Raw genomic sequence first — 57,671 nt, forward strand, 5'->3', positions numbered from 1 at the left:
CATTAGGTTTCCTCGTTATTAATAGACACTCATATCATCCACTAATAACGGGGGAAGATGGTAGTTTAACCTTTATCAGACTCTAATCTACTGGTTATAACAAATTGATTTTAAACGACAAGCGATGATAAGACCGATAAACAGTATGCCAGCGATAAATAGCGCAACACCCGTCCAACCGAAGTGTTCCCAGAATAACCCACCGACTGTACCTGCGATACTTGACCCTGCATAATAACTGAATAAATACAGAGAAGAAGCTTGTCCACGTGCTCGTTTAGCTCGGCGTCCCACCCAACTACTGGCAACAGAGTGCGCAGCAAAAAAACCGGTTGTCAGTACTGTCATTCCGAATAAAACTAACCATATATTTGAATATAATGTAATTAAAATGCCGACTAACATCATAGTAATAGACGCTATCAGCACTCGACCAAGCCCATATTTTTGAGTTAGACTTCCCGTTTTAGTCGCACTGTAAGTCCCTGTTAAATAAATAACGGATAGCAAGCCAACCGTAGACTGAGAAAATAAATAAGGAGCGTCAAGTAAACGGTATCCGATGTAGTTATACATTGTGACAAAACCACCCATCAAGACAAAACCTTCGATAAATAGAAAAGGTAAACCTTTGTCTCTAAAGTGTAGATGTAAATTAACCCATAGATTTTTAGGTTTTAAAGAACTCGCGCGGAAATGTTGAGAAGGGGGCAGTAAGCGCCAAAAGCCAATTGCGGCAATAAGGGCTAACGAACCTAAAATAACGACAGCAACACGCCATGAATAAAAATCAGCGATCACCCCCGTCATTAACCGGCCGCTCATACCTCCCAGCGAGTTGCCACTAATATACAACCCCATAGATAGTGCAACATAACTTGGATGGATCTCTTCACTTAAATAGGTCATAGCCACGGCAGCAACACCACTTAGCGATAAACCAACTAATGCTCTGGCAATTAAGATCCCTTGCCAGCTCTGCATGATTGAGCTGAGTAGGGTAAATAAAGCGGCGCAGGTCAATGCAATAACCATCACATTCTTACGGCCTATTGCATCTGAAATTGGCCCAGTAATTAATAACCCTAATGCCATTAAGCCCGTGCTCAGTGATAATGATAAACTTGCTGTCGCAGGGGAAATGTTAAAATCTTCTGACAGCATAGGTAAAATTGGCTGAACGAAATACAGCAAAGCAAATGTGGCAAAGCCAACGGTAAAAAAAGATAAGGTCACACGTAAATACAGCGCGTCATCTCTTTGTATGTAATGTTTTTTTGGTGTGGTATGTCCCTGCAAGGGTGTTCTTATTCCTTCATTAGCTTGCTCAGATGTAAGGCTATTTTGTGAGTGTTCCATGTATATTCCTTGTCATACCATCACGTTTGATTTCGATCAAAGAATAGAAATTTTTTAGTTTTTTGTCTAATATATTAATTATTAACAATAATACTTTAAACATATCAATGAGTGTTAATCAAACGATGAGTATAGAACTTAGACATCTTCGATACTTTATTGCTGTCGCTGAAGAACTTCATTTTGGCAGAGCTGCTGAACGATTGCATATTTCGCAGCCCCCTTTAAGTCAGCAAATACAAATACTTGAAGAGAAAATTAATGCAAAACTATTGGAAAGAAATAACCGAAATGTGGCCTTAACAGCAGCGGGCACGATGTTCTTAAAAGAAGCATATCAAATTTTAGCTCAAGTCGATGCAGCTGCAACAAAAGCAGCTCGCATGGAAAAGGGTGAACTTGGAGAGTTATCCATTGGTTTTACTTCAACTACGCCATTTATGCACAAAGTGACGATGAGCTTACGGCAATATCGAGAAGCTTACCCTGAAGTTTCTATTCATATGCACCAGATGAATACCAAACAACAGATAGCACCATTAATTACTGGACGAATTGATATTGGTATTATGAGAAATACGGTATTACCAGAACAATTGGATTATAAATTATTATTTAAAGAGCCTTTTATGGTGGCCGTCTATGAAGGTCATCCATTATTAGAATTTATTGATGTAGGTGTAGATATTCAACAACTTGCTGATTATCCTTTTATTTTCTTTGAGCGTGATGTCGGTACGGCGTTATATGATGAAATCAGTCAATTATTAACATCTGCGGGAGTGGTTCCAACCATTTCTCAAGAAGCCGGGGAAGCTATGACTATTTTGGGATTAGTTTCTGCTGGCATGGGAATCTCGGTGATTACAGAGTCATTTACACGAATGAAAATTGATGGTGTAAAATACTTAAAACTCACTAATATTAATGCTTCATCTGAAGTCTGGTTAGTCTACAATACACGTAGAACATTGCCATCCGTCGCCAAAAAATTAACAAATCTTTTGATAGCCAACATTGTTGGCAACCAAGAGTGAGCGAGTTCACATTTTCAATGTAAACGAAATCATTCATACACAGTTTAAGGCATAATAACTCATTGCTTTATAAAGGAATTGAATTATTACCATGGTGAATCAAACTGGTCATATAGACCAAATCAAACAATTAAATACAGGTATTGTCTACCGTATCATTGATCAACATGGTCCAATTTCGCGTATTGCGTTGTCAAAACAAGCACAGCTTGCGCCCGCTAGTATTACCAAAATTACACGTGAGCTTATGGATGCTCACTTAATTAAAGAATTAGAGTTTCCAGTACTTGGTTTGCGCGGACGCCCAGCAGTCGGGTTAGTCATTGAAAGTGAAGGGTGGCAATTTTTAGCCATTCGTATCGAAGGTCAAAAACTCACTATTTCTCTGAAAGAAATTAACGCGGTTACCTTAGCTCAAACAGAGTATTCATTTACACCGTTAGGAAATAGTGAATTTATCGATTTTCTTTCTGAATTAATTAGTCAATTCTTTGCCAGCCAGCAAAAAATATTAGAAAGAGTCACCGCGATAAGTATTCTTATTGATGGTATTTTAGATCCCCATACTGGCGTTATTTATCAGCATTCTTCTTTTAAAATTCACCAACTTGCCATCGCGGAGCATCTTACTAAGCAAACTGGTTTACCCGTTTATTTGCATCCGCCAGTGGATGCTTTGGCATTAATGGACCACTTCTCCCATCAGAAGAAAAGAAAAGAAAAAAATATCATTTACTTACAGCTACAAGATGTTGTTAATGTCATGGTATTAAGCCATGGGACAACATTGGATACGAGTACCCATCGGCCTATTCAGTTCGGCCATACTCAATGTGAGTCTGAACAAAATAACGCTTGCTACTGTGGTAGCTATGATTGCTTAGAAACCCAAACTTCCATTCCTGCAATATTACAACAAGCTAATAATTTGCTAATAAACTACCCTGATTCATTTTTGCATCAGCAAGATATCTCAATGGATAAAATTTGCGCTGGCGCAATTCTAAACGACAGTCTTTGTGTTTATCTTATTAATAAAGCTGCACAACAGTTGGCAAAGCCGTTGGCACTGATGGTAAATTTATTGGGTAGTGAGCTCATTTTGATTAATTCTCCTTTGAATCAAGGTTCTGATCTGTTTTTAAAATGTTTACATAAACATATAAACAAATATTCCATTCCTCTGTACTCATCCAAATTATCGATAGAAAAATCCACATTTAGCATTAAAGATAGTGAAACTTCATTAATACAGCGAGCGTTATACGATGGTTCACTACTGCTACAACTATTACAAGGCTAAAACAATTCGATAATATTTATACTATCGTACACAAAATTGAGCTAACGCAAACTTCTCACTTACCCATTCCAATAAACTGAATCCATATCATTTTTGCAGCTTATTGCTGTACAAGTCTGTCACTTCAGGATAGAAAAAGACCATGATCAATCTATTTGTTACCGGGACAGATACAGATGTCGGGAAGACAGTATCGACGCTTGCCATCCTGCAAGCACTAAATAACCAAGGAATTAAGGCCGTGGGTTACAAACCTATTGCTGACCAATGCATTGATACCCCTGAAGGAATCAGAAATAAAGATGCATTGCTAATTCACAGTGTTTCTAAAGACCTTGTTTCCTACAATGAAGTTAATCCTGTACGTATCACGGATAATTACAGCCATGAGAACAGCATTGATTTCAATAAAATAAAGCATGGCCTAGACCATTTACATCACCAATGTGACATGGTTGTTATCGAAGGTAATGGGGGATGGCGCTATTTGCTTGATGACAATACTTTTTATGCAGACTGGTTAAAAGGCCAGCCAGTCGGTGTTATCTTAGTCGTTGGCATTCAACATGGCTGTGTTAATCATGCCCTATTAACTGCGGATGCAATTCGAGCAGATGGGTTACCATTAATCGGTTGGATGGCAAACCGTATCAACCCAGGGTTAGCGCACTATGCCCAAATAATTGATCGGTTACAACATCATATTAAGGCACCATTAATTGGGGAAATCCCGTATTTATTGCGGCCCGAAGAAAGAGAGCTAGGGCATTATCTCAATACAGATAAACTGCAAGAACTTATCGCTATTCCTAACTAATTGCGTTAATAATCCAACAAAGAAAAAGGGCGCCATCATAAAATAGCGCCCTTTATTTTACCTAAAATATAGACTAATGGCGGGTATAAATAATTTTATAAGAATCATTTTGGCAGTGACCTACAACTTGACCTTTAGATGAGTCAACTTCATCATTAGGTACTGCAACCAAACTAAAATTATCAGCAGGAACGCCATTATTGATAATCTTTTGCTTGATTTCCTCAATCACACTTTCACATGAAGCTTGCGCAAAAGCGGGCGCTAACATCAGTACAAATAAGGGTAACAATAATTTCTTTTTCATCTTATCTCCTTGATCAACAACTCCATAAAGCAACCTATTATAAGGTTATGGATTACTAATTGGACGACCATTACTCACATCAAGGCAACGTTTGGTGCTTGGCTCCCAATAAGCATTTAGATTAAGACTTTTTTCACATTTATCTTTTGCATCAAAAGCCGCATCTACTTTATCAAACTCTTTTTCAGTACGCGTATTAACCTTGTTACGCAACATACGAGTATTATCCCATTGTTCCTTTTCTTGACGCGCTTGCTCTTTATTAAGAGAGTCATCGCCTTTACCTACTGAAACGCATGTACTACCTGCAGTACATGATGTTGTCGACTGTGCAGCAGAAGACGACGTAGCCCAAAGTAGAGGGAGACAAAAACATATCGCAGTTAAGCCAGTTTTCAACATTTTGTGTGAATTCATGGTAATTCCTTACTAAACAGGACCGATAATCTGAGTATAGCCAAAAAAGTGCTAGTGCGTCTGTATAGAATAGTACTAAAATTTAAAGTTGTTTATGTACGGTTAAACCTGCAAACGTTTGGCAAACAGGCATTAATTCTAATGTATTTACGTTCATATGAGCAGGTAGCGTGGCAACCCAATACACTGTTTCAGCAATATCTTCAGGGGTCAGAGCATCTGCGCCTTGATAAGTACTAGCTGCTTTATCGTCATCCCCTTTAAAGCGAATATTTGAAAACTCTGTGCCACCCACTAAGCCTGGTTCAATATCGGTAACTCGAATTTTTTTCCCTTGTAAATCAGCACGTAAACCAAGTGAAAATTGTTTCACAAAGGCTTTGGTTGCACCATAAACATTACCACCTTTGTAAGGCCAACTTGCCGCAGTAGAACCAATATTAATAATATGACCGTGATTTTTCGCAACCATGTCTTGCAATACCTCATAGGTCATATTCACTAAACCTTTGGTATTTGTATTAATCATAACGTCCCAATCATCAGGATTGGCGTTAAATGCAGGTTCTAAGCCTAATGCTAAACCTGCGTTATTAACTAAAACATCGATATTTTTGAGGTGTGCAGGCAAATTGGCAATGGCATCATGAATGGCTTTTCTGTCTTGGATATCCAATGTTAACGGGTAAAATTTATCCCCTAATTCTTGATGGAGAGCGTCTAAACGCTCTGTTCTGCGCCCAGTGCCTATAACGGTGTAATTATGTTTGATAAATCTACGGGCAATTGATTCACCAAAACCAGAAGAAGCACCTGTTACTAAAATAATCATGGAAACCTCATAGTTGTTATTGTCATGTTAGCGTGGGTTTATTTTAACGCTATCTAACATTAACTACAAAAATTGTTATAACCCCAAGATTTGCTTATCTTTTGGATAGCTCAATGTATAACTGAATGAAATTTGCTTTTCTTCATTAGGCTCTAAGGTAATATCCCAGGCTATTTCGCCGGTACTTTTATTGGTGACTGCGCTTTTATCCTCTATTTCAGACACTTTTATCTCACTGTCCTCACTTAGCGGAATTTGGTCATAAACCGTTAATTCAACTGGTTTCGCATGCATATTTTTTACTTTGACCAAGTAACTTTCTGTTTGTTGGATTGTTGATCCCATAAAACTCGGTTTTTTCTTTATTTTTTCATTTGGTTCGCGGGAAACTTGAATACTCTTGTCAACACCAAAAGGAATTCGCAATGTATCAACCAATTGATTTGCATTAATCATAAAGTTGCCGATATAAGTATTACCATAATAAATATTAGCATTTCCATTCAATAGGTTAAGTGATTGCCAATTGTCGATATCTGCTTGTAAGAACACCTCTTCAATCAGTTTTGGCGTGGTGGTATATTTGTATTTTACATCGAGATTTTGTTGTTTGATGGTAACCGTATTCGGCTTGTTCGCGCTTTTTAGTGAATAAGACAGGGCGATTTGATAATTTAAATTGATACCGTTATTAGACGTTGTAACAAAGTCTGATACACCCGAACTGATTGTTTTTTTCTTCTCACTAACACCATTTTCCTCATACATTGCCACAGGGGCTGCAGGCATCCTCATTCGAACCTGACGCGCTATTTGAGCATTATCATCATAAACGGATAAGCGCCAGGGTTGTAAAACAGAAGGCATGATATTTTTTGATGGGTTAACCGTCGATAAGGTCAAATTGACTTTTTCCCAATCAATGCCTGTATTTTGAATTAGATTGGCTTTATACGTGAGGGTGATTGGCGACCCAACGTCCTGACTATGAATGTCATAACTCGGTGACCACGCGGCATCAGGCGTTAAATAGGACAATTGAAGCTGTGCAGTGGTTGGTTTAGCCGCATCGACCGACATGACAATCTGAGTTTGCTGGCCAACAGACGAAGGCATTTTTTCATCGATCTGCGTTTGCAATATCGCAAGTTTTTCTTCTAATTTATCAATCGCTAATTGGTGTTTTTGTTGTTCATGCAGTATTGAAGTCATTTGTTGACGTATAAAGTCTAACTTCTGAGAGGATTGCTCTAATGATTGCGTGTTATTTTCCCCAAAAAAGCGCTGATCTTTCAATAAGCTTAATTGTTCTTCACCGACTTTAATTGCAATATTTAAGTTTTCAACTTGCTGAACTAAGTCCTTTTGTTGTTCTTGTAATTCAACAATATTGGCAGGGTATGTAGGTGTAACTGCCACATTTTGTACATTTACAGAACGAATAGTCACATCACTATTATCAAAGTCAATTGAGAGTGTTTGAGCGTCAATATTGCTTGCTATATTTGTAAGAACAACCTCAGTCTGCCCCTTATTAAGTGACAGTGTCACACTATTGTCCAAGGTAGCACCGCGTAAAAACACAGTTGCATGATTTAGTTTAACATCTTGATTTAATTTTGTTTCAGCATCAGCACGTACGTGTTGAGAAGCCAAAAGTGTTGCGAATAATAAGCCGCTGACCAGCCGAGTAGGAACTGTCATTTTTAACTCCAATCATAAGTGCCGCTAAGTAAGATAATGACTAAAACTAGCTTATTTGACTTTTATTAGATAACAGATAAAACCTAAAAGCTGACAAAAGTACAAGGACAGAAGGGATAAAACACCCATCAGTAGGTGTTTTATCTTGTTGGGTAGGTGCGACTTATTCTTCGAAATACCAATATCCTTGATTGATAAATTCGGTTAATTGCGCGATAAAAGCGGGGCTCTCAAGTGCTTCACCGAGTTCATTGCTGTCGACTTCCGTAAACTGGCACAATGCATCCGCACCCTTTGTTTCTGTGGTAATCCAGCCTTCAGAATTCACGAAAAAGTGCTCATTGATACACATCACACGCAAGCCGCTCAGTCGGATCAGTTTTTGGCCATCATTTAACGCACTTAGCACTTCTTCTGGTTGGTATGGTGGTTCCGGAGGCGCAATATCCAGCTCATGACGTAGTGTCGTTGCAAAACGGCCTAACCACTGTTCAAAATCACCCGGCTTGTTGATCATTTCAATCATCATACCTCGTAGACGTTCAACCTCATGAGGTTTCATGGTGCCTGTATTTTTAGTCACCGTGAGGTCAGGATCGCCATAATTTATGCCACCCAAATCCTGTTCCAGCGCATAGTCTGCAAAACTGCTCAGCAGATCGCGTCCAGTCGGCCCGCGAAAGCCGACAGAATAGTTCATGGTATCTTCGAAAGTGAAACCATCATGAGGGAATCCCGGCGGAATATACAGAATATCTCCTGGCGCCATTTCCACATCAATAATCGGTTCAAATGGGTCGACATGTAATAATGCCGGATGTGAACAGAATTGACGCATCGGTAGGGCATCGCCCACACGCCAGCGGCGGCGTCCCATACCTTGGATGATGAAAACATCATAGTTATCAATATGTGGTCCAACACCACCTTCAGGCACAGAATAGGAGATCATCAAATCATCAAGACGCCACTCGGGCAGTACACGAAACGGTTTCACCAGTTCGGCCGCCGGCATATGCCAATGGTTGACTGCTTGTACCAGTAGTGACCATCCTTTTTCGCCTAGTTCGCTGAAATCTTCAAACGGGCCGTGACTCGCTTCCCATTTGTTATCAATAAAGCTGACTAGGCGACTGTCAACTTCCGGCTCCATGGCCAAGCCGGCCAGTTCATCCGGTGTGATAGGGTCGACAAAATCAGGAAATGCATTTTTCAATACAACGGGTTTTTTCTGCCAGTATTTTTCTAAAAATTCAGGCCAGTTAAGATTCAGTTTGTAAGCCATGTGACCACATCTATATGAGTAAATTAGCAGGTAATTATAGAAGTAATGCACCGTCATATTCTTGTTTGGCATCAAACGTCGGTCAATAACTTTTGTGGGAATACCCGTAGCATATTGCCAAAATTTATTTAGCACAAAGAGGCAAAATATCAAAAAAATCAGTTAAGTAATCTGTGGTTTAGCATTTTAGATACTTCATTTACTATTAAAATTTGCTATCAAATAACGTATTAGCTTATTGGTAAGACATTGATAGGATTTATCATTCAGTATTGGCTACCTTATGGTTAACTGATGATTTTTATTTAGGCGAATAGAATATGAAAGCGATATCTATAGTTAGACCGAGTGGGCAGAAAATTGCATTGGGTGAAAAAACGTTAGAAATTAGAAAATGGCCACCAAACATAGATGCAGAAGAAGAATTGTTAATCGTCGAAAATTCACGTTACCTGTTAAGCGACGATGATGAAGAAATGGGTAAGGCAGTTGCAATCGTCAAGGTCAATAAAGTCAGACCATTTATCGAGAGTGATATGGCAGCAGCTTGTGCATCATATTATGAATTAGGTTGGTTAGCATGGGAACTAACAGATATCAGAGCAATTGCAGAACCCATAGAAGTCATTGCAAAACGGAAGATTTATGAAGTCGAATTGGGTTTAGAACCAAAAAAGAAACAACACGATTAACCAGCCAAAACGCTGTATTTCTTCATTTCACACTTAGATTCGCATAATGCATATTATGTTAAATAGAATATCAAAGCAAAATAGGCCTTGCTCGTTCAGTCATTGTTAACACCCTATTGACTTAGATTGGTATTCAGCTTATTTATATGCGCTTAATAATAACCTGCCTATGCTTCGGATATGCCGTAATGAGTGAATATAAATCGAAAGACCCTTTACATGGAGTTACACTAGAAATGCAAGTTAATGCATTGGTTGATAGATACGGTTGGAGCCAACTTGGACGCATTATAAAAATAAACTGTTTTAACAAAGATCCAAGTATTAAATCTAGCTTAAAGTTTCTTCGTCGCACGCCATGGGCAAGAACTGAAGTTGAGTTACTCTATTTGGATATGATAGAAAACAATTCGATTGATAATACGGGAGCATATTCTAATGACCCATGGTGTAATTCGCGACGTTAAAAGCAAAGATAATATTAACGCCTCACTAATGACCACAATCATGCATAACAAATATCCACTTAAGCCTTAAATCTACCTTAATGATGTTTAAGGTTTAGGCATTATGGTACCCCACAGGTTAATACACCTTTCACGAAATCGAGTAGCGTTGCCACTCGAAGTGAGTTTACGATTTCACCGCCCCGATTTAAGCGCAAGCTGATATGGACGACCATGGCTACTAATAAATGATAAATTACCATGGTGCATATCAGTATTTCCTATCAACATGCCAAATGCCCAAAGTCGCACAGTACTAATGGAAAGCCGTTGTATTAACTCATAGCATTCATGGATTAGGTTGGTCCATATCATTTGTTATGATGATATAAAGATAAATTGGTAAGGATAATAAAATGAAACGTTATACTCGTGGTCGCATTATTATTGGATTGCTTGCATCACTATGTTTACTTAGCCTTATCGTATTTTTTACTAGTCACCTTGATGATTTTGATTTCGATAATGCGACTGAAGAAGAAATAACGTTTATATCACAAGGGAACAATTTATCAGGTACCCTACTTTTACCTAAAAACAAGCAACCATCTGCAATTGCAGTGATCATTCATGGTGATGGCCCACAAGACCGCTTTTCAAATAATGGGTATAACCCATTATTTAATACGCTGCTAGATAATAATATCGCTATATTTTCTTGGGATAAAGCCGGTATAGGCCATAGTCAAGGAAATTGGTTGTACCAATCTATGGGTGACCGTGCAGAAGAAGCAATTATCGCTCTGCATTTAATGCAATCACGCTACCCTAACATTCAAGTAGGATTTTTCGGTTTTTCCCAAGCAGGATGGGTTATCCCTATCGCAGCAAGCCATTCACAGCCAGCATTTTCCGTTATTATTGGTGGTGCCGTTAATTGGCGTGAACAAGGGCAATTCTACCAAGGGCTTCGTTATGCTAAGCAAGGTAAAACTTCAGAGGAAATTTCACAATTATTAGCGAAAGAACAAAAAGAAAATGATGCTATTTTTGGGGAAAATGGCACAAAAAACCCGAATCATCGCAATGAGATGAGCACGGATCGATTTAGCTTTGTTGTCAAAAACTATTTAAGTGACTCATCCGCTTCTCTAACTAAAATGAATGGCCGCATATTAGCTGTTTGGGGTAATGATGATATGAATGTGGATGCACAGTTAAATGCCTGCCGTTATAGATCCGCATTAGATACTAATCATCAAGCCTATATCATTGTTTTTCCGAACGCGAGTCATGGGTTACTTCGTGCACCTGAATTTAACTATCAATTAGAGAGTGATTGGCCAATATTACATCAATGGTACTTTCTATGGTCTGGGCGTAAAGCTTACTCACCAGGGGCATTACAATTAATCATAGATTGGATAGAAAATAAAAATACAGACTTAATCCCTTATAAAACCACCTGCCATTTAGTCGTTGACTATAAATCATGAAAAATACAACTGAAAACTCTGATAGCGATAAAGCAGTAAGAAATCGCTAGCCAACGCAAGATGAAACTATCGAAATGCTGATAAAGTAGGGAGTTATCGTTCAACTGGCACGATAACTCTTACCAAGATTTATTTAAGTTGTTGGGATTTTCAATAATACATCGATCATTAGTCTAGTCGAACAAATAGCAATGAAAACTTCCGGGCTAATGGCAGCGTAACTAGAACTGCAGGAAATGCCACCGCCCACGAAATCATCCAAGCCGTTAACCAAGTAAGCACGAGATGATTTTCAAAGCCTATACTTTTCAATGTACTAATAAATGAAACTAACCCACTCATAATCAGTGATAAAAAAAAGGGGACTAGAATATGCAAGGCACGATTCGGCAGTTTACGAAAACGAGTAAAGAAAGATGAGTTTAGCATGTAAAGATCTCATAAATAATTGATGTAATAATCATTCACATAATCATCTTTACATCGGAAACAATATACCCACGATGTGGATAGTGACAACTACTAATAATACTACGGAATTATTTATAGGATAACAATCATTTTCTAGCTACCATGGGAAAATAGACATACATGATCGTGCTCTTCGGTAATAAATTTTTTGGTTATTTATGATGATGTTCACATGCAATTAGGTAATAATACTTATTATAATTTCAAGTTAATTGAAAATTAAGTTATAATCATAGGCTTCGATTTCTCTATCATTAAGAAGTGTCTTATATTTAGGAATGAAAGCTGCACCGGAAATATGAATTAATTACCTTCAAAAAATCACTTATACTTAATACCCATTCTTAGCGTATTAACTCCCCTGCTCTTCAAAATAATAACCTTTATCGCTTGAATATTTGGAAATTGCATTACTCAAAATTGCAGTAATAAATATAAATTTCATATTAAAACTGTAACAAAATGAAAGTAAGTACTTTCTACTATTAAAAAGGTTTAATATTAAAAATATATTTATAAAAAACCAACCATCTGATTTAAAAGGAGTTTAATAATTTAAAAGAGTGACTTTTAGGCAATAAAAAATAGAAACCTATCAAAAAACACAATTTCGATAGGATTGATTGCCTTTACTTAGCATTGGTGTATATATAGTATTTATGCATGCCAATTAGCTTAATATTGGTTATTAACTCCCTTCTCCCTTTTTGAATTAAGGGATATTTGAATATTTTATTCAAAATTTAGTTTCTATTTAATAGAGGAATTATCTATGTCATTTACGAAGTCAATAATAAGTATTGCATTAACAAGCGTAATAAGCTTCAGCGCTGTCTCCGCCCCTGTGAATCATGGTAGTGGTAAAGTTACATTTACTGGTAGCATTATTAGTGCCCCCTGCTCTATTGACCCTGCATCATTAGACCAAACTGTCGATTTGGGTCAAATTGCGGATTCAGTATTAAGTAATAATGGTAAATCAGATGGCCAATCTTCACCTGTTATGTTTGATATTAAATTAATTGATTGTACGCTAGAAACCGAGCAGTCTGTTAATGTCACCTTTACCGGTGCTGCGGCAACAAATGAGCCAAAGTCACTATTAGCAATTACAGGAACTGCATCTGGTGCTGGTATTCAAATAGTTGATAGCAATAACTCACCAATCGTTTTAAATGAAACAACTAAATCTAGTCACCAATTGCAAGAGCAAACAAATACATTACAGTTTGCGGCATATGTGAAAGGTTTAGGTACGCCAACAGGCCAACAAGATCCCGTTGAAATTGTACCAGGAGAATTTCAAGCAGTAACTGATTTCGTGCTTTCATATAATTAAATTAATTATCGATAGCAATAAGCTGAGGTAATGATAAATCGTTGCCTCAGCTTAATAAGATAAAGGCATAGCAATGAAGAAAAATAACATGGTATTTTCTGTGCTTTTTGAAATAAATTATGCTGCTATTATGAAAAAAATAATTCTGTCATTCACTATAGTATATAGTTTCATCTCATTTGCAGATGAAGATGACATTGAATTCAATGTTAATATTTTAAATGCTGAAGATAGACAAAATATCAACCTAGCGGTATTTTCCCGTGATTTATATATTGTTCCAGGAATTTATCCCTTTAAAATTTACATTAATAACTCGTATTTACCCGAAGAAAAAATTCATATTGTAAACTTAGGCGATGAAAAATCAGAAGCTTGCTTAACACCTAATATTGTTGAAAAATTCAACCTAAATAAATCGGCACTAAGCTCATTAAAATGGCAAGAAATCGATGAATTAAATTGCTTAGTAATGGCTAGCTTATCGGGAATGACTGTAAAACCTGAGCTGTCAAACAACTCATTGACAATTAATATTCCTAAAATGTATCAGGAATATTCAACTTTTGATTGGGAGCCAGCCTCACGATGGGAAGATGGCGTCACTGGCATTATTTCAGATTACAGTTTGACATCACAATATAACCATAATCTTGGAAACAATCATGCAAGCGATGCAATATATCTTTCAGGATTAGGTGTTATTGGTGCTAATTTACAGAGCTGGCGAGTTCGTGGTCATTGGCAAGGAACCTATAATCATATTCAAACAAGCAGAGCCGAAGATGTAAAAGAATTAAAATGGAACAATATTTATGCCTACCGCGCAGTAAGAGGCTTAAAAGCAAAGCTGATTGTTGGTGAAGATTATCTACAGTCTGATTTGTTTGATAGCTTTAAATATACCGGTGTAGCATTGCGGTCTGATGATAATATGCTTCCACCCAATCTGCGTTCTTATGCCCCAGAGGTTACGGGGTTTGCTGAAACAAATGCGATTGTTAAAATCAGTCAAGATGGGCGTATTATTTATGAAAGTTTAGTCCCTGCAGGGCCATTTAGAATTCAAAATCTGAATAGTGGTATTTCAGGGACTTTACAGGTCACCGTGGAAGAAAGTGATGGTCGTATCTCTGAATTTGAAGTTGAAGCGACAAACGTCCCTTTTCTATCTCGTCCTGGAGCTATTCGTTATAAAATTAGTGCCGGAAGACCAACAGATTTAGCACACCATATTGATGGTGACCTATTTGCACAAAGCGAAATATCTTGGGGAGTTAATAATGGTTGGTCTCTTTTTGGCGGAGCAATAAATAGCCATGACTACAATTCCTTTTCTATCGGTATTGGTCGAGACTTGTCTCAAGCTGGCGCTATATCAACCTCTTTGAGTCAATCGATTACATCAATAAACTCTGAATCAGCACGTAAAGGGAAATCGATTAAAATCGATTATTTTAAAAGCATTCAAGAACAAAATAGTCAGCTGATGTTATCAACACAACGAGTCCTTGATCGTGAGTTTATGACGATGACAGACTTCATTAATTATAATAATGATCAGGAGTTAATTTATACTGGATTTAATAAAAATTTGTATACCGCTTCGATAAGTAAAAATTTTACTGATTGGCGTTCATCGATGAATTTAAGCTATAATCACCAAACTTATTGGAACAGGCCAAATAGCCATCGATACAACCTAACATTTTCAAAGTACTCAGATACAGAAATGTTCAGTAATGTCGGCCTATCCATTAATGTTTTTAGCAGTAAAATGCAGAGTTACCATGATAATGGTGCCTACATGAGTATTTCAGTTCCTTTATCCAGTGGGACAAATATTAACTACTCAACCTATAACGGAAAGAATGACAATACAAATAAACTGACTGCAAATACCCGAATTGATGCAAAAAATAACGCATCACTCAGTGTCGGTAACAACAGACATAGTGCTTTACTTAGTGGATATTACTCCCATAAAGGGAATAGTACTGATTTTAATTCTAGCTTTAACTATATAAGTAATAGCTCAATGAATGTCTCATCTACATTACAAGGTGGAATGACATTAACGGGTTATGGAGTTGGTCTGCACCCTATCACTGCATTAGGTGGAACCCGTATTCTTGTTGATACAAACGGTGTTAAAGACGTTCCTATTAAATATAACGGCAGCCATATACGCTCTAATCGTTTTGGGACAGCAATTATACCTGATTTAAATAGTTACTATAAAAGTAACTTAGTTATCGATATTAACCAACTACCAAAAAACGTTGAAGTTGCAGAATCAGTGACACAATCAACATTAACAGAGGGAGCGATTGGTTACCGTAATTTTGATGTTATTTATGGCTTAAAATTAATGGTGATATTACGACTAAAAGATGGCAGTTATCCTCCTTTTGCCTCGGACATTAAAAATAAAGACGAAAAGGTAATAGGTATTATCGGGGACCAAGGAGAGGCCTATATTGGTGGTATTCGTGCTGGAGAAACAATGACTGTTTCATGGCAAGGTTCTGAATGTGTTATTCAATTTCCACAAAATATTGAAGAACACAATGTTTATGACAAATTATTATTACCCTGTAATTAATAAAACTCATTAAAAGGTAATCAATCATGATGAAAAAAATATCCACTTTTCTATTAACTAGCTTAGTAGCAACTCATGCGTATTCTGCAATTTCAATGGACAGAACCAGAGTTATTTTTGATGGGAATAGCAACTCCGTGTCATTAACTATAAGTAATAAAAACCCTCAGTTACCTTATTTAGCTCAAGGATGGCTACAAGATGCTAACGGTGAAAAACTTACATCTTACTTTACGATATTACCACCAATTCAGCGTATAAATGCAGGGCAAACTAGTCAACTACGTATTGAATCTTTACCTGATATTGGGAAATTACCTCAAGATAGAGAAAGTTTATTTTTCTTTAACTTACGAGAAATCCCACCGGCAAGTAAAAAAAGTAATGTATTACAAATTGCACTTCAAACACGCGTCAAATTATTTTATCGCCCAGCTTCGTTAGTCATGGATTCAACTGAAATGAGAAATTCACCATGGCAAAATAAGCTTGTTTTGATTAAAAAAAGTGATGGTGTCTATGCAAAAAATCCTACACCTTATTTCATTATTTTAAATAGCATTAAAAAGAGCCAGTCGGCTGAGAAGTTAGCTAATTTTACAGTAATCGATGTTGAGCCATTTGGAGAAAAAAAATTATCCATTAGTGCAGAGCAACTCGGTACAACCCCTGTTATTAATTACATCAATGACTATGGTGGGCAAGTTTATTTATCTTTTCATTGTTCTGCAACTCAGTGCCAAGCACAACCAGTAAAATAATATTCTTTACTAAAGATGGATAACCTAATGCTTAAAATAATAAAATATCTATGCTTCTATTTACTATTATTTTTACCAGCTTTCACGTGGGCTGATGGCAAATTTGTCACGGTAAAAGTGAATGTGTTATCCGGTGGTTGTGTTTTAAACGATAATGAAGCCATCTTTGTAGATTTTGGTGATGATATTGTCATATCTCAAATAGATTCAGGTAAATACATAGAAGCCATTGACTATGACTTATATTGTGACTCTAATTTCGATGAGCTATATCTCATTTTTGACGGTGTTCAAGGTGAAACAACAAATAGCCTTGATGTCTCCGATACGCCAGGGCTTAATATTAAATTATTCATTGATAATAAACCTATGGTGATCGGGAGTCGTTATTACATAGATAATTACTCAAACTTACCTGCTTTAACTGCTGAATTAGCATTAGCAAATGGAATTCGGCCTGTTGGTGGTGAATTTTCTACGGCCGCAACTCTTACTGTAGGATACCACTAGGATATTTTATTATGAAAATAAGACATTTTTTATTACCATTATTTATCATCACAATAAATACGGCATCGGCTGTGCCCGTAAATTTTAGTGGGCGTTTAATAGAAGGTGTACCTTGTGTTATCAACAATAATCGCCCTATTAATATTGATTTTGGGGATGATTTAGTGGTCGCTCTTGTACCAACAAAAGATGGAAAAACTTATATACAAGACATTGATTTTGAATGGGAATGCAATGGGATTTCATCTGGAACTGATGTTGTTTTTAGCTTTGATGGTGCACCATCTGATTTTGACAAAGATCTATTGGCAATTAATGAGCAGGATGATATCGCATTACAACTTTATCAAGGTTCTAGCTCATTAAAACTAAACTCAGATTTTACATATACTTATCGCTCAGATAGCGATACACCAGATCTGAAAGCCAGCTTAGTCAAAAACAGTTCGAATTCAGCACGAGTGTATGCCGGTGCGTTTACTGCAAATGCGACATTAACGGTAGCATATCAATGAAAAAACACATGTTTATTCTACTGTGCTTTTTATCAGTTAATATTACATTCGCCGATCAAGTTAATTTTTCAGGTGTACTGAGGAATGCCACGCCCTGCAATATCAATAGTGATTCTGATTTAATTGTGGCTTTTAATGAAGTTAATGATAAAGACCTCTACAAGAAAAGAGATGTTATGCAACCATTTGTTATCACACTCTCTGACTGTGAATATTTACCTGACTTTTCCTACTCGATGGCGTTTACTGGTATAGAAAATACGAATATCAAAGGTGCCGTGGCAATTGATAGCGATAACAGAAATGCGGGTTATGGTATTAAATTAATGAATGAGCATGGTGAAATTCAATTAAATACCCATTACCCATTACAGGTGAATGCTAAAAATAGCTTTCCTACTGATATTGCCTTTAAAGCCTATATTTTAGCTGAGGAAGAGGCTATTAATAATAAGAGTATTCAGCTTGGCGATTTCACGGCTACAACAACTTTTAATATTTATTATGAATAGCGCATTTGGCAATAATATTATGAAAAAAATTATTTTCACCCTTTTATTACTTATTTCATCGTTAAAAGGCGCTCATGCCGAGTTTGCTGCTCAAGGTGAATTTGTTGCTGATTATGGTGCTTGGATCGAAGCTAGGTATATTTTACGTGGTGATTTAGAGCATGATAACCGCCCGATGGCCATGCAAACTTCCGGTTCCTGCCCTTGCGATATTGAACTTGGTTCGTGGGGAACCTATGCAGATGGTAACTATGGCGCAGGAAACTCACATATTGTTAGTTTCGATACCCATTCAGTTAGGTTAACCTAAAGAAGCACTTGGGATGAAAAACCCGTCACCTTTAGTGAAGTTGCCAGAGCGCTAGAAAAAGGCAATTTATTGAATAAAAAAATACAAGGTCGCTGGCAATTTTATCCAAGAAGGCCGGGGGTCGGCTTTTGTTTTAACCTAGGGATTCTATATCGCCAAAAGATGCAAATAGCTCAAACAGCGAATAATCCGATTATATTATGTTCCCCGCTAGACCCAACCAATATTAGTTGTAATATCGACGGACCTGATTATTTAGATCATGGCACATTATCGAATAGCTCACTCAATGGTGATAAGGTCTCTGCTGATTTTCGTGTGAGCTGTACAGAAACAACCGATGTAAAAATTACAGCGACTGCTGGGCTTGATGGCGATAATTTTATATTTATTGCAGATGGTCTAGAATCAGAAATTAATATTGATGGTTCTCCTGAAACCACACTGCGCGTTGATGCATTTACCCAAAAGCAATTTCAGGTTTCTAGTCAATTAATTAAAACAAAAGATATTCCCCCAAATGAATATTCTGGAATATTTCTTTTATCTGTTGAAATACCATAATCAGTAAATAGAGAAAAGCGGCTAAATAAATGAGCCAGAAATGATATAGCTCATCTGCTCGTGAAGGTGTTCATACAGTTCACCTATGGCTCCTGACGTTAGATAAAATTTGTACCGGTGATTTGCCATTTTTAGAAAAAGAAATTAAAGAACATATCCGTAATCAGAATAAGAAAGTTAATTTTAATCTAGCCGCCAATAAAAAAAGAGAATAATAGGCCACCAGCAAAAGAAAAAATTAATGTGATTTTGCAGATAAATAGATACTAACAAGTTTGTGTATCTAATATTTCCGATATGTTTAAACTGCCCCCCATATTCGTACTATGGAATGAAAGTACGGGGCCAGACACTCTGGCCTTTACTTTATGGCCGTTTCATAATTTTGATTGAGCGCGTTTTTTGGCTATATCCCAGCGTATTGTGTGAACCACCCATTTCTGTATGATATTTGCCCGTGTAATTATCCCCTTCGTAAAACCGTACTGACCAACCATCAGGAATTGTATAAGAAGATATTTTATCTGCAAAATGGTGACGGGAAAGATACGGAATGTCGTCAAAGACTTCAATATAATCGCCCTTTTGCCACGATTTAGCGTAAACAACTAGGCTTTCTTCAATATATTGATCACCAAACGATAATTTACTGGTGCTGCATTTCGCATCTTGAGCTTTACAAAAAATACTGCCTTGCCCTTGCCCTAATTCACAACGCCGAGAGGTTTTGTGTCGTGCTGTTTGCTCGGACATTGCAGCTTCTGCATAGAAATTAGAAAAAGGAGATAAAGCGCAAACATGCACAACAACAGAATCATTACGGGATAGTTTCCCATGATAATTGGATTTTGCGACAGCAAAACTACTAAATAACAAGAATAATAACGCAATCTTTTTCATCTTAGAGGTCTTTTAATGATTTGAATTGCATAAAATTACAATTACTTAATGCAAATCACTAGCGGAACACTCTGATTAAAAATTAACGATACCCTCTTTTGTGATTTTGTGAAGACCAACTGTATGTTGTATCACTGGGGACTAATTTATCTTTTTTCTTTTCTGCTCGTCGTTTTTTAGCTTGTTTTTCGACTTCTTGAGATATTTCGGTAATAATTTGTTTTCTTACCTTGCTCTGCTCAGAATTGGTTAATTCACGGCCTAGTTTCTTCCTTTCTTGCGCGAGTCTCGTGCGCACTTGGATTTTTTGAGTTTCGGTCATTTCTTGAATCGTTAGCATCTTCATCGTATTACCCCTTACTCATATTAAAATACCTAACGACAATATATCATTATTACGCAATAAAATACTAACCCTCGTTTTAAACCTAACATTAATGCCAAGCAATAGGATTAAGAGTATAGTAACCCCATTGCAACTTTAAAGAATCTCGCTGTTATTATGGAATTAACCATTTCTTCGCAAAATATTCGTCAAATCTTAACCACTGACACACCACTCATCGATGTCAGAGCGCCTATCGAATTTCAACAAGGGTCAATGCCGAATACCATTAACCTGCCTTTGATGAATGATGATGAACGCGCAGCTGTTGGTACATGCTATAAACAACAAGGTTCGGCTAAAGCTGTTGAATTAGGCCACCAGCTTGTCAGTGGTGACCTTAAAATGGCTCGGATCACTGCGTGGATAGCAACTTGTAAACAAAATACGAATGGCTATATCTGCTGTGCACGCGGTGGCATGCGGTCACATATCGTGCAATCTTGGTTAAAAGAGGCCGGTATTGAATACCCTCTCATCAATGGTGGTTACAAAACATTACGACAAACAGCAATTGATGCCGTTAATGAATTGGTTCAACGTCCTATTATTTTAGTGGGAGGCTGTACGGGTAATGGTAAAACCATTCTCGTACATCATTTAGCGAACGGAATTGATTTAGAAGGTCTCGCACATCATCGTGGCTCTTCGTTTGGTCGTACATTACAACAACAGCACACCCAAGCCACTTTTGAAAATTATTTAGCAGTTACGCTATTGAAGAAAGCCCAAAAATGTCAGCGTTGGGTACTGGAAGATGAAGGGCGTGCCATTGGTGCGAATAGCCTGCCACTTGAACTACGCACACAAATGGAAAAAGCGCCAATCGCTATTATTAATGACCCTTTTGAACTACGTCTTGAGCGTTTAAAATATGAATATTTTGATCGTATGACGCAAGATTTTTTAGCGACTTTTGGTTTCGAGCGTGGCTGGCAGGAATATAGTGACTATTTACATCATGGTCTGTTTGCCATCCGTAAACGGTTAGGATCACAACGGACAATCGAATTGACGCATTTACTTGAGCGTGCTTTAGCAGACCAAAAAGTAACCGGAGATACCCAGACACATTTTTCTTGGTTAATCCCATTGTTGAATGAGTATTACGACCCAATGTATCGCTATCAATTAAGTAAAAAACAACATCGCATCATTTTTCGCGGTAATTATCAAGAAGTTGAACATTGGTTAACGCATCAATAAATTCATTTTATTCCACTGCAAATAGCCTCATCGTAAAGTCTGAGGCTATTTTATATAGCAATGACTTCTTCATAATCAGTAAATCTAGAACGGTGATTTCTTCATAATCAGTAAATCTAGAACAGTGATTTCTTCATAGCCAATTCGCTGAACCCTTGGTAAATCAACCTTGTTGCCAACGCTCCTAGAATTAACCCAACACCTTTACCGACCACCTTATGAACTCGTGAATAGGTTCTACGAACAGAAGTTAAAGAGAATGTTTGGCATAAAATAACCCGCCAAATTAATGATGCAATAACAATTCCCAGCCAAATGACTAACTTAGCCCATAATGGTGTTGATGGCGAAATGGTCGTTGAAAAAATACTCATAAAAAATAAAACGGTTTGGGGGTTTGATAAATCAGAAATTAGCCCCCGCCTAAAATAGACACCAGATGGGAAATGTTCCGTCGTATTTTCGGTGGACAGGTTAAGTTGTGTTTTGTTATTAAATACACTTACTGCGTAATAAAGCAAATATAAGCCACCAAGAATTTTAATCAGTGAAAATAATGAGCCAAATTCAGCCATTAATGTGACAAGACCGAATAAGCCAAGCCCCGAATAAATGGCATTGCCTAGCACCACACCATAACCACAAGTTAATCCTGCTTTTTTACCGGAGCTCAATGTGGTTTGCACCACAATAAACAAATTTGCTCCAGGATTAAAAAAGGTCAGTATAAATAAGAATAGCGTGATGATAATACTGTGTAATGGGTCCATCATTCTTCTTCAAAAATTTAAGGTTAACCATTATAGACACGGTATAGATTGTAATTCTGTTTTACTATGCACATTTTCTGAGCTTAAATCAAAAAATGTGCTGGCTTATGATGACGTTAGTGATTTCTTACGTTGCAACAGCCATTTATCTAACTCATTAGCAAATTGTTGTCTGTCTTTTTGGTTTAGACTTGCAGGCCCTCCCGTTTGGATGCCACTGGCTCTCATGGTATCCATAAAGTCACGAATATTAAGGCGCTCACGAATAGTCGCTTCGCTATAGCGTTCTCCACGAGGATTCAATGCATTGGCACCCTTTTCCATAACTTCTGCGGCTAATGGGATATCTGCCGTGATCACTAAATCATCTTTTTGAGCTCGTAATACAATTTCATTATCCGCTACATCAAATCCTGCAGGTACCTGCAAGGTTTTTAAAAAAGGTGATGGGGGTACCGTTAAACGCTGGTTCGCAACAAATGTTATTTGCACTTTTTCCCTATCTGCTGCTCGGTATAAAACTTCTTTAATTACTTTTGGACATGCATCCGCATCAACCCAAATTATCATTCTTACTTCCCAAATGGTGATTATCTATGATGAGATATCATATCAGACAACAAAATTACACGTTAGATACTTCGTATTGAAAAACTCCCAAGCTCATTCAGACTGCCTCAAAATAGCGAGCTTGAGAAAATAGGTTTACAGTTTCATTACCATTTCATGCCACGTCATTCCGCCATGGTCAGATTCTGACGGTTTAACATATTGGTAGCCAAAATGCTTATACAGGTCAATATGGCGTTCTTTGCACATAAGATGAATCGTTTTTTTATTCATTTCCCTCATGGCATTGATAAACTTTTTCATCAGTAAAGATGAATAGCCTTTACCTTGATATTTGGGATGTACGACCACTGACATAATAACGACATTTGGTGCTTGTGGATCATGCCCAATGAGTTCTTTAAACTCTTCATCCGACATCACAACATCCCATGCACAACCCGAATTAATAAAACCAACGACTTCCCCGGCTAATTCCATACATAAAAAACCGTCTGGATATTGCTGAATCCGTGTTGCTATTTTTTCTTTTGTTGCCGCTTCATCCCCTTCATAGGATTCGATTTCAATCGTATAACAGGCGTCAACATCATCAAGTGTGGCAGTGCGAAAGACTGGAGAATGCATGAAATTACCTCATTAAATTATTTTTTATGATTTTATCACTACATGGTTTATATTTTCGTTGTTTTTAATGGTAATTCTCACATTCAATTGCCATTTTTTGTTGTGTTTTATCCCGTAAGTAGCTCAGCCACGTTGAAATGAAAACTAAAACGCCACCGGAGATTGCGACGGCATAACCTGCATAAGGACCGTAGGTATCCACCATTTTACCCGTTAGCATCGCACCAATCGCAACGCCAATATTTAACCCTGCGAGTAACCATGTCATTCCTTCTGTTAATTTATTCTGTGGAACAATTCTCTCAACTAATGTCATTGCAATGATCATCGTCGGAGCAAAGAATAACCCTGAAATAAATACCACAGCAGACAAAGAATAAACGCCTACAACCCACCACATTGGCACAATAGAAAGAAACGTCATTAAGCCACTGAGGAATAGCAAGCGTGATAACGGTGTGTTAAAGGTTAACCCGCCAAATACGATACCCATCGCACATGAACCGATCGCATAGGCCGATAACACTAAACTGGCCATCGCTGGTTGCTGTTGTAATTGAGCCAACGTGACACTTAAAATATCCACACTGCCAACAATCACACCTAAAGCAATCATTAATACAATCAACAACTGCAACCCAATCATTGAAATAATTGATTTATTCGCCAGTACAAGAGAGTCATGCGCCACAACTTTAGGCTCTGTGCTTCGCTGTGAAATAAACAAAGCCATTCCCACGGCTAATAAAATTGCCGCAACCAGTAAACCTGCTTGAGGAAATAAAGCGACAGTGATCCCGACAGATAACGGAGGGCCAACAATAAAAGTGGCATCATCAAATACGGTTTCTAATGAATAGGCTGTTTGTAGTATGGGTTGATCTTTATACAGCGCAGTCCACCTAGCCCTTACCATGGCAGACATACTGGGCATCGCCCCCGTTAATAACGCTCCGATAAATAAGCCAATATCGGGTAATGATAACCACGTGGTAAGGATAATAATAAACACACCTAGCACGCTGATTACGGTCACCACCGGCAAGACGCGAAATTGACCATATTTATCCACTAAGCGAGAAACTTGTGGGGATAGCAACGCATAAGTTAAGACAAAAGTTGCAGAAACAAGCCCTGCTAAGGTATAGCTTCCTTTTAGTTGCGCTAACAAGGTGATGATCCCGATCCCCATCATCGGTAACGATAAACGCGCCAGTAACCCCGCTATCACAAAGCGTTGGTTTTCTTTTGCCTGAAATAACTGCTGATAGCGACCTATCATATGAACTCCAAAATGAAATTTAATTATACATACTTTGTGTATGTATAATCATGATATAATCATACACATTGAATGTAAATAATTATACGCTATGTATGTAAGAGGCTTTTAATGGCAAGAAGAACGCAAGCTCAAATGGCAGAAACACGTGCAAATTTATTAACTACAGCACGAGAGCACTTTAGCCGGCTTGGTTATGCAGAAACCTCAATGGATGAAATAGCAGCAAGCGTTAATCTCACACGCGGCGCCCTTTACCACCACTTTGGTGATAAACAAGGCTTATTTACTGCCGTTGTAGAACAAATTGACTCACAAATGAATGCCCGTTTACAAGCAATTACTCTCCATACAGAAGACCTATGGAACAGTTTTTGTCAGCGTTGTCACGCCTACTTAGAAATGGCATTAGAACCGGAGTATCAACAAATTATTTTGCGGGATGCGAAAGCCGTTTTAGGCGATTTTTTGGCTAAATCAAACTTACAGTGTACTGAACAAATTGAACGCCTGCTTCATGAGCTAGCCCAAAATGGCGTTATTAAAAATATTGATACCCATGCATTGGCTTTTTTAATCAATGGTGGACTCGCTGAGGCCGCTTATTGGATCTCACAAGGTGATAGTCAACAGCGACTAAAGAAAAGTGTCGAAGCCATAGATATAATGTTATCAGGGCTATTACTCTCGAAAGATTAGCTCTGCGTTACCTTTCGCTGGCACGGATATTTAATCAGTACCAACAATATAATTGCTCAGTAAAATCATCAATAAACGGCCATCATGATAAATAAAACCCAATAAATATAGGCGAAAGAGCGGAAATATTTATTGGGTTAATGAATTATCTAAATTAGAGTTTGGAAAGTTTGTTTTAATTTATCGACATCTTGCTGAGTTGTTGACCACGAGGTACAAAAACGAATACAGGTCGTCTCTGGTGTCGGTTTACATATTTGACTTAATTGATAATGCCCTAATAATTTATTCGCCAGTGCATCTGGGAAAATAACGAAAACCTGGTTTGATTCAACGGGCGCAAGAAACTGAAATCCCTTTTCAGCAAAAAATGAAGCTAATTGTGCTGCCATCTCATTAAGATGACGCCCCAATTTAAAATACAAATCATCATTAAACAATGGTTCAAATTGAGCAGCGAGCAACCAACCTTTTGCTTGTAACCCACCTTTTTGTTTAATACTAAAACGAAAATCAGATTGCAGTGCTGGGTTTAAAATCACCAAGATCTCCCCGGTTAATGCGCCAATTTTCGTTCCACCGATATAAAAAATATCAGTTAACTGCGCAACATCTTCAATCGTTAGATCACTATATTTCGACATTAAGCCTGAAGATAAGCGAGCACCATCCATAAATAACAGTAAGTTATGAGCATCACAAACCTCACGTAACGCAACTAACTCTTCTTTACAGTAAATGGTACCAATTTCAGTTGAATTACTAATATAAACAAGCTTAGGTTGGACCGTATGTTCATCATTATGCTCAGACAGCACCTTAATGATGTGTTCTGGTGCTAATTTACCTGTTAACGAGTCAACGGTGATGACTTTATGCCCTGTTGCTTCAATTGCTCCCGTTTCATGGACTGCGATATGCCCGCTGTCTACGGTGATAACCGCTTGGTGAGGTCGTAAAACATGGGAAATCGTGGTTAGGTTAGTGATTGTACCGCCATTAAAAAAATGAATATCCGCATTAGGCTGGCCTATTCTTAATCTAATTTTATCTGCTACGCGACGACAAACCTCATCAGTGCCATAACCCTTGAAACGTTTCCCTGATAAATCATTTAGAACTTGCATAACTGCCGGATGAGCTATTTCGTTATAATCATTTAAAAAGCTATACATTCACTTACCTATCAATAACTAGTTATATTAATTCATAGCCATCATTTATAGGGGGTTCCAATTCATTATTCAATGATATTTTTTCTATACATATACTAAATTTAACGATTAATATTATTTAAGCTACTGAAATTAAATATTAAGTCATTCATAGTCTATTTCATTGATAAATTGGCATACTGTAAAAGGTGAATTCAGGGTTGAGAGCGCCTAAACGTCAAGTTATATCGATACGGGCCTAACAACGGGTGTACACCTGATTTAACTCGACGCACCCCATGGTAATTTAATCGTGACTGGCCTCCCCATACCAAAACATCGCCATGCTCTATATAAATAGCAACTTTTGGCGCATCTCGTGTTACTCCACCAAAATCAAATGTTGTGGGTAACCCTAAAGAAAAAGAGACAATCGGCTGAGTAAAATCAGTTTCGTCTTTGTCTTGGTGCAATGCCATCGCCGCGCCAACGGCATAGCGGTTAATCAAGCAAGCATCAGGGATAAAATGATCAAAGCCAGCAGTACTCGCTGCAGAAATGGCCAATTGAATAAAGGGAATTGGTATCGGTTGCCAAGGCTCATTAGTGACAGGGTCACGTTGACTATAGCGATATCCCTTTTCATCAGTTACCCAACCCCAGTCACCGCAGTTAGTCATTGCGGCAGACATTGAGTAGCCATTTGGTGTCGTCATATGCCTTAAGGGATTAGCTGCAATAATGTTGTTTAATGACTGCAATAATGCATCAGTTTGCCCCAGTAGAAACCCTTTGAGTAAAAAAGCCTCTGGTGCAATTTGTACGGTATTATCTTCATCAGGAAATAACATATTAGCCACTGTTTAATAGTCTGATTGAATGTTCTAATGAATGTTAACACAGGAAAAAAAGTTGCTCATCACATTCAATGAGCAACCTACAGAGTTGACTTTAACGTTGATAAGCTAGAATGACCTTTCTTGTTTCCGCTCGCTGGCTCGCCCACACACTGAGTAAAATGACAACCATGCCGATAAATTGCAAGGTACTAAGCTGTTGGTTGAGATAAAACCATCCCAAAACCACCGCACTCACGGGGCTTAAAAAACCCAGCGACGCCACTGAACTTGGGCCTAATATTGCAAGTCCGCGGAACCATAAGGCGTAAGTTAATGCACCGCCAATAAGCGTGAGATACCCTAACCCAATTAAATTTAGTGAATTTAACGTTGGCAAAGCCGGCTCGAATATAATGGCAAATGGTAATAATACTAATCCTCCCGCCGTTAATTGCCATGAAGTAAAGGTTAAAGCACTGACTGGTGGCTGCCATCGACGACTCAAAACCGTCCCTGCTGCCATTGAAAGCGCCCCTGCTAACCCAGCAATAATACCTAAAGGGTCCAAAGCCGCATTCGGTGTTAAGAGCAGTATAGCCACCCCGAATACCCCTGTTATTGATGCCATAATAGATACCGCAGATAAACGGTTATTTAACAGCCAGCGACTTAAAAATAGCACAATTAATGGTTGTACAGCGCCAACCGTTGCGGCGACACCACCAGGTAAGCGATACGCAGCAATAAACAATAGCCACCAAAATAAAGAAAAGTTTAAAACACCTAATACCACTACCCGCAGCCACCAAATGCCTTCGGGGAGTTTTCGTAACACAAGTATCAATAGTAACCCTGCGGGTAACGCACGTAATACCGCCAATGTTAATGGGATCCCTGCTGGTAACATCTCTGTTGTCACTAAGTATGTGCTTCCCCACACAATTGGTGCTAATGCTGTCAACCCTAAAACCGTTATACGATTCATATTTCTATTCTCTTAATTTATCTTGACGTCAAGATATGTGCATTTTACCTTGACGTCAAGATAAATAACCGCCATTATTTGCCTATGGATAGAATAGATAAAATCACTCAACAGTGGGAAAGAGAGCGCCCTGACCTCGATATTAGCCCAATGGGGCTAATTGGTCGGCTAGGTAATGTCGCGTTCCACTTAACTCGGGAAATGGAAAAGGTCTTCGCTCAATTTGGCCTTAACCGTTCAAGCTTTGATGTACTCGCGACTTTGCGGCGCGCAGGTGCTCCCTATACGCTGAGCCCGGGAGAAATGTTATCAACGTTGATGGTTACATCGGGGACAATGACCAACCGAATAGACCAATTGGAAAAAGTGGGATTAGTCAGCCGCCATACTAACCCTGATGACGGCCGCGGTTTTTTGGTTTCGTTAACTCCCGAAGGGCTAACGTTAATTAACCAACTTATTGAAGCACATACACAAAACCAGGCTCGCCTCGTCGCTAAATTGTCTCAACAAGAACAACATGCGTTGAACCAGTTATTACGGACATTCTTAGCATCATTTGAATCTAATGAATAATAATACGTTGTGTTGAACATAACATGGGGGAATACCTCCCCTCATGTTATTGGCTAAATTGAAAAGGTAATGGCATTTGTAACCGTTCAAAATGGCTACATAAATAGACTAACTGTAAAAGTAATTGGGGTTGTATGGCGCCAGAAGCCACCAAAGGTTTGAACTGATTAGCCAACCAAAGCGCCCCCAAATCCTCAAGTGTTCTAATAACATACGCTATTTCATCTTGTTGAGTCTGAGACAAGCGTTGCCTTCCTGTACACGCTTGTGTTTCTAATACTGAAAGTATCGGCCGAACAAGCTGACTAGCCAACGTTAATTCAGGCACAAAAACTTGGTTTTTTTGCTGTTTTTTCGCCATATATTCGATGATTTTATTAAAAAAACCTGAACGTTGTTTCTTACGCGGTGTACTTTCAAAGTCTAAATAGAACAGCTCAATACCATGTTCTTTTTTTAACCATAATGTTTTGGGTATTAACTGAACCATCTCTTGTGAGTGGCTCACCTGTACCGTCACAGCACAAATTGGCCATTGCTGCTTTGTAATAAAACGCAATTCTTCAATTTTATGGTCATCACTTCCTTGCCAATTTAGCCGTAAAAACGCCCGGTTTTTTTGTGAATCAATCACCGTCCACAATACACATTGTTCTGTTTCATCCCAATAGAGCGGTTCATAATCAGTAATATGCAATAAAATGGGCGAAAAACTATTCTCTTGTATAAATGTCGGTAATTCGTTAGCCGCTGATTGCCAGTCGGTATAACCGAATTCAGCTTTGATATTAAGGTAATCATCGGTTGTTAACCCCTTATCTTTGCCGCTAACTGCATAGCTTTCACCGCTGGCTGATATTTTCCCTTCCTCTGATAACCTTGGTGAATGCAATTTAAAGGGGCTTTTCATCAAACTTTCTGCGGTGTGTTTCCATAACGCCAAGGTTTGCCAAACATTTTGCCGGTTAAACGTCGGGTCAAGGCTATTTCCACGCCCCTGTGTACATTGAATAATTTTTTTATTTTGTTGATCCCAAAAACTCAATGTAGCACCGATCGCACCGCTATCTGTTTTCCACCAGTTCGCATCGATAGGCAACAAATCAAACTCTATGGGTTGGTCGGTATACTGCCGTCTTTGTAACCCTTTGAGTACAATAAGCTGATGTTCATTGGCTGTTGATAATTGATGCATATAAGCAGATATTTCAGCAATTAACCGTAAAACTTGCCCTTCATCCATCGTAAAATGTTTGTCGGCTAGGCGCTTAACTTGCTGGCTAAGGCGTTTCATATAATTGGCTAAGCGAGGCAGCCCTTCCGCACGTGCTGACATATTCAGTAATTGCAACTGGCTAGCACTGCTTTGGCTAATATGCGATAGCCCTTGTCGTAACATATCCTGAATGAATTGGTCGACTGAACCCATCACCATTTTGTCATCTTGGGTAAGCTCTTGTTGATGAGTTTGACCTACGCTTATCTCCTCTGGCCATTGCCATTGTTGGCCATGCTGAAGCATTAATTTTGCAATAATAGCGAGATGAACTGCATTTTTTTGTTTTTCAGGTATTGATGAAATCATGCCCTGCAAACCGCTACCTCGCATATAAATAATTGGCTCATCATATTCTGGTAGGCCAATTTTTAATTGGTTAGATTGTGCTTCATAAACCAGTTCTTTATCTTGCCATTGCTGCATAAATTTCAACGCTAAACGAACATCAGGTTTCGATGTTTGTTTGATTAGGTCTTCTGGTAATAATGCTAATAATTCACTTAATACCGTTTCACTGACTAGCGGCTCTGCTGAAGTCATTTCTGCGGCTGTATTCGATTGAACCCACAAAACTGCTGCCAAAATGTGTTTACAACATCCCGTTGCTGGACAATCGCAAGTGGCTTTTTGGATCCCTTGCGCATCTAAAGAAACACATTGCCCATCACTCGTGAATGTTCCAAGGTCTAAGTCCGTTGGATTAACCTTTTGGTTTTCAACGTCTTTGCGTGCGCGCCTGAGTAACCCCACATTCGCAAATACGACTAACGCGTCGTCGTCATACTGTAGGTAACTGTTTTTCCAACTCATTGCATGACCTCTGCTAACCATTGCGCAAAATGTTCCGGTGTTAATGCCGCAACATGCATCCCTCTATCTGCGAGTTTTTGGGCAATTTCAGGGTCATAAACAGGGAGTGCCTCGTCATCCAACGCAGCTAAACCTAATAATTTCACTTGTTGGCTATGCAAACGCTGTGTGCAATTGAGTAAATGATTCAGCGCGCCACCCTCTTCAAAATCACTAATTAAGCTAATCACGGTACGTTTTGGGTTACGTATTAAGCTTTCGCAATATTGCATGGCTTTAGCGATATCTGTTCCGCCACCCAGTTGTACGGTCATTAACACTTCAACGGGATCATGCGCAAGATGGCTTAAATCTACCACTTGAGTATCAAAAATCACTAAAGAGACGCGCACTGTCGGCAATGCTGCCAATATACTCGCACACACAGCGGCATACATAATAGAGCTCGCCATTGAGCCACTTTGGTCCACACACAAGATCACATCCCACGGTAAATGCTGTTGCTGACGAGAATTAAAATGAGGTGTTTTGATAACTAACCGTTGATTTTGCTTATCGTAATTCTTCAAATTGGCAGCGATAGTCCCTCGCCAATCAAAATTACGACTATTTGGGATCAGTGAACGTTGAAAACGGTTACGCCGCCCTGTTAATGCGTGACGAAATTGGTTACGCATTTGACTTAAAATATCATCAACCACTTTACGTATAATATTTTTAACAGCATCACGGGTTTCTTCATTCATTTTCCCACGTAAGCTTAACAAGGCTTTTGCGAGGGATTTTGTCGGTTCCATGGCATTGAGCGCCTGCGGATCCTTTAGTAAGCTACTGATCTCATAACGTTCTAACGCTTGGGATTGCATCCGCTCAAAGGTACTATTAGGAAATAATTTACGTGCTTGATTTAACCAGTTAACCGCCGTTAATTGGGAAGCATCTAAGGAGCCGTGGCGCCCAGCTTCTTGTTTTAAACCTCGACGTTGGTATTCTCGGCGATATAAAAAATCCAAAGAACGTTCTATTTTCAACTCTTCAGCACTAAAGGTGGCTTGGCCCAGTGCGTTATCAGCATATTGCCCGAGTACTAAGCGCCAGCGCTTAGCCAATTGAAGTTGTTCAGGGGTTAATGTCGTATTTTTATGACTCATTATTTGTCATCCTGAGCACGCGCAAACCAATCCTGTAACCCTAGTTCAATCAGCTGGCTCTGTAATTGTTGTTCGAGTTGAATCACTTCCATCATCTGTTGTTCATTAAATTCTGTTTGGTGCAATGTGAGTTCTTTTGCCTCAATCGCCAAGTCTTGTGCCACATATTGTGCCATTTGTGCATTTTGTTTAGGCGTTAACTGGCTAAACGCAAACCGTAAATCAGGTAACACCTGAATAAAACGCCCTTCATCCCATTCACTAAGCAACTGATTTAACATATCAATTAATAATGGTATTCGTAAGACTAACTCTGGTGCGGTTCGCATCACACCGATAAAATAGCCAATTGCCATTTCAGGATCACTGCCTGTGCTGAACGCGCGCCTAATTTCATCTGTCAGGACGGTTTCATCAATTTTCGCCCCAAGGTAACGCAAAGCATCCACTGCGCCTTTTAAAAGAGGTGTCTGGTTTAACTGACCTTCACAACGGTCTAATGCCTGATAAAAATCATTGGTGTAGTCATGGTTTTTATTAATTTCAGGCATAAAAGTGATTAATTCACGGCAAGAAAGTAATGCTGAAAAATGCAGCTCTTGCTGCTGTTCATCCCCTTGTGTAATTTGTGCAAAACAATAAAATGCTTGTTGTAATAAGGCATCTAAACGCGCCTCAATAGCAAAACCATCTTCAATATCAAAGAATTGGCGCCCACGCCATAGATGAACCAGTTTATGGCCACAAGCAATCAATGATTCAAACTTTGTATCCTGCTGAATATAACCATCCAACAAAGAAAATAATGCGGGCGTCCGTTGATGTAACCCAATTAATGCGGCTTGCATAAGGAGTGCAACTGCACTTTGGCTAGAGCGACTAATCCCTTGTTGTTCTAAGTTTTTTTCCATTTCAAACAAACGGGCTAACGCGATAGCTTTTAATTGCGTTCCTTTTTCCGATAATGCAATCAATTCCCCTTCAACATTGGGCGTCCACGCGTATTGCCATTCTTCAAATAATAAATCCATTTGGTTACCAGACAAAAAGTTTGGCCCAGACAGAAGCTTAGCAAAATGGATATCAAGAAATGCTAATAAATGCAGAAATCGGCTGCGCGCACGATGTTGTTGGTTACGATAAACATCTAAGCGGCTCACCTTAGTTAATGTGTCATCAAGTTTGAAACGAAAGCTTTTTGCTATTTCATAAGTTTCAGTGACTAACGGAGGTGTTGCTGTCCCTTTGGGAATTTTTCCGAGTAAAAAGCCGGAAAAACAGGTTTTTATTTCCTGCCAAAGTTCAATTTGGCTTTCATCTAAGCTACCTTTGATAAAAACGCTTTGTAACCCATCCAACAGATCATAACGCCCAGGGCCTGCATGCCCACGAAAGACGGCAAGGCGAATGCTTTGCTCTGCAGCAAGTTTAACCGATAAAAACCCAGGAGCCGCTTCAAATTGCTTTTCACGTAAGACATTCGCAACTTTAGAAAGATAGGCAACACCTAAACGGTTCCGATAAGCTTGCGTAGGCTGGCTATCGCCTGTCAACTGCGCTTGGCGCTGCTGCAATAATGACAACCATGATTGTTGGTAAAATGCAGGTGATGGCATTCCAGATGCATAACCATTTAATGCATCGAGTTTGTCATAGCTATAGCGAATAAACCAAGCTTTGTCTTGTTCGCCCAATTTTTGTTGTTGAATAAACGTTTTTTGTTGTGCCGCAGAAAGCTTAAATTGTTGATTGCGAGCCTCTTCTAACCCTTCAAGAAGTGCAAGGGTATGGAATCCTCCCGTCACCACCACAATTTTAGCTTGTGGGTGCTGGGCTTTAATAGTCTGGATATGTGCTTGCATATAGTGTTCACGCTGAATGGAGCCTTCTGATTCAAGGACTTGGGGCTCATAATCAAGTCGTGCCAATCCACACCAAATAAAGCTATCCATGAAAAATGTCTGCCAATCCGCGAGTTGTTCAATCGCCCGCAATTCAAAAATTTGTTCCCATAATTCATCATGGTCACGGCAGCCACTTTTCTTCGCAAGCTGGCTAATAAATAGGCTATGGGCTAAGTAGCGCTCTTTCTGCAAACTTTGAGATTGCAAATCATTGGCTTCGTCTTCATTAACTTGCGCTGTCCATGGTAAGTCAATGAAACGCAACTGGGCTTGGTGTTGCTGGCCGATTTGTAATGCCTGCCATTCAGGGGAATATTCACAGAAAGGAAAATAAGCAGATCGAGTGACAGTGTCACTTTTATCTTCTACCTGTGCGGGTTTTACTTCTGTTTGTGCCATAATAGCGACAGGTGGCTGGGTATCATGATGTAATAAGCTCGCCAGTAGCCCATTAAAACTATCGGGCCCCTCGATTAAAACATAGTCAGGTTCGATGTGTTCAATCAACGACAACGTGCTGTATGCACATGCAGGACTATGATGCCGAATAGGTGCAAAGTAGATACCGGCTGATTCAAGTTGTTGCCTGTCGTGTAATGCATTTTCAATGCGTTTTGGTAAAGGTATAGATAGCAAGCTCACCGCTGATTTCCCTAAGGGTTATTCGTCTTGAATGGCCTTGTACTGATTCAGTCATCATGACGAAGGGTTGGTTGAACCATAGTGGCTCTACCCTTGTTATGAAAATTTATTGCCAATATGCCCTCGAAGCATCAAAAAAGGCTTTCCACTCTTGGCTATGTTTCGCCCTTTCTCTCGCGACATTATCAATGTAATAACACATCCGTTTGATATCGTCTGCGTTATCTTTTAAAACCACGCCAATAAGCTGGCGTGCAACTGCTCCTGCATTGAGTGTGCCATCACCTAAGTAATGGGCTTCAAGTGCACATGCATAAGCAATATTAACGGCTTCAGCTGTCGACATCACCGCGTCTGGCGTTTTAATATTGCCCCCATCTTTGGTATTTCCTGAACGCAATTCTTGGAACGTGGTAACTAACAGCTCGATCACGTTGCTTGGGATAGTTACTTGGCCATTGAGGTCAGCTAACTCTGCGGTTAATTGCTTATTGATCAGCTCAATTTCAAATGCGGGATCTTGGATAGGCCGTACCGTTTCAAAATTAAATCGACGTTTTAACGCTGATGACATTTCATGAACGCCGCGATCACGCAAGTTTGCTGTACCAATTAAGTTAAACCCTTGCTTCGCGCTGATCCGTGCATTGTCTTTCATTTCAGGGATCATCATTTGCTTTTCTGACATCAAACTAACCAGTACATCTTGAATTTCAGGGGGACAGCGCGTGATCTCTTCAAAACGCACAATTTTACCTTCTTGCATACCTTGATATAATGGCGAGCTAACCAGTGCTTTCTCTGTCGGGCCTTCAGCGAGTAGCAATGCATAATTCCATGAATATTTAATATGATCTTCAGTTGTACCTGCGGTTCCTTGAATGGTTAAACCTGAATCACCACTAATTGCAGCAGCTAATAACTCCGATAACATGGATTTTGCCGTCCCAGGCTCCCCGACTAACATTAACCCTTGTTTACCTAATAACGTCACAATTGCACGGTCAACTAAAGCATCATCACCGAAAAATTTTGCAGAAATATTGAGTGATTCATCACCTAAGATAAATTGCCTAACAACACGAGGTGAGCGCAACCACCCTTGTGGTTTCGGGTTCTGTTTATCCGCTTCGGTTAAACGTGCCAATTCATCGGCAAAACGAATTTCTGCGCTTTCACGCAGAATATTCCCTTCTGTTGTTTTATTTTTAGTCATTCTAAAATCCTACGTTAAACCCACTTACCAAGGTGTTTTCTTTTCCCACTCGGGATCAAAACCTGCACACGCATCCGCAACTTTTAAATAATCCGCATAGCTTTCAGCTAATAAGATAGGTGGGATATCTTTTAACTCGATATAGCTGCGGTTCCATGAGCTTTGTTGTGATTTTTCAAAGCTTAATGAAAACAAGACCGCTGGGATATTTTCCTCTGGCACATAGCTGCCACTAAATTCGATATAGACATAAAAACCTAAACTGGCGAAGTGTTTTGCATAATGGGTAAAACTCCCACCATCTTCTGCTTGCCCGCGTTGGTAACCCATTTTTGTCAAGACGCCACGCAAGGTATAGGTGTCGGTTAACCACCCTTTACGATCTTCAATTTCAGTTAATTTCAGATCCAGATCAGGGATTTTATGTTCCATTTGTGAAAATAAAAATTTCACTTTGTAATCTTTAAAGTGCGTTATCCACGCTTTTCGCTCATCTTCATTGACCAATGCAGCATGGGCTAATTTGATGTAAGAGTCAGCAGATAACGTCACTTCGTCATCATCTAAATTTAATAAACTGCCATCATCCGATGGACGAAATACATTCAGGGTATTGTTCTCTTTCGTTTCTATCCAAACTAATTTTTCGATAAGGCCACGCATCACCGGGTGCGCTTGGATATATTCCTGCCAATCTGCGGTTGTCCAAAGGCGCTCTGCACACATCGCTTCATATAAACGTGCCGTTTGCAGTTCAATGACTTGCTTGAGTTCTTTTTTACTCGCAGTGAAGAGCTTTTTAGATTCTTTAGCCAATTCTTCATTGTCGGTTTTACGTGCAGCGGGTAATGCCTTGATTTCTTTGCCTTCGGGATTAAATAAAACTAATTTTTGCTGTGCGTCCAGCTTCGCAGTAAACGTACGGTCACCGTATTCAAGTGCCAAAATACCTGTTTCATCCATTCCGGCAGTCGGTATTGTTCTGTCTGCAAGTTCATCCGCGCTCCAACTATTACGTTCAGCAATTTGAGCAACAAGTCCGCGCGCTTTTTCTTGAACTGACGCGGTACGATAACGGCGAGAAAGAGACAACAGTAATTGAATGATGAGAGGGTCATTACTTGTCGCCACTGCATCAATCATGGCTTCAATTTGTGCGCGACGTTGGTAATGATCACGCATATAGTTGCGCAATGTGGTTACGGCAAGGTGCCCTTCAATACCACAAATCAGCGCTAACATCCCTTTATCACTAATGGCGGAACCTAAATAGCGGCGCAGAACTTCATTTTTTATCTCATTAAACGTCTGTTCTAAAGTATAGTTTTCATACTGACTATAATATTCAGGCCAGCGTTTAACCCAATCTTGATAATTAGCTAAGCGTTTTGGAGCATCACGTTCTGCTTCTGCCATTGCCATTTCTAATGACGGCCCAGCAATATCTTGTCCGATAAAACTATTTAAAATAAAACTGCCTAATTTCTTTTGGCTATCTATCGAAAGTAAACCAATATAACGTTGAAGTAACCCATTACCGGCTGGCATTTTTAATTTAACGGCCAGAATTACCCACCAGCGAATAATATCTGTTTCTACGGGTTTATTATTTTGCCAAGTTAATGCCGGCAAAGAATCGAGATTAAACCATGCCATACTGGCAGGCGCTTTCGCTTTTAGCCCTTTTTGCGCTTCAGCTAATAACACTTTAGGCGCAAGATAGCCGGAAATATCCTCCCCAAATTGTTCCAGTGCAGTTAACAAGGCCGCCCGTACAACTTCCCGTTTTTCTTTCTTTAATAAGGCATAGAGTGGTTTTAATGACTCTGAATTTTTCAAACGAGCCAACCATTCAATGGCGGTGACACGAATTTCTTGTTTGCCTGAATCTAACCCTTCTGCCGCGTTAAGGTGAATATTCGGTAATGTCTCTAGTAGTTTTTGCGCACTCAGACGATGGGTTTTATTTTCCCCAAGAGCCAACTCCATAATACGTGGAATAAAACGCGCTGGAATGGTCGGCAACATTGCAAGGACATCAATTCCACTCGCCGCATCATATTCTTGATAATAACGCTGCGTTTCTTGTTGAGGAATTAAACCTAATGCTTCTGCAATAAAATCTGGATATTGAATGAAAAACGGCCAAACTTGTGCTGGCTGGTTAAAAATAGCTAACCCATTAGCATATGAACGTAAACAAAGGTCTGCAATCAACCGTGTTGCATTTTTAAAATGACATTGTGTTAACGTTTTTTCTAGCTGGCGCAATTCAATTTGCCCAAGAATTCGCGGTGGAACTTCCCGTGTAAGATGATAATGGGATAAGTGTTCTTCATTTGTTCGGTTATGGCTGATAAGACGTAATGCATGGAATAAGGTATATTCGGGCAAGTTAGTAATACGTTCTTTAAATTTCACCACGCTATATTCATGATCAGTAATAATTTCCTTACCTGAATTCAGCTTATCAATCACCTTACAGCAGGCTTGCTCATTGAGTTTTTGGAATTCTTTATAATGTCGTTGTGCCCAATTGTAGCTGTGCTTCTGTTTTTTGTTTTCTTCAATTTCACTCTCTGCATTTTCCTTTGCCTTTTGCAGCATTTCATTGAAATTATTAACTAAAATATCTTTTGCACTTTCAGGCAGTGGTGTATCTTCTAGTTCAACGAACTCAGGCAACTCAGCCTCTTCAACTTGGCTGGCTGTATCCATTACTGAGAATCTCGAAATTGCACTTTCAATACTTTTCAGTACGGTTTTATTGGTTTCAGTTGTCAATGCCGCTGCTAATATCTCTCTGTGTTCGCCTATACGGGCAAACAAATCCGCAGCTTGGGTACGCTGTTTTGGCGTACCTCCTGTTAAAATTTGTGTTAAATGTTGTGTTACCGATTGTGCAGGTAAAATTGCCATTGTGGGTTCCGCGGCTGCACGCACTGTTTTTAACGAACTAGTAGCAAAAGAAACTAATACATCAGCAAAAAGCGTATAAAGCTCAACGTCTTTCTTCAGTGTATTGATTAACTGTATTTGCCCTGCAGCAGATAAATTATTCGCTAACGTCTGCTTAATAAACGCTTGTTCTGCAATTAAATACGCTTTGAATCCTGGAATGACAAATAACCGATTTAAGTTATCATAATGGTAATCAGATAAATGATGGCGATCGAAAATGATATATAAAATAGTGTTAGCTGGTTTATCTGTCTCTTGTTCGATGATTTCCGTTAGTAGGTCAAAATGCCAATGTTTACGGTGTTCTAACTTAGTATCCCGCGAATTATCATAGGTTTTTGCAAATGCATCACCCATTAAATAACTTACCCACGACGGTAATTCAGGCGTTAATACTTTGATGTTAATATCTTGGCATGCCGCCGCTAAAACTTTAGCAAAACGGGCAATTTGTGATGAAGTAATCCCATCGCCCACTTTCGAATATAGTTTATGTCTTGCATTTGCCCCTTGGCGAATTAATTTATTATATTGGCTCGAATTAAAGCTATTCCCTCCCCACCACCAATCTACGGTGCCGGGTTTATCGAGCAAAATAACCGCTTTTTCGGTATCCAATTGGCTTAATTGAACCAATACTTCTGGCGATTTTCCATTTAATACATACTCTAAAACGGTTTTAGGTAGTTCTTCATCTAAGACAGACAAAGGTAAAAGCGCTTCTTGTAAATATTGTTCTGCAACGGGTGATTCTTTTTTCCCAAAAATTGAAAGAAGATTAAATGTGAACTTTGCCATCTGATATCCCTAAAAGTATTTATATAACAACTTCTTATCATTTTAATGATATCGTCACAATTTGATTATTCTTAATCATTTTTAATTAAGATATATCATTAAACCTGTCTTGCGATTTTAAATTCTGCCTATAGGGATATAGCTATAGGTTTACTCTTTATAATTAACCTTTACCCAATGAATTATTTAATTAACTGCCTTATACCTCTATTTTTCTTTTTATTATGTTGACGATAATTCTGATAACAGTTTATTGCTATTTACATCAAATTTATTCGCGAAGAAAAACGTTGACCAAACGTTAAGTCTAATATTAGACTAAAAATCTAACTAACGTATTTTGTGCATGGTGAGGTAGATATGAATCAACTTATTGAATGTGTGAATGCACCGACACTCATTGCTCCAAAAGGGCATTATTCACACTGTGTTACTGCAAATGGATTGGTTTTTATCTCAGGGCAATTACCCGTTGATAAGTTTGGCAATGCGATGACTGACGTAGCATTCCAAGAGCAAGCCACACTTGTGCTTGCTAATTTACAAGCATGCTTAGATGCCGTTAATTGTAGCAAAGCGCATTTGGTTCAAGTTCGAGTTTATATAACAAATATGGAAAATTGGCCGTTGTTTAACCAGATTTATGCTAAGTGGATAGGCGATCACCGCCCGGCCCGTGCTGTCGCTGGCGTTGCTGAACTTCATTTTGGTGCAGCATTAGAAATTGAAGCCGTTGCGATATCTGCTTAATTACTTATTATTCATTGGGGTTATATCATGTCAGAATTAATATTACCGACCTATCAAGATGTAGAAGCAGCAGCACAACGTATTGCGGGTTTTGCACATAAAACCCCTGTTCTCACATCAACCACCGCAAATAAAGAATTTGGGGGCGAACTGTTTTTTAAATGTGAAAACTTTCAGCGTATGGGGGCGTTTAAATTCCGAGGAGCCTTTAATGCGTTGAGTTTGTTAAGCTCCGAACAGAAAAAAGCGGGCGTTATTGCATTTTCTTCCGGTAACCATGCGCAAGGTATCGCTTTAGCGGCACAACTTTTACACATTCCAGCCACCATTCTTATGCCCAATGATGCACCTGCGGTGAAAGTGGCTGCTACACAAGGTTACGGTGCCACCGTTATCCGTTTTGATCGCTATAAAGAAGACAGAGAAGTGCTTTGTCAACAACTCGCTACTCAACAAGGGTTAACGATTATTCCTCCTTATGACCACCCTGATATCATCGCTGGCCAAGGTACCGCAGCCAAAGAACTGATTGAAGAAGTGGGTGAATTGGATGCCCTATTTGTTTGCTTAGGTGGCGGAGGCCTACTTTCAGGGTGTGCCATTGCAACCAGAAAATTATCACCTAACTGCCAAATTTATGGGGTTGAACCTTTAGCCGGCAATGATGCGCAACAATCATTTCGTCGAGGGGAAATTGTGCACATTGATACGCCAAAAACCATCGCAGACGGTGCGCAAACCCAACATTTAGGTAACTACACCTTTGCTGTTATCAAAAACAAGGTTGATGATATTTTCACTGTAACCGATGAACAACTTATTGATCGCATGAAATTTTATGCTGAACGCATGAAAATTATCGTTGAGCCGACAGGTTGCTTGTCCTATGCTGCTGCCCTTGCCCACAAAGAACAGTTTCAAGGTAAGCGTGTGGGGATCATTGTCAGCGGTGGTAATGTTGATATTCAGCACTTTGCACAATTAGTTTCATAAGTAACTAGTTTTATAAAGAATTAGTTTCACAGTGATCACCGCCCTTCATCTGTTAGCAATACTAAAAATAGGTTAAAATTAGGGATTAGCACTTGATGGATGAAGGGAAACAGCATGTCAGATCAAAAAGATAATTCAGTACTGGCTCAAGTTGAAATTATTGCGAAAGGTCTTAGTGAAACATTTGCCCCTTTTTGTGAAGTGGTGGTACACGACCTTAAAAATCCGGAACACTCAATCCTTTCTATTCATAATAACTTATCTGGTCGCCAAGTTGGTGAGCCAACTACCGAACTCGGCCATGCAAGAATTGAATCTGCAGATTTTCCGAACATTATTGCCAATTACGCCAATCAATTTTCTGATGGACGCCCAGTAAAAAGCACTTCGATTGGTATTAAAGATGAGTCAGGGCAATACATTGCAGCATTGTGCTTAAACCTGGATATGACATTATTTAGAAGTATGCAAAGTATGTTATCGCAATTTATTGACGTAGGTAATAGCCCAATAAAAGAGCATATTGAGCCTAACGGTGCAGAAGCCATCCGCATGCGTATTGACCAATATGCTGCCACCTTAGCTGCGACACCACGGACATTGAAAGTAGATGAAAGAAAAAACTTAATTGAAGTACTACGCAATGAAGGCCTGTTAGATATCAAAAAATCCATGGAAACGGTGGCTCAGCACTTAGGGGTATCAAGAGCCTCAGTTTATTTGTATGCGAAAAAAGACAGTTAACGATTGGCTTTTTTTAATATCTGTTTAATGCTGATGGGGAAAAAATCATTTACATCCACGCCGACATTAATAGCACGGGGCCCTAACACCGCTAAGCGCTTAAACTGCTCTGGGTCTTTCCCTGAATTATGAACATGGCCGTATAAATGAATCGCATCATGGAAGAAGCCTTGCCATTCTAATATTGGGTAATGGAATAACACTAATTTTTGTTTTTGATATTCCAACTCGTAATAACTTTTAACCCATTCAAACAACGATTGGTCGAATTCAGGGTCGTCCAAAAATTTATCATGATTGCCGCGGATCAAATATTTTTTCCCTGCTAAGCGACGTAATATTTTATTCGCATCCGCACCATTCCCCTTGTATAAAAAATCACCGAGTATGTAGATCTCATCATGCTCAGTAACATACGCATTCCAGTTATGAGTCAACGTATCATTCATGTGACTGGTACTCTTGAACGGTCGGTCACATAGGTTAATAATATTTGAATGGCAAAAATGGGTATCTGAAATAAAGTAAATCATATAAAACCTAAAAATATATTAATAATAATTCTACTCAAGCAAACCATTTGCTTACTATTTATCATATCTCAATGATTTTTAATTGCTTTACGGAATTGACTGAAAACAGGCTTATTTAGCGTAATAATCACTCCCAAATTGCCCTTCCTTCCCAACACTCATCAATTAGCGCTAAAAACTCACGAACTTTAGGGGGTAAATAACGTTTTGTCGGATATAGCGCACAAATAGGTGACTCAGGCAGGGAAAACTCGGTTAGCACTGGCACTAATCGGCCTTTTTTGATTTCCTCACTCACTAAAAATGCACCTAACTGGCACACTCCCTGTCCTTCTATAGCTGCGGCGAGAATAGCCTCGGTGTCATTTAATACTAAACGCCCTTGAGCTGGATAATTTTGCAAATGCCCATTAATTTTAAACTTCCATGACACATTATACCCTCGGTGCCTAAACACCAGCATACTGTGATATTGCAATGCTTGTGGGTTTACTGGCACACCTCGTTGCTGGAGATATTCAGGGGATGCGCACGTGATTAACCGATGTGGGGCTAAGACTTTACGGACTAAACGGTTATCATCCATTCCGCCAATACGGATCGCAATATCAAAACCATCGCGCACAATATCACAATAGTCATCATTAAAATCCACATCCACCTCAACCTGTTCCCATTGTGCTAGATAACGTTGAGCAAGAGGTAAAATGAAACGTTTTCCAAATACCACAGGTACCGTTATCCTTAATAACCCTTTTGGTTGTTGCTGGCCTTGGCTTAATGTATTTTCAACTCTTTCAATCTCTTGCAATATGTTAATGGCAGATTCATACACCACTTGACCTTCATCACTTAAATGAATACTTCGTGTCGTTCGATGTAATAAGCGAGTTTGTAGACGATGTTCTAGTCGTCCAATACATTTCCCAATCGCTGAACGTGATAGCGCTAGCCGTTCGGCTGATTTCGTAAAACTCAGTGTTTCAACAACATCCACAAAGACTTTTAAATCAAGTAAGTTATCCATCACTAGAGACGCTGAATTAGACACGTTTCATCCCCAATATTGCCACATTTGATATATTTATCTCCTATCATGTCCCCTATATGCTATTTCAACAAGTTTATTTTTAGTTAGGTAGATTATGTCTTCACAATGCATTAAACATTCAAATAGCATCAGTACGCTTCGTTCATGGGGGGCAATACTGACCTTAACTCTCGCCACATTTATCGTTGTGACCACCGAAATGTTACCCGTCGGCCTATTAACCCCTATTGCCAATCAATTTTCTATTTCTATCGGTTTGAGCGGGTTACTTATGACTTTGCCCGCTGTTGTGGCCGCAATTTGCTCACCATTGGTCATTTTATTTACCGAACAAATTGATCGTAAAAAATTGCTGATTTTGGGTGCGCTACTGCTCGTTGTATGTAACTTGCTTGCGGCAATCACGTCTCATTTTACATTGCTATTAATTAGCCGCTTATTTATTGGTTTGTGTATTGGCATTATATGGGCGATCGCAGGTGGAATAGCACCGCGTTTAGTGGCATCAGCACATGTTAATTTAGCAACATCAATGATTTTTGGTGGAGTGGCTGCTGCCTCGGTAGTGGGGATTCCATTAGGCGTTTTTATGGGTGAATGGTGGGATTGGCGCAGCGCATTTTTCTTAATGAGCGCCTTATCATGTATTTTATTATTGTTAATGGTAGTACTTTTACCCTCTTTACCGACGGTCACACCACCTTCTGCTAACGCTTTTATTGCACAATTAAAACGCCCAACAATATTACTTGGGTTAGCCATTACCTTACTTTTGGTATCAGGGCATTTCATGGTGTTTACCTATATTAGACCGCTATTAGTCGCTAATATTCATGCAACAGGTGAACAACTTAGCATTATGCTATTTTTTTATGGTATCGCGGGCATTTTGGGGAATTTTATCTTTGGCTTAACGGCGGGGAAAAAGCTTAATTTATCCTTGTTTATCATTATAACAATCATTATTGCTTGCTTATTTTTGCTTGCTATTTTACCCCTGACAACATTAATTGGCGGCCTAACTATTATCGCTTGGGGAATGGCTTATGGTGGAGTCTCCGTCACATTGATGACATGGATGATTACGCACAGTCTTCAACATATTGAAATTACGGGTTCTCTGTATATTGCTTTTTTTAATGCGGGTATTGCTTTGGGTTCTGCTTTAGGCAGCATGGTTGTCTTCTTATATGGGTTATCTACTAATCTCATCATCGCAATTTTATTACTCACAATAGCGTTGCTGGCACTCGCTATTTATCAATTTAAAACACATTAATCTGACATTCTTCATCAATAAAATGATTACCATGATAAACTTCGTTTATATCATAGGTAATCATTGCCATTTTTTATGGCTCGTAATTGCAACGAAACTACGGCATATAAATAGTACTATTAATGAAGATACCGGAAGAAAAATGACCAAAACCAATTCAGTTCCACTTTTTTATGATTCATTTGGTTCACCAAATAACCCTACTATAGTCCTCATTCCTGGCTTAGGTGGCCATAACATTAGTTGGACGTCAGACTTTTGTCAGGAAATTGCAGATGCCGGTTTTTACCTGTTACGTATAGATAACCGAGATGCGGGTTTATCTCATCATATCAATGAGTTCCCACCTATTGATTTAGGGGTATTGATTGAAAAAATGCAACAAGGTGAGCCTTTTGCTGTTCCTTATACTTTATTCGATATGGCTGAAGATATTATCCAGCTCTTGGATACGTTATCTATTGATAAAGCCCACTTTATCGGTCGTTCCATGGGAGGGATGATAGCCCAAATAGTGGCAGCAAAATTTCCTAAACGTACATTATCTCTTTGTGCAATTATGTCATCGACTGGAAACCCGACTCTGCCACAAAGTGCTCCCGATGTTATGCAAATGCTAATGAGCCCAAGTGCTAATCCCAAAGAGGATTTAGAAGGGTATTTGTCAGGACAACTCGCATTTTATCGTCGGATAAGCTCAACATTCGGCCCATTTGATGAAAATTATTACCGTGAATATATACTGCAATCGCTCGCACGCAACCATTCACCAGAAGGCACTAAACGCCAAATTGTGGCTGTTGCCGTCACCGGAGATTTGCGTTCTTATATACAGCACATTAATGTACCCACATTAGTTATTCATGGTTCTATCGACCCGCTCTTCCCATTAGCCGCAGGGCAAGATATTGCTAACAATATTTCTAATGCAAAACTGGAAGTGATTGAAGGTATGGGGCATGAAACACCACCAATGATTAATCCACAAATCGCTAAACTGATAATTAATCATTTAAATTAATAAATTCGCGTACTAAGGCTCTGAAAATGGGCCTTAGTTACCATTATAACCACCCTTGTTTCTTATGTTGCGCACAAATTGGGCAAATATGAGTGTCTTTTTCCCAAGAAGAAAATGGTAAGTGGCAAGTATGGCACTGCGCATCATAATAATGGAAAATTTTTGGTACGCTATTTTTGGCTGTATATGTTTGTACATGAATGGATTTAGGGAAACAAACGACTTGGCAGCTCATGCAACCTGTACAGCGTTTTTCATCAATCAAAAATTGGTTATTCTCAATTTCAATCGCATGCTCATCACACATTTTGGCACAAGCACCGCACAGAATGCATTTTTCTGTATCTAACTCGACCTTAAACCAACTATCTTCAGGGTAAAATTGCTTTCTCGCATTTAACCCAGTTTTCACCTGCCCCTTATCCAGAGGCTTCGAATCCAATTTTTGACGAAATAGCATCATCCGACGGCCACTATCGACTTGTTCCGGCTGAACAATTCGCAATTGCCAAACAGGTTCTTGTAACGTTTTGAGTTTTAAATTTAATGCTGCAATCGTTGGCAACCACTTATCAACCCATGGTTCAGCAATTTGCATTCCACGAATACCATACTGCCGGTGCCAAACAATCAATTCGTCCGCATTCGCAATGGGTTCGTCATGTTTTACTATCAGAAACTCCCCTTGATAGCTACGTTCGTGAGGTTTGATATTTTCAATCGCATCAACAGGGCAAGCAAATAAACAATTGCCACATTGAAAACACAATTCATTATTAATTTCTGCATTCATAGGGCTAAACGATACCGCACCCACAGGACAACTCCTGGCACAATTATCACAGATGCTATTTTTCAGGCGTTTTCTTACGCACTGGCCATTAATTATGGGCTCAGGCGGCAGCTCTAAACTAATAAAACGTCTCATCGCTCTTTTATTCTCATCGTTGCAAAAACAACCAACATAATAATGAAAAAAACCACATTCACAGACTTAATACTTTAATTCTATCACTAAGTTATATTTTATTTTACAGCAACCTTTTGTCCATAAAGATGACTTGGGCTAAGTAATGGGTAAAAAATAATTCATCATTATAAATTCAATAAGTTAACAGAATAATATCCCCAGCTATCATACCCCACACACTCATATTCATTTTAATAATTAGCCACTCATTTAATATGCAATAATTTCATTATAAGTAAATGTAACGAGTGATATATAACGCATATTTATGATAAATAATCATATAGTTTTAATCTATAATATTAACCTGTTAGTCTTATATCAATCATATTAGTTTATATACGTGATATTTTAGTACCGCTCACCCTCCATACAAACTAAGGTTTATCTATGAATAATTTTGAATTTTATAACCCAACTCGAATTATCTTTGGCGAAGGTAAAATCATTGAGCTTGATAGATTAATTCCGAAAACGGCAAAAGTTCTCATTCTTTTTGGTGGTGAAAGTGCGAGAAAAACGGGAACATTAGGTGAAGTTGAGCAGGCTCTGGGATCTCGAACATTCGATCATTTTGGTGGAATTGAGGCCAATCCTCGTTATGAAACCTTAATAAAAGCGGTCGATAAAATTGAAAAAGAAGGTTTTGACTACTTACTAGCTGTTGGTGGCGGTTCGGTCATTGATGGCGTTAAATTTGTCGCGGCTGCGGTAAATTATCCAGGTGATAAGTGGGAAGTGGTCACCAATAGAGGCACTACCATAAATACTGCGCTACCGTTTGGAACTGTATTAACATTACCTGCTACAGGTTCTGAAATGAACAAAGGTTCTGTGATTACTCGTGAAGAACTACACTCTAAACTTGCGTTTATGAGTGACCACGTATTTCCTCAGTTCTCTATTCTTGATCCAGTCAAAACCTATACTTTACCGGCCCGTCAAATCAGTAATGGTGTCGTCGACGCTTTTGTTCATGTGATTGAACAATATTTAACTTATCCAGTAAATGCCTATGTACAAGATGCATTTGCAGAAGGTTTATTGAAGACATTAATCGAAATTGGACCTAAAGCTCTTGAGACTCCGAAAGATTATGATATTCGGGCTAATTTAATGTGGACAGCCACATTAGCTTTAAATGGTTTAATCGGTGTTGGTGTTCCACAAGACTGGTCTACACATATGTTAGGTCACGAAATTACTGTGCTGTATGGTTTGGATCATGCGCAAACACTCGCGATTGTTCTACCGTCCATGCTGACAGAAAAATTACCTCAAAAACAGGCCAAATTAGTGCAATATGCCGAACAAGTTTGGGGAATTACGTCAGGTACAGAACAAGAGAAAGCACTCAAATCCATTGAGTTAACTCGAGAGTTCTTTGAAAAAATGCATGTGGGTACTCGTTTTAGTGATTACCAGCTGAATCAAGATGTTATTGAGCCCTTAGTCAATAGCTTGGCTGCACATGGTATGGTGAAATTAGGTGAGCACCAAGATATTAATTTAGATATTAGCCGCCGAGTATATACTGCCGCTTTATAAGGTTTACTTATTTCGAAAAGGTGCAAAATTGCACCTTTGAGGTTATTGACAAAGCGGGATAAAAGCGTGGTTTTTCCCGCTTTGTGTTATCAGCCGAAAATCAATAATTTGATTTTTCTCGTTTATTTTCAAAACCTATTAGACTTGCCGCCAAACATAATATGTTTGTCTGCAGTCTGAAAGGTGCAAAATTACACCTTTTTCTGTTTTAACATCAAGAATCCTTCGCCTTATAATTCACTTTAATTTCTTGGTTATTACAACAGCATATAACATTTAATTATCAAGATTGTATTTCATATTACCAGATTTTTAATTGCGAATGGTACATTAGCATTAGCAAAATATTGTTTTCAATTTTGAGCATTAATCACCATATCTCACCGCAGTAAATTTAGGTATTTTATAGCTTACAGAACGTCTGAAGCAAATCTATAACAACAATTAATGAGTTAGGTTGTGGGCCATGTTATCTAAATTTAATATATCAAACAGTGCATTACTTGCATCGTCACTGCTCTTAACTATTGGGCGTGGTGCGACATTGCCCTTCATGGCTATTTACCTGACCCGTGAATATAAAATGGCTATTGATATTGTCGGTGTTGCAATGTCAATGGCTATGGTAGTCGGTGTTTTATTTAGCATGGCTTTTGGCATGCTAGCTGACCGCGTAGACAAAAAACGCTGTATGTTATTTGCTGTTATCGCCTTTATTTTTGGGTTTATTGCAATCCCTATCGTTAATAATGCAATTTTAGTTATTATTTTCTTTTCACTAATAAACTGCTCTTATTCCGTATTCTCTACGGTACTAAAAGCGTATTTCGCAGATACCCTCACCGTTGCATTAAAAGCAAAAATATTTTCCTTAAACTATACCTTTATTAATATAGGCTGGACCGTTGGCCCACCAATTGGTACTTGGTTATTAATGTATAGTATTAACTTGCCATTCTATTTAGCTGCAATTTCTGCCGCTTTTCCGATCTTTTTTATACAAAGGTTTGTACAGAGCATAAAGCCGACACCATTAGGAGAAGGCCAAATCCGTAAATGGAACCCTGTCGCTATGCTACGAGACCAAGTGCTGGCTTGGTTTATTTTATCAACGTTCTTAGGCTCATTAGTTTTCGGTACTTTTACCACTTGGATATCCCAATATGCCATTACTGTGGCGGACAGTAATTTCGCTCAAGTGGTTATTGGTGTTATTTTGCCTGTCAATGCGATTGTCGTGGTGACGTTGCAATATACCGTCGGAAAACGCATCACCCCAGATAATTTAAGAAAATTAATGACACTAGGCAGCCTATTTTTTATTTTAGGGTTGGCAACTTTTATGTATGCCCATGAAAATTTGTACCTTTGGGCTCTTGGTGCCTTTATTTTCACTCTGGGTGAATTAATTTATGCCCCTGGTGAATATATGCTGATAGATAGTATTGCACCAGACGGAATGAAGGCCAGTTACTTTTCGGCCCAATCTCTAGGGCTACTTGGTGGTGCATTTAATCCGATGTTGACGGGGGTTGTATTAACAGAACTTCCAGCCTATTTTATTTTTATTATTCTTATGTTTATTACATTTTTAGCTTGGTTGTCTATGCTAAATGGAATGCGTCTAAGAAAGAAACAATTATTAATTACCCAATAGCACTCTTTTCTCCACTGAAAAACCATTTTCGGTGGAGAAAAATAAGCAATCTACTGCCTTTTTCATCTCTGTCTTGTCGGGGAAACTAAAAAAATAGCTGAACTCAAGAGTGCAACAATCATGACCACAGAAATCACCAGGTGGCCTTTGGAAAAAAACAAAGAAAACACTGGTAGTGCAGATAATAAAACCAAGTTGTTAACACTCTCGGATATCGACAAGACAAAACCTTTATTCTCTGCACTTTGCCTTGCTAACATTGCGGTGCTTATAGGAGATGCTAATCCCAACATCCCCCCAAGAATAGTTAAGCACAAACCATGACCAATTAACGAAAGCCACCCACTAAGAAATAACATAATCGCAACCATGATTATTAAAATAATAACAATGAGCTTTGTATTATTTGACGTCTTAATTCTCTCTATTTTTGCAACCAAACCATTGCCACATAATAATCCGAACCCGAATAATCCCATTAAACTGCCAACTTCAACACTTTCTAAGTGTGATCTTTGCCTTAATATTTCACCTGCAAGCAGAAACATACAGACTGATACCCCATTCCATAGGCCTTTCGCTAATATAAGTCGGGCAATGCCTTTTTGTTTAATTGCTATAAAAGATAATTTTTTACTGGCTACTTTTTGTGAATGAGGTAGCGTAAATAGCGCTATGATGAATACCACTAAGCACCCTATCGCGGTATAAATAAATGGGGCATACCACGCAAAATACTGAACTAATACCCCAGCAATGATAGGCCCGGTAATAATACCGACAGTCATTCCCATCATAATGCTTCCCATTGCTGCAGCTTGCTTACTTTCACTCATCACATCAGCAATAAGGGCAAAGATAACCGGAACAAGTGCGGCAGAAGCTAAACCACCAAATCCTCTTAAAACTAGTGCAATCAATAAATTAGGTGCAAAAATAATAACCAAGCTATCAAGTGATAATAACAAAAGAGCCATGAGTACAATTTTTCGTCTATCAATTCGATCTGATAAAAAACCAATAATAGGCGCCGTCAAGGTATAGGCCAACGCATAAGCTGATATCAACCAAGCAATTTGGTCGGGCTGAACATGAAAAACATTTGCTAACGGCGATAAAATCGCTGACAACATGAATTCTGCGGTACCCACAAGGTATACCGCTACTGCCGATAAAAGCAGTAGGTAATGAGTCGAAACCATAATATTCTCGTCTTGATATACAATGAATTTCCCAATCATTGTTTATGATTGGTACTTATAAAATTTGAATTTTAAAAAGGTAGTTGAGGTAAGTTTTTTGGGTTGTGAATTGCTAGGGTGTAGTCAAGCTGGAAATATTGAGATAATTAATTGGGATAGCAGACTGGAAGTATGAGACTGGAGAGTTGTCTATTAAATCTTAAACGTTAATTAAATTCAAGTAATACCTACTAAGTTAAATATATATTAACTATTATTTAATCATCTTGAATTCAGAAAAAATTAATTCTCCGCTAATTTCAGCGTATATGTATTTTTTATACGTAACAATCCCGATAAAAAGACACTAATTTCTACTATTAATCGATGATTAGCCACTTCCATATCAAAAAAAATTCACGTTAGCTATTTTATAATGCTCAAACAATAACAAGATAAGTGCTTCCATGTTTGGTTATTAAATCAATTGAAAAGAACAGTTTATTTAATAATTACATTAAAGCATGTTTAGGCTAACGGAAGGTGTATAAACATGAATATCACAACTCGGCTGAAATTCGTTTCATTTCTACAATTTTTTATCTGGGGATCATGGCTAGTTACTTTTGCGTCTTACCTCTTCAATACATTACATTTCAAAGGCGGTGAAATTGGCCTGATTTTTAGTACATTAGGTATCTCAGCTTTATGTTCACCGATTATTATTGGATTTATTGCAGATAAAATTAATAATCGAAAACTGGTGTATATTGCTTCGCATATTATTTCTGCTGTATTTTTGATCGCAATGGCTCATAGTGATTCAATAACTTTGCTATTTATTATGACATTAGTTCACCTAATGTTTTATATGCCAACTATTTCCGTTTGTAATAGCATTGTTTTTGAGATGTTAAGCGCAAAAAAACTCGATTCGGATGTTTATTTTCCCAAAATACGCGTTTACGGCACTGTAGGTTTTATTGTCGCTATGTGGACAATTAGCTTATTAAAGTTGGAAATGAGTTTTTATCAATTATATGTAGGTGCAATCGCATCCGTAACCCTCAGTATCTTTTCTATTTTCTTTATTTCAACACAGGGCTGTAAAATTGAGAAAAAAGAACAGAAATCTAGTTTTAGTTGTCAAAATATTATTTTACTCTTTAAAAAAGGGCGAGTTGCAGTATTCCTATTTTTTGCCATGCTATTAGGTTCTGTCTTACAAATTACCAATACCTTTGGCGTTCCCTTCTTACAGGATATGGCATTAATGCCTGAGGCTAGAGGTTCGGTTTTTTCTGAATACCCCACTATCTTTTTATCGATATCACAATTTTCAGAAATTGTCTTTATTTTACTCTTACCTCTGTTACTCAAAAAATTCAAAATTGAAACCATCTTATTTATGAGTATGATTGCGTGGATTTTACGGCTAGGCTTATTTGCTTATGGTGATTTCACTGCGATTGGTACACTGGCATTATTTTTATCCATGGTTGTATACGGCTGTGCATTTGATTTCTTTAATATCGCAGGAGCACTATTTTTGGAAAAAGAAATTGCACCCGAATTTCGTTCAACAGCGCAAGGTGTATTCACCACATTAGTCAATGGATTTGGTACATTTTTAGGCGCGGTATTATGTGGATGGGTTATCGAGCTGAATACCGTCGATGGTGTAGTTGATTGGAAAACTTTCTGGATGATTTTTACAGGCTACACCGCCAGTTTTACGCTTCTCTATGTAATTTACTTATTCTATTCTAAAAATAGTCAACCGAAAGCCGCCATTCAATAGCTCTTATTCCCCTTATTCATGACTCATATTTACTGAATAAGGGGTTTTATATTATTTTAAGCTTGTGACTTTTAATGCTTCCCCTAATATTTTAATTGCATTGCGTCGCCTTGCAATTAATGGGAGCGCATAGTTTATTCGCAAATGATTAGGGAAACATCCGCCAGTCGAGAAATGTTCCCCGGTTAGAACAGTGACTTTATTGCGATGTAGAATGTCGAGTAATTTACGATTATCAACTGGTAGATGTTCAACCCACAATGAGAATCCTCCTTGTGGCCGTGAAATACGAGTATTAACAGGAAAATGGGTTTCAACTAACTCTTTATATTGGCATTGTAGTTCACTGTAATGCTGTCTCATTCGGCGCAAATGCAAAAAATAATGCCCTTCTTTTAAGAAGTTTGCCATAACTTGCTGCATAAAAATTTCACCAGAGCAGTGAGATAAATATTTTAAATGTAGAACTTTCTCTTTATATTTCCCGGGGATTATCCATCCCGTACGAGTACCTGGTGCAACCGTTTTTGAAAAAGAACTGCATAAAATAACATGCCCATTGTTATCTAGCGATTGTATTGTCGAAGGCCTTGGATACTGATACGCCAACCCTGCGAGACAATCATTTTCAATTACTGTTCCATGATGTTTTTCAACAATATTCAATAAACGTTGTTTATTATTATCAGGCATAATACAGCCCATTGGGTTATTGCTACTCGGTGTTACAACAACAGCTTTTACTTCCCAGCGTTCGAACGCTTCCTCTAGCCTATCGAGGTCCATTCCAGTTTCAGGGTCAATAGGAATTTCAATAATTTTCCGGCCTAGCCCATACAACGTTTGTAATAATCCTGGAAACGTTGGCGATTCAACTGCAATAACATCATTACCTTGTGTACAAGCTTGCAAGGCAATTGATAAAGATTGATGACCACTCGTCGTGGTCACAATATCATCGGGCGTAAAAAGATGACGATCATCCGAAATTAAATGAATTTGCTCTCTTAAGGAAGCGAGCCCTTGCAAGCTATCATATTCCAGAGTTAGGGAATGTTTACGACGTGCAACCATGGTCATTTCTTGCCATAGTGGCTCTAAACTTTTATCTTCTATATTAGGGACGGCACAAGATAATGATGTAACACCATGTCGCTCGGATACACGCAGAAAATCCATTGTTGGATTCCATTGAGCAACTTGTACGGGGTTTTGAATATAATTTGCCACTTTAGGCAAAAGAGCCTCTGTTTTTTCTGGTATCACAAAATACCCTGATTTGGGTACTGCATAAATCAGTTGTAAACGTTCCAGCTCACGGTACGCAAGTTGTGCCGTTGTGATACTGACTTGATGAGTACGCCCAAGATCCCTCACTGACGGCATCTTTTCACCGCTAAGAAACTCACCCTGTTTAATTTTTTCCTGCAGCTCTTGTGCTATTTGTTTGTACAGTAACACACCAAAACCCTTCTCATTTTCCCCGTAAGGATAATGTAATACAAAAATGACTGAATTTGATCTGTATTTTGTAAAAAAACAAATCTGTCACTTTTTTAAAAATGTTCTCCATGTAATTCTAAATATAAATTCGTACTTTATTAGGAATACTTATGGAATATGAAAAAAACATAAGCGGGAAACCACACCCTAAATTTATCTTATTGCAACCCATTATTTGGCTATTTAAAAAATTAAATATTTTCATTCAAAAAAAAAAGACATGAAAAATATAAAGGGCAAAAAATATAACATTATTATCAATCGTATAAAAAAACATATAATCTGGATAGTTTTTAATGGATATATAATGGGCTTTTCACATATCAATAAATGAAGATGGTTACTTCTAAAAGTAAAATTTTAGTTTTAGATATTATATTGTGTTTACTAAACAGCACCCATTATATATTAATATAGGTGCTGTTTATCTTAAATATTCTAGCTAAGGTATTTCATTAGACATAATTATATGAATACTATGGTTACCCGTGATTCCCTTAGCTATCATTAACTATTATCTGCCTTATACTGGGCTTCTTTTAATAATAGCGCTTGTTTTCGGTCAATGCCCCAACGATAGCCTGAAAGGTCACCATTGCTCTTAACCACTCGGTGGCAGGGAATAGCGACAGCTAACATATTTGCACCACAGGCATTAGCTACTGCTCTGACGGCACTAGGCTTGCCAATTTTTTCTGCTATATCACTGTAACTTACTGTTTCTCCTACTGGAATATTACGTAAAGCTTGCCAGACGCGTTGTTGAAATGCAGTACCTTGAATATCTAATGGTAAATTTAAACCAATTTCAGGTGCTTCAATAAAACCCACCACCTGAGCTACCAGTTGCTCAAAGCCGTCATCTCCTCCAATCAGCTCTGCTTTTGGGAATTTATCCTGTAAATTATTCAATAACTGCTCAGGGTCATCCCCTAACAAAATGGCGCAAACACCTATCGGACTTTGTGCAACGAGTAATGTTCCTAATGAGCAAACCGCAAGAGCAAAATAAATTTTACTGCCTCCCCCTCCTGATTTCCATTCACTCGGCGTCATTCCTAGTCGTTGAGATGAGGCTTCATAAAAGCGGCTATTTGATTGATAACCCGCATCATAAATAGCATCAGTAATTCGTTTTTTTTCTTGAAGCCGTTGTTGCAAGGTTTTATGGCGAAATGCATCCGCATAGGCTTTTGGTGTTAACCCTGTTTGCGCTTTAAACAAACGGTGGAAATGGTAGCGACTCATACCAATATAGCTAGCTAACACTGCCAAACTCACCGTTTGTTCTTGCTGCTCGATATAACGACAAGCTTTCTCAATTTGCTCTTGATAAAATTGGGTTAATTGTGATGTTTCTGTCCGGAAGCGTTTTCCAGCACGATAACCTTGTTTAATAGCTTGTTGCTCATTATCAAAAAACTCAACGTTATCTTTATTTGGTAAACGGCCAGCTGCAGACGGATGGCAATAAATAGCAGAGGTTCTTACACCGTAAACAAAATGGCCATCTGCGGCTTTATTCCGTTCAATCACCGCTTGCCATCTCTGTTCTGGCGTATTCCACAAATTTTTAGTTGTCATCATATCGCCCTTCTTTAGTTAATTGCATTAATTATGACAAACTACAGTTGCAAAAAACTCCGAACATTGCTTTTTAATTCAAGTTTTATTTATCCCGTACGGGAAATCCTTTTAATCCACTTAACGGTGATTTTACATTAATTATCAAATGAAGAATAAGTGCAATAAAATTAGTTGCATGCAATCTCAGTTTCCATTTTAGTATCGGATTTTTTGCGAAAAATAACCAGAATGATCATAATTCCCAAAACAGCGACTAGTGCTCCCATAAAACTAATCATTGAATAGCTATACCCATAGGATAAAACTATTCCGCCAATTGCTGCACCAATAGCATTTCCTAAATTAAAGGCACCTATATTAACGGAGGACGCTAAGGCTTGCGCACCTTTTGCTGCATTCATGACTAACATTTGAATTGGCGGTACAATACCGAAACTAAAAATACTCCATATCATTAAGCCGACACCCGCACCAAATGCATTTACCGCAATAAATGGGAATATAGCCATGCTTAATGCCAACATAATGAAAAATATTATTAAAGTGTTAAAAAGCGACTTATCTGCAAATAATCCACCAATATAATTACCAATAGTAAAGCCTACACCGATAATCACTAACATCATCGTAATCATTTGGTCTGAAGCCTGGATGACATTCATTAACATTGGTGTAATATAGGTATACAACGTAAACATTGCACTCGCACCTAATACAGTAGATAACATGCCTAACAAGACTTGAGGGCGACGTAAAATACGCAATTCATTTTTTACATTTACTTTTGTCCCCATTAGGTTATTTGGTAAAGCCCAAATTAAACTCATAATCGTCAAAATGCCTAAAATTGAAATTAAATAAAACGCCTGCCTCCATCCTACGACTTGTGTTAATTTCGTCATCAAAGGGACGCCACCGATATTGGCTATTGTTAACCCCATGAACATAGCCGCTATTGCACTCGCTTGTTTTCCTGGAGGAACCACACTTGCCGCAACAATTGCGCCTAATCCAAAA

54 protein-coding genes and 1 pseudogene (2 of these 55 running past the window's edge) are annotated in these 57,671 nt (G+C 38.5%); 25 read left to right on the plus strand and 30 right to left on the minus strand.

The features are described 5' to 3' along the window. Both PSE60_RS06280 and PSE60_RS06285 read right to left on the minus strand, forming a co-directional pair. Nucleotides 1–3, minus strand: partial view of a lytic polysaccharide monooxygenase gene (locus tag PSE60_RS06280; protein WP_272664858.1) — the 5' portion only. 576 nt of this gene lie to the left of the window's left edge; only the first 3 of its 579 coding nucleotides appear in the window; the start codon lies at nucleotides 1–3; its stop codon lies off the left edge, out of view. A gap of 84 nt (nucleotides 4–87) precedes the next feature. Further along, the gene (locus PSE60_RS06285; RefSeq protein ID WP_272664859.1) at nucleotides 88–1,359 is read right to left on the minus strand and encodes an MFS transporter; all 1,272 of its coding nucleotides are present in this window, start codon (nucleotides 1,357–1,359) and stop codon (nucleotides 88–90) included. Between the two features lie 125 nt (nucleotides 1,360–1,484). On the opposite strand from PSE60_RS06285, the gene PSE60_RS06290 reads away from it, so the two are divergent. From PSE60_RS06290 to bioD, 3 genes are all read left to right on the plus strand, one after another. Beyond that, nucleotides 1,485–2,396: a LysR family transcriptional regulator gene (locus PSE60_RS06290; RefSeq protein WP_210837326.1), complete on the plus strand. Its 912-nt coding sequence runs from the start codon at nucleotides 1,485–1,487 to the stop codon at nucleotides 2,394–2,396. A 91-nt stretch (nucleotides 2,397–2,487) separates the two neighbouring features. Beyond that, nucleotides 2,488–3,699 carry an ROK family protein gene (locus PSE60_RS06295; protein ID WP_272664860.1) on the plus strand — a complete coding sequence of 404 codons (1,212 nt, stop codon included), beginning with the start codon at nucleotides 2,488–2,490 and terminating at the stop codon, nucleotides 3,697–3,699. 142 nt (nucleotides 3,700–3,841) lie between these two features. Then, on the plus strand, nucleotides 3,842–4,516 hold the full coding sequence (gene bioD, locus PSE60_RS06300) for a dethiobiotin synthase (RefSeq protein ID WP_272664861.1): 675 nt from the start codon (nucleotides 3,842–3,844) through the stop codon (nucleotides 4,514–4,516). Nucleotides 4,517–4,589: 73 nt separating this feature from the next. Here the strand turns inward: bioD and PSE60_RS06305 are convergent, their stop codons facing one another. The 5 genes from PSE60_RS06305 to PSE60_RS06325 form a co-directional block, all read right to left on the minus strand. Then, on the minus strand, nucleotides 4,590–4,823 hold the full coding sequence (locus PSE60_RS06305) for a DUF1161 domain-containing protein (RefSeq protein ID WP_115167223.1): 234 nt from the start codon (nucleotides 4,821–4,823) through the stop codon (nucleotides 4,590–4,592). 45 nt (nucleotides 4,824–4,868) lie between these two features. Then, complete coding sequence (locus PSE60_RS06310) at nucleotides 4,869–5,240, minus strand: DUF1283 family protein (protein ID WP_272664862.1); 372 nt, start codon at nucleotides 5,238–5,240, stop codon at nucleotides 4,869–4,871. A gap of 82 nt (nucleotides 5,241–5,322) precedes the next feature. Beyond that, nucleotides 5,323–6,072, minus strand: a complete 750-nt coding sequence (ydfG, locus tag PSE60_RS06315) for a bifunctional NADP-dependent 3-hydroxy acid dehydrogenase/3-hydroxypropionate dehydrogenase YdfG (protein ID WP_272664863.1) — start codon at nucleotides 6,070–6,072, stop codon at nucleotides 5,323–5,325. A 75-nt stretch (nucleotides 6,073–6,147) separates the two neighbouring features. Continuing rightward, nucleotides 6,148–7,776 carry a DUF4139 domain-containing protein gene (locus PSE60_RS06320; protein WP_272664864.1) on the minus strand — a complete coding sequence of 543 codons (1,629 nt, stop codon included), beginning with the start codon at nucleotides 7,774–7,776 and terminating at the stop codon, nucleotides 6,148–6,150. A gap of 163 nt (nucleotides 7,777–7,939) precedes the next feature. Continuing rightward, nucleotides 7,940–9,061 carry a ribosomal protein uL16 3-hydroxylase gene (locus tag PSE60_RS06325; RefSeq protein ID WP_272664865.1) on the minus strand — a complete coding sequence of 374 codons (1,122 nt, stop codon included), beginning with the start codon at nucleotides 9,059–9,061 and terminating at the stop codon, nucleotides 7,940–7,942. A 320-nt stretch (nucleotides 9,062–9,381) separates the two neighbouring features. Between PSE60_RS06325 and PSE60_RS06330 the strand changes: the two genes are divergently transcribed. Continuing rightward, a complete protein-coding gene (locus tag PSE60_RS06330) occupies nucleotides 9,382–9,753 on the plus strand; it encodes an ASCH domain-containing protein (protein WP_272664866.1) in 372 nt (123 codons plus the stop codon). A gap of 188 nt (nucleotides 9,754–9,941) precedes the next feature. Next, nucleotides 9,942–10,220, plus strand: coding sequence for a VF530 family DNA-binding protein (locus tag PSE60_RS06335; RefSeq protein WP_102138573.1), 279 nt, complete (start codon nucleotides 9,942–9,944; stop codon nucleotides 10,218–10,220). Nucleotides 10,221–10,357: 137 nt separating this feature from the next. On the opposite strand, the pseudogene PSE60_RS06340 reads toward PSE60_RS06335, so the two are convergent. Then, nucleotides 10,358–10,517 (minus strand): annotated as a pseudogene (locus tag PSE60_RS06340) (type II toxin-antitoxin system HipA family toxin YjjJ); the annotation flags it as partial. A 98-nt stretch (nucleotides 10,518–10,615) separates the two neighbouring features. Here PSE60_RS06340 and PSE60_RS06345 point away from each other — a divergent pair. Then, a complete protein-coding gene (locus PSE60_RS06345; RefSeq protein WP_272664867.1) occupies nucleotides 10,616–11,695 on the plus strand; it encodes an alpha/beta hydrolase family protein in 1,080 nt (359 codons plus the stop codon). 168 nt (nucleotides 11,696–11,863) lie between these two features. On the opposite strand, the gene PSE60_RS06350 is transcribed toward PSE60_RS06345, so the two are convergent. Further along, nucleotides 11,864–12,124, minus strand: a complete 261-nt coding sequence (locus PSE60_RS06350; RefSeq protein WP_272664868.1) for a DUF2798 domain-containing protein — start codon at nucleotides 12,122–12,124, stop codon at nucleotides 11,864–11,866. Between the two features lie 814 nt (nucleotides 12,125–12,938). Here PSE60_RS06350 and PSE60_RS06355 point away from each other — a divergent pair. The 8 genes from PSE60_RS06355 (at nucleotide 12,939) to PSE60_RS06390 (ending at nucleotide 19,282) form a co-directional block, all read left to right on the plus strand. Then, complete coding sequence (locus PSE60_RS06355) at nucleotides 12,939–13,505, plus strand: fimbrial protein (protein WP_272664869.1); 567 nt, start codon at nucleotides 12,939–12,941, stop codon at nucleotides 13,503–13,505. 130 nt (nucleotides 13,506–13,635) lie between these two features. Further along, nucleotides 13,636–16,110, plus strand: coding sequence for a fimbria/pilus outer membrane usher protein (locus PSE60_RS06360; protein ID WP_272664870.1), 2,475 nt, complete (start codon nucleotides 13,636–13,638; stop codon nucleotides 16,108–16,110). Nucleotides 16,111–16,136: 26 nt separating this feature from the next. Next, nucleotides 16,137–16,871, plus strand: a complete 735-nt coding sequence (locus tag PSE60_RS06365) for a fimbria/pilus periplasmic chaperone (RefSeq protein WP_419182210.1) — start codon at nucleotides 16,137–16,139, stop codon at nucleotides 16,869–16,871. A gap of 27 nt (nucleotides 16,872–16,898) precedes the next feature. Then, nucleotides 16,899–17,381: a fimbrial protein gene (locus PSE60_RS06370; protein WP_272664871.1), complete on the plus strand. Its 483-nt coding sequence runs from the start codon at nucleotides 16,899–16,901 to the stop codon at nucleotides 17,379–17,381. A gap of 11 nt (nucleotides 17,382–17,392) precedes the next feature. Then, nucleotides 17,393–17,896, plus strand: coding sequence for a fimbrial protein (locus PSE60_RS06375; protein ID WP_272664872.1), 504 nt, complete (start codon nucleotides 17,393–17,395; stop codon nucleotides 17,894–17,896). Continuing rightward, nucleotides 17,893–18,408: a fimbrial protein gene (locus PSE60_RS06380; protein WP_272664873.1), complete on the plus strand. Its 516-nt coding sequence runs from the start codon at nucleotides 17,893–17,895 to the stop codon at nucleotides 18,406–18,408. The genes PSE60_RS06375 and PSE60_RS06380 overlap by 4 nt, the downstream gene beginning before the upstream one ends. A 19-nt stretch (nucleotides 18,409–18,427) precedes the next feature. Further along, nucleotides 18,428–18,718, plus strand: a complete 291-nt coding sequence (locus tag PSE60_RS06385) for a hypothetical protein (RefSeq protein ID WP_272664874.1) — start codon at nucleotides 18,428–18,430, stop codon at nucleotides 18,716–18,718. Between the two features lie 69 nt (nucleotides 18,719–18,787). Beyond that, nucleotides 18,788–19,282, plus strand: coding sequence for an MrpH family fimbial adhesin (locus tag PSE60_RS06390; RefSeq protein ID WP_272664875.1), 495 nt, complete (start codon nucleotides 18,788–18,790; stop codon nucleotides 19,280–19,282). 366 nt (nucleotides 19,283–19,648) lie between these two features. On the opposite strand, the gene PSE60_RS06395 is transcribed toward PSE60_RS06390, so the two are convergent. Next, nucleotides 19,649–20,182, minus strand: a complete 534-nt coding sequence (locus PSE60_RS06395; RefSeq protein ID WP_272664876.1) for a beta/gamma crystallin-related protein — start codon at nucleotides 20,180–20,182, stop codon at nucleotides 19,649–19,651. Between the two features lie 82 nt (nucleotides 20,183–20,264). Continuing rightward, nucleotides 20,265–20,528, minus strand: a complete 264-nt coding sequence (locus tag PSE60_RS06400) for a DUF3811 domain-containing protein (protein ID WP_004910935.1) — start codon at nucleotides 20,526–20,528, stop codon at nucleotides 20,265–20,267. A gap of 156 nt (nucleotides 20,529–20,684) precedes the next feature. Between PSE60_RS06400 and mnmH the strand changes: the two genes are divergently transcribed. After that, entirely contained in the window at nucleotides 20,685–21,773 is a 1,089-nt protein-coding gene (gene mnmH / locus PSE60_RS06405; RefSeq protein ID WP_272664877.1) for a tRNA 2-selenouridine(34) synthase MnmH, read from the plus strand. A gap of 116 nt (nucleotides 21,774–21,889) precedes the next feature. Here mnmH and PSE60_RS06410 read toward each other — a convergent pair whose 3' ends face one another. The 4 genes from PSE60_RS06410 to PSE60_RS06425 all read right to left on the minus strand — a co-directional run bounded on the left by PSE60_RS06410 (nucleotide 21,890) and on the right by PSE60_RS06425 (nucleotide 25,022). Continuing rightward, a complete protein-coding gene (locus tag PSE60_RS06410; RefSeq protein WP_272664992.1) occupies nucleotides 21,890–22,543 on the minus strand; it encodes a LysE family transporter in 654 nt (217 codons plus the stop codon). A gap of 105 nt (nucleotides 22,544–22,648) precedes the next feature. Then, entirely contained in the window at nucleotides 22,649–23,113 is a 465-nt protein-coding gene (locus tag PSE60_RS06415) for a YaiI/YqxD family protein (protein WP_210837902.1), read from the minus strand. Between the two features lie 135 nt (nucleotides 23,114–23,248). Continuing rightward, nucleotides 23,249–23,740, minus strand: coding sequence for a GNAT family N-acetyltransferase (locus PSE60_RS06420; RefSeq protein ID WP_272664878.1), 492 nt, complete (start codon nucleotides 23,738–23,740; stop codon nucleotides 23,249–23,251). Nucleotides 23,741–23,804: 64 nt separating this feature from the next. Continuing rightward, nucleotides 23,805–25,022: an MFS transporter gene (locus PSE60_RS06425; protein WP_272664879.1), complete on the minus strand. Its 1,218-nt coding sequence runs from the start codon at nucleotides 25,020–25,022 to the stop codon at nucleotides 23,805–23,807. 111 nt (nucleotides 25,023–25,133) lie between these two features. On the opposite strand from PSE60_RS06425, the gene PSE60_RS06430 reads away from it, so the two are divergent. Next, complete coding sequence (locus PSE60_RS06430; RefSeq protein WP_210837908.1) at nucleotides 25,134–25,721, plus strand: TetR/AcrR family transcriptional regulator; 588 nt, start codon at nucleotides 25,134–25,136, stop codon at nucleotides 25,719–25,721. A 149-nt stretch (nucleotides 25,722–25,870) separates the two neighbouring features. Here PSE60_RS06430 and PSE60_RS06435 read toward each other — a convergent pair whose 3' ends face one another. From PSE60_RS06435 to PSE60_RS06445, 3 genes are all read right to left on the minus strand, one after another. Continuing rightward, entirely contained in the window at nucleotides 25,871–26,896 is a 1,026-nt protein-coding gene (locus tag PSE60_RS06435) for a threonine aldolase family protein (RefSeq protein ID WP_272664880.1), read from the minus strand. 194 nt (nucleotides 26,897–27,090) lie between these two features. Further along, the gene (gene alkB / locus PSE60_RS06440) at nucleotides 27,091–27,726 is read right to left on the minus strand and encodes a DNA oxidative demethylase AlkB (protein ID WP_272664881.1); all 636 of its coding nucleotides are present in this window, start codon (nucleotides 27,724–27,726) and stop codon (nucleotides 27,091–27,093) included. 100 nt (nucleotides 27,727–27,826) lie between these two features. Then, the gene (locus PSE60_RS06445; RefSeq protein WP_272664882.1) at nucleotides 27,827–28,699 is read right to left on the minus strand and encodes an EamA family transporter; all 873 of its coding nucleotides are present in this window, start codon (nucleotides 28,697–28,699) and stop codon (nucleotides 27,827–27,829) included. A gap of 84 nt (nucleotides 28,700–28,783) precedes the next feature. On the opposite strand from PSE60_RS06445, the gene PSE60_RS06450 reads away from it, so the two are divergent. Next, nucleotides 28,784–29,275, plus strand: a complete 492-nt coding sequence (locus PSE60_RS06450) for a MarR family winged helix-turn-helix transcriptional regulator (protein ID WP_272664883.1) — start codon at nucleotides 28,784–28,786, stop codon at nucleotides 29,273–29,275. Nucleotides 29,276–29,321: 46 nt separating this feature from the next. On the opposite strand, the gene PSE60_RS06455 is transcribed toward PSE60_RS06450, so the two are convergent. The 5 genes from PSE60_RS06455 to PSE60_RS06475 form a co-directional block, all read right to left on the minus strand. Next, on the minus strand, nucleotides 29,322–31,364 hold the full coding sequence (locus tag PSE60_RS06455; protein WP_272664884.1) for an SWIM zinc finger family protein: 2,043 nt from the start codon (nucleotides 31,362–31,364) through the stop codon (nucleotides 29,322–29,324). Further along, on the minus strand, nucleotides 31,361–32,515 hold the full coding sequence (locus tag PSE60_RS06460; RefSeq protein ID WP_272664885.1) for a VWA domain-containing protein: 1,155 nt from the start codon (nucleotides 32,513–32,515) through the stop codon (nucleotides 31,361–31,363). The genes PSE60_RS06455 and PSE60_RS06460 overlap by 4 nt, the downstream gene beginning before the upstream one ends. Further along, nucleotides 32,515–35,061, minus strand: coding sequence for a DUF5682 family protein (locus PSE60_RS06465; RefSeq protein ID WP_272664886.1), 2,547 nt, complete (start codon nucleotides 35,059–35,061; stop codon nucleotides 32,515–32,517). Before PSE60_RS06465 ends, PSE60_RS06460 begins: the two co-directional genes overlap by 1 nt. Nucleotides 35,062–35,167: 106 nt before the next feature. After that, nucleotides 35,168–36,277: an ATP-binding protein gene (locus PSE60_RS06470; RefSeq protein WP_272664887.1), complete on the minus strand. Its 1,110-nt coding sequence runs from the start codon at nucleotides 36,275–36,277 to the stop codon at nucleotides 35,168–35,170. 24 nt (nucleotides 36,278–36,301) lie between these two features. Beyond that, nucleotides 36,302–40,036, minus strand: coding sequence for a DUF4132 domain-containing protein (locus tag PSE60_RS06475; RefSeq protein ID WP_272664888.1), 3,735 nt, complete (start codon nucleotides 40,034–40,036; stop codon nucleotides 36,302–36,304). Nucleotides 40,037–40,396: 360 nt separating this feature from the next. Here PSE60_RS06475 and PSE60_RS06480 point away from each other — a divergent pair, with 360 nt between their 5' ends. From PSE60_RS06480 to PSE60_RS06490, 3 genes are all read left to right on the plus strand, one after another. Next, a complete protein-coding gene (locus PSE60_RS06480) occupies nucleotides 40,397–40,786 on the plus strand; it encodes a RidA family protein (RefSeq protein WP_272664889.1) in 390 nt (129 codons plus the stop codon). 27 nt (nucleotides 40,787–40,813) lie between these two features. Continuing rightward, nucleotides 40,814–41,779, plus strand: coding sequence for a threo-3-hydroxy-L-aspartate ammonia-lyase (locus PSE60_RS06485; RefSeq protein WP_222959651.1), 966 nt, complete (start codon nucleotides 40,814–40,816; stop codon nucleotides 41,777–41,779). Nucleotides 41,780–41,893: 114 nt separating this feature from the next. Further along, the gene (locus PSE60_RS06490; protein ID WP_222959653.1) at nucleotides 41,894–42,523 is read left to right on the plus strand and encodes a helix-turn-helix transcriptional regulator; all 630 of its coding nucleotides are present in this window, start codon (nucleotides 41,894–41,896) and stop codon (nucleotides 42,521–42,523) included. Here the strand turns inward: PSE60_RS06490 and PSE60_RS06495 are convergent. Beyond that, nucleotides 42,520–43,056, minus strand: a complete 537-nt coding sequence (locus tag PSE60_RS06495) for a metallophosphoesterase family protein (protein ID WP_272664890.1) — start codon at nucleotides 43,054–43,056, stop codon at nucleotides 42,520–42,522. The two genes, PSE60_RS06490 and PSE60_RS06495, sit on opposite strands and share 4 nt — an antisense overlap. Nucleotides 43,057–43,183: 127 nt before the next feature. Next, entirely contained in the window at nucleotides 43,184–44,107 is a 924-nt protein-coding gene (locus tag PSE60_RS06500) for a LysR family transcriptional regulator (protein ID WP_262416978.1), read from the minus strand. 94 nt (nucleotides 44,108–44,201) lie between these two features. Between PSE60_RS06500 and PSE60_RS06505 the strand changes: the two genes are divergently transcribed. Both PSE60_RS06505 and PSE60_RS06510 read left to right on the plus strand, forming a co-directional pair. Continuing rightward, entirely contained in the window at nucleotides 44,202–45,386 is a 1,185-nt protein-coding gene (locus PSE60_RS06505) for an MFS transporter (RefSeq protein ID WP_222959655.1), read from the plus strand. 142 nt (nucleotides 45,387–45,528) lie between these two features. After that, nucleotides 45,529–46,407 (plus strand): alpha/beta fold hydrolase, encoded by an 879-nt coding sequence (locus PSE60_RS06510; RefSeq protein ID WP_222959657.1) that lies wholly within the window; start codon nucleotides 45,529–45,531, stop codon nucleotides 46,405–46,407. Nucleotides 46,408–46,450: 43 nt separating this feature from the next. On the opposite strand, the gene PSE60_RS06515 is transcribed toward PSE60_RS06510, so the two are convergent. Beyond that, nucleotides 46,451–47,335 carry a DUF362 domain-containing protein gene (locus PSE60_RS06515; protein ID WP_222959659.1) on the minus strand — a complete coding sequence of 295 codons (885 nt, stop codon included), beginning with the start codon at nucleotides 47,333–47,335 and terminating at the stop codon, nucleotides 46,451–46,453. Nucleotides 47,336–47,767: 432 nt separating this feature from the next. Between PSE60_RS06515 and PSE60_RS06520 the strand changes: the two genes are divergently transcribed. Both PSE60_RS06520 and ydeE read left to right on the plus strand, forming a co-directional pair. Beyond that, on the plus strand, nucleotides 47,768–48,925 hold the full coding sequence (locus PSE60_RS06520) for an iron-containing alcohol dehydrogenase (RefSeq protein ID WP_222959661.1): 1,158 nt from the start codon (nucleotides 47,768–47,770) through the stop codon (nucleotides 48,923–48,925). Between the two features lie 466 nt (nucleotides 48,926–49,391). Then, a complete protein-coding gene (gene ydeE / locus PSE60_RS06525; protein WP_222959663.1) occupies nucleotides 49,392–50,582 on the plus strand; it encodes an efflux MFS transporter YdeE in 1,191 nt (396 codons plus the stop codon). 62 nt (nucleotides 50,583–50,644) lie between these two features. On the opposite strand, the gene PSE60_RS06530 is transcribed toward ydeE, so the two are convergent. After that, nucleotides 50,645–51,784 (minus strand): MFS transporter, encoded by a 1,140-nt coding sequence (locus PSE60_RS06530; protein ID WP_272664891.1) that lies wholly within the window; start codon nucleotides 51,782–51,784, stop codon nucleotides 50,645–50,647. A 532-nt stretch (nucleotides 51,785–52,316) separates the two neighbouring features. Here PSE60_RS06530 and PSE60_RS06535 point away from each other — a divergent pair. Continuing rightward, on the plus strand, nucleotides 52,317–53,564 hold the full coding sequence (locus tag PSE60_RS06535) for an MFS transporter (protein WP_222959670.1): 1,248 nt from the start codon (nucleotides 52,317–52,319) through the stop codon (nucleotides 53,562–53,564). A gap of 51 nt (nucleotides 53,565–53,615) precedes the next feature. Here PSE60_RS06535 and PSE60_RS06540 read toward each other — a convergent pair whose 3' ends face one another. The 3 genes from PSE60_RS06540 to PSE60_RS06550 form a co-directional block, all read right to left on the minus strand. Then, nucleotides 53,616–55,025, minus strand: a complete 1,410-nt coding sequence (locus tag PSE60_RS06540) for an aminotransferase-like domain-containing protein (protein WP_272664892.1) — start codon at nucleotides 55,023–55,025, stop codon at nucleotides 53,616–53,618. Nucleotides 55,026–55,574: 549 nt separating this feature from the next. Continuing rightward, entirely contained in the window at nucleotides 55,575–56,651 is a 1,077-nt protein-coding gene (gene ada / locus PSE60_RS06545; RefSeq protein WP_272664993.1) for a bifunctional DNA-binding transcriptional regulator/O6-methylguanine-DNA methyltransferase Ada, read from the minus strand. Nucleotides 56,652–56,821: 170 nt separating this feature from the next. Next, nucleotides 56,822–57,671, minus strand: partial view of an MFS transporter gene (locus PSE60_RS06550; RefSeq protein ID WP_272664893.1) — the 3' portion only. The gene runs 329 nt beyond the window's last position; 850 of the gene's 1,179 nt are visible here — the last part of the coding sequence; the start codon falls outside the window, past its right edge — the gene reads right to left on this strand; it ends in the stop codon at nucleotides 56,822–56,824.

Origin of the sequence: Providencia sp. PROV174, from assembly GCF_028480685.1 — a bacterium.
Lineage (GTDB): Bacteria > Pseudomonadota > Gammaproteobacteria > Enterobacterales > Enterobacteriaceae > Providencia > Providencia rettgeri.

Bases quoted from the DNA above. Each gene is read 5' to 3' on its own strand.
- PSE60_RS06345 (WP_272664867.1), top strand. From the start codon at position 10,616: ATGAAACGTTATACTCGTGGTCGCATTATTATTGGATTGCTTGCATCA.
- PSE60_RS06290 (WP_210837326.1), top strand. From the start codon at position 1,485: ATGAGTATAGAACTTAGACATCTTCGATACTTTATTGCTGTCGCTGAA.
- alkB (WP_272664881.1), bottom strand. From the start codon at position 27,726: ATGTTATTTCCTGATGAAGATAATACCGTACAAATTGCACCAGAGGCT.
- PSE60_RS06375 (WP_272664872.1), top strand. From the start codon at position 17,393: ATGAAAATAAGACATTTTTTATTACCATTATTTATCATCACAATAAAT.
- PSE60_RS06485 (WP_222959651.1), top strand. From the start codon at position 40,814: ATGTCAGAATTAATATTACCGACCTATCAAGATGTAGAAGCAGCAGCA.
- PSE60_RS06520 (WP_222959661.1), top strand. From the start codon at position 47,768: ATGAATAATTTTGAATTTTATAACCCAACTCGAATTATCTTTGGCGAA.
- PSE60_RS06410 (WP_272664992.1), bottom strand. From the start codon at position 22,543: ATGGACCCATTACACAGTATTATCATCACGCTATTCTTATTTATACTG.
- PSE60_RS06320 (WP_272664864.1), bottom strand. From the start codon at position 7,776: ATGACAGTTCCTACTCGGCTGGTCAGCGGCTTATTATTCGCAACACTT.
- PSE60_RS06400 (WP_004910935.1), bottom strand. From the start codon at position 20,528: ATGAAGATGCTAACGATTCAAGAAATGACCGAAACTCAAAAAATCCAA.
- PSE60_RS06535 (WP_222959670.1), top strand. From the start codon at position 52,317: ATGAATATCACAACTCGGCTGAAATTCGTTTCATTTCTACAATTTTTT.
- PSE60_RS06415 (WP_210837902.1), bottom strand. From the start codon at position 23,113: ATGATAATTTGGGTTGATGCGGATGCATGTCCAAAAGTAATTAAAGAA.
- PSE60_RS06380 (WP_272664873.1), top strand. From the start codon at position 17,893: ATGAAAAAACACATGTTTATTCTACTGTGCTTTTTATCAGTTAATATT.
- ada (WP_272664993.1), bottom strand. From the start codon at position 56,651: ATGACAACTAAAAATTTGTGGAATACGCCAGAACAGAGATGGCAAGCG.
- PSE60_RS06395 (WP_272664876.1), bottom strand. From the start codon at position 20,182: ATGAAAAAGATTGCGTTATTATTCTTGTTATTTAGTAGTTTTGCTGTC.
- PSE60_RS06445 (WP_272664882.1), bottom strand. From the start codon at position 28,699: ATGAATCGTATAACGGTTTTAGGGTTGACAGCATTAGCACCAATTGTG.
- PSE60_RS06360 (WP_272664870.1), top strand. From the start codon at position 13,636: ATGAAAAAAATAATTCTGTCATTCACTATAGTATATAGTTTCATCTCA.
- PSE60_RS06325 (WP_272664865.1), bottom strand. From the start codon at position 9,061: ATGGCTTACAAACTGAATCTTAACTGGCCTGAATTTTTAGAAAAATAC.
- PSE60_RS06495 (WP_272664890.1), bottom strand. From the start codon at position 43,056: ATGATTTACTTTATTTCAGATACCCATTTTTGCCATTCAAATATTATT.
- PSE60_RS06350 (WP_272664868.1), bottom strand. From the start codon at position 12,124: ATGCTAAACTCATCTTTCTTTACTCGTTTTCGTAAACTGCCGAATCGT.
- PSE60_RS06460 (WP_272664885.1), bottom strand. From the start codon at position 32,515: ATGAGTCATAAAAATACGACATTAACCCCTGAACAACTTCAATTGGCT.
- ydfG (WP_272664863.1), bottom strand. From the start codon at position 6,072: ATGATTATTTTAGTAACAGGTGCTTCTTCTGGTTTTGGTGAATCAATT.
- PSE60_RS06285 (WP_272664859.1), bottom strand. From the start codon at position 1,359: ATGGAACACTCACAAAATAGCCTTACATCTGAGCAAGCTAATGAAGGA.
- PSE60_RS06335 (WP_102138573.1), top strand. From the start codon at position 9,942: ATGAGTGAATATAAATCGAAAGACCCTTTACATGGAGTTACACTAGAA.
- PSE60_RS06425 (WP_272664879.1), bottom strand. From the start codon at position 25,022: ATGATAGGTCGCTATCAGCAGTTATTTCAGGCAAAAGAAAACCAACGC.
- ydeE (WP_222959663.1), top strand. From the start codon at position 49,392: ATGTTATCTAAATTTAATATATCAAACAGTGCATTACTTGCATCGTCA.
- PSE60_RS06370 (WP_272664871.1), top strand. From the start codon at position 16,899: ATGCTTAAAATAATAAAATATCTATGCTTCTATTTACTATTATTTTTA.
- PSE60_RS06365 (WP_419182210.1), top strand. From the start codon at position 16,137: ATGATGAAAAAAATATCCACTTTTCTATTAACTAGCTTAGTAGCAACT.
- PSE60_RS06305 (WP_115167223.1), bottom strand. From the start codon at position 4,823: ATGAAAAAGAAATTATTGTTACCCTTATTTGTACTGATGTTAGCGCCC.
- PSE60_RS06430 (WP_210837908.1), top strand. From the start codon at position 25,134: ATGGCAAGAAGAACGCAAGCTCAAATGGCAGAAACACGTGCAAATTTA.
- PSE60_RS06530 (WP_272664891.1), bottom strand. From the start codon at position 51,784: ATGGTTTCGACTCATTACCTACTGCTTTTATCGGCAGTAGCGGTATAC.
- mnmH (WP_272664877.1), top strand. From the start codon at position 20,685: ATGGAATTAACCATTTCTTCGCAAAATATTCGTCAAATCTTAACCACT.
- PSE60_RS06450 (WP_272664883.1), top strand. From the start codon at position 28,784: ATGGATAGAATAGATAAAATCACTCAACAGTGGGAAAGAGAGCGCCCT.
- PSE60_RS06510 (WP_222959657.1), top strand. From the start codon at position 45,529: ATGACCAAAACCAATTCAGTTCCACTTTTTTATGATTCATTTGGTTCA.
- PSE60_RS06505 (WP_222959655.1), top strand. From the start codon at position 44,202: ATGTCTTCACAATGCATTAAACATTCAAATAGCATCAGTACGCTTCGT.
- PSE60_RS06455 (WP_272664884.1), bottom strand. From the start codon at position 31,364: ATGAGTTGGAAAAACAGTTACCTACAGTATGACGACGACGCGTTAGTC.
- PSE60_RS06490 (WP_222959653.1), top strand. From the start codon at position 41,894: ATGTCAGATCAAAAAGATAATTCAGTACTGGCTCAAGTTGAAATTATT.
- PSE60_RS06355 (WP_272664869.1), top strand. From the start codon at position 12,939: ATGTCATTTACGAAGTCAATAATAAGTATTGCATTAACAAGCGTAATA.
- PSE60_RS06295 (WP_272664860.1), top strand. From the start codon at position 2,488: ATGGTGAATCAAACTGGTCATATAGACCAAATCAAACAATTAAATACA.
- PSE60_RS06470 (WP_272664887.1), bottom strand. From the start codon at position 36,277: ATGACTAAAAATAAAACAACAGAAGGGAATATTCTGCGTGAAAGCGCA.
- PSE60_RS06420 (WP_272664878.1), bottom strand. From the start codon at position 23,740: ATGCATTCTCCAGTCTTTCGCACTGCCACACTTGATGATGTTGACGCC.
- PSE60_RS06480 (WP_272664889.1), top strand. From the start codon at position 40,397: ATGAATCAACTTATTGAATGTGTGAATGCACCGACACTCATTGCTCCA.
- PSE60_RS06515 (WP_222959659.1), bottom strand. From the start codon at position 47,335: ATGAGACGTTTTATTAGTTTAGAGCTGCCGCCTGAGCCCATAATTAAT.
- bioD (WP_272664861.1), top strand. From the start codon at position 3,842: ATGATCAATCTATTTGTTACCGGGACAGATACAGATGTCGGGAAGACA.
- PSE60_RS06385 (WP_272664874.1), top strand. From the start codon at position 18,428: ATGAAAAAAATTATTTTCACCCTTTTATTACTTATTTCATCGTTAAAA.
- PSE60_RS06330 (WP_272664866.1), top strand. From the start codon at position 9,382: ATGAAAGCGATATCTATAGTTAGACCGAGTGGGCAGAAAATTGCATTG.
- PSE60_RS06310 (WP_272664862.1), bottom strand. From the start codon at position 5,240: ATGAATTCACACAAAATGTTGAAAACTGGCTTAACTGCGATATGTTTT.
- PSE60_RS06435 (WP_272664880.1), bottom strand. From the start codon at position 26,896: ATGTATAGCTTTTTAAATGATTATAACGAAATAGCTCATCCGGCAGTT.
- PSE60_RS06475 (WP_272664888.1), bottom strand. From the start codon at position 40,036: ATGGCAAAGTTCACATTTAATCTTCTTTCAATTTTTGGGAAAAAAGAA.